55 protein-coding genes, 1 tRNA gene and 1 pseudogene (2 of these 57 cut by a window edge) are annotated in these 55,181 nt (G+C 71.3%); 26 read left to right on the top strand and 31 right to left on the bottom strand.

Annotated elements, in window-relative coordinates:
* The 4 genes from ACIA6T_RS16320 to ACIA6T_RS16305 form a co-directional block, all read right to left on the bottom strand.
* Positions 1–35: the beginning of a hypothetical protein gene (locus tag ACIA6T_RS16320; protein WP_399447148.1), read on the bottom strand. 220 nt of this gene lie to the left of the window's left edge; 35 of the gene's 255 nt are visible here — the first part of the coding sequence; the start codon lies at positions 33–35; the stop codon falls past the left edge of the window.
* Positions 36–391: 356 nt separating this feature from the next.
* Positions 392–679, bottom strand: coding sequence for a transposase (locus tag ACIA6T_RS16315; RefSeq protein ID WP_060902739.1), 288 nt, complete (start codon positions 677–679; stop codon positions 392–394).
* 395 nt (positions 680–1,074) lie between these two features.
* Positions 1,075–1,596, bottom strand: coding sequence for a hypothetical protein (locus tag ACIA6T_RS16310; protein ID WP_399447147.1), 522 nt, complete (start codon positions 1,594–1,596; stop codon positions 1,075–1,077).
* A 97-nt stretch (positions 1,597–1,693) separates the two neighbouring features.
* Positions 1,694–2,668 (bottom strand): alpha/beta hydrolase family protein, encoded by a 975-nt coding sequence (locus ACIA6T_RS16305; protein ID WP_399447237.1) that lies wholly within the window; start codon positions 2,666–2,668, stop codon positions 1,694–1,696.
* Positions 2,669–2,970: 302 nt separating this feature from the next.
* Here ACIA6T_RS16305 and ACIA6T_RS16300 point away from each other — a divergent pair, with 302 nt between their 5' ends.
* Together ACIA6T_RS16300 and ACIA6T_RS16295 are read left to right on the top strand one after the other, a co-directional pair.
* Positions 2,971–3,783: a helix-turn-helix domain-containing protein gene (locus ACIA6T_RS16300; RefSeq protein ID WP_399447146.1), complete on the top strand. Its 813-nt coding sequence runs from the start codon at positions 2,971–2,973 to the stop codon at positions 3,781–3,783.
* A 35-nt stretch (positions 3,784–3,818) separates the two neighbouring features.
* Positions 3,819–3,915: transfer RNA gene (locus ACIA6T_RS16295), tRNA-OTHER, on the top strand.
* A gap of 424 nt (positions 3,916–4,339) precedes the next feature.
* On the opposite strand, the gene ACIA6T_RS16290 is transcribed toward ACIA6T_RS16295, so the two are convergent.
* Positions 4,340–4,585: a hypothetical protein gene (locus tag ACIA6T_RS16290; protein ID WP_399447145.1), complete on the bottom strand. Its 246-nt coding sequence runs from the start codon at positions 4,583–4,585 to the stop codon at positions 4,340–4,342.
* 323 nt (positions 4,586–4,908) lie between these two features.
* Positions 4,909–5,322 carry an ATP-binding protein gene (locus tag ACIA6T_RS16285; protein WP_399447144.1) on the bottom strand — a complete coding sequence of 138 codons (414 nt, stop codon included), beginning with the start codon at positions 5,320–5,322 and terminating at the stop codon, positions 4,909–4,911.
* Between the two features lie 254 nt (positions 5,323–5,576).
* Here ACIA6T_RS16285 and ACIA6T_RS16280 point away from each other — a divergent pair, with 254 nt between their 5' ends.
* Positions 5,577–6,425 (top strand): helix-turn-helix domain-containing protein, encoded by an 849-nt coding sequence (locus ACIA6T_RS16280; protein ID WP_399447143.1) that lies wholly within the window; start codon positions 5,577–5,579, stop codon positions 6,423–6,425.
* A gap of 9 nt (positions 6,426–6,434) precedes the next feature.
* Positions 6,435–6,626 (top strand): hypothetical protein, encoded by a 192-nt coding sequence (locus ACIA6T_RS16275; RefSeq protein WP_030860372.1) that lies wholly within the window; start codon positions 6,435–6,437, stop codon positions 6,624–6,626.
* Between the two features lie 29 nt (positions 6,627–6,655).
* Here the strand turns inward: ACIA6T_RS16275 and ACIA6T_RS16270 are convergent, their stop codons facing one another.
* From ACIA6T_RS16270 to ACIA6T_RS16260, 3 genes are all read right to left on the bottom strand, one after another.
* Positions 6,656–7,888: an HNH endonuclease gene (locus ACIA6T_RS16270; protein WP_399447142.1), complete on the bottom strand. Its 1,233-nt coding sequence runs from the start codon at positions 7,886–7,888 to the stop codon at positions 6,656–6,658.
* 125 nt (positions 7,889–8,013) lie between these two features.
* A complete protein-coding gene (locus ACIA6T_RS16265) occupies positions 8,014–8,331 on the bottom strand; it encodes a hypothetical protein (protein ID WP_399447141.1) in 318 nt (105 codons plus the stop codon).
* 21 nt (positions 8,332–8,352) lie between these two features.
* Positions 8,353–8,646: an AbrB/MazE/SpoVT family DNA-binding domain-containing protein gene (locus tag ACIA6T_RS16260; protein ID WP_399447140.1), complete on the bottom strand. Its 294-nt coding sequence runs from the start codon at positions 8,644–8,646 to the stop codon at positions 8,353–8,355.
* 714 nt (positions 8,647–9,360) lie between these two features.
* Between ACIA6T_RS16260 and ACIA6T_RS16255 the strand changes: the two genes are divergently transcribed.
* A complete protein-coding gene (locus ACIA6T_RS16255; RefSeq protein ID WP_073932461.1) occupies positions 9,361–9,582 on the top strand; it encodes a CarD family transcriptional regulator in 222 nt (73 codons plus the stop codon).
* Positions 9,583–9,902: 320 nt separating this feature from the next.
* On the opposite strand, the pseudogene ACIA6T_RS16250 reads toward ACIA6T_RS16255, so the two are convergent.
* Together ACIA6T_RS16250 and ACIA6T_RS16245 are read right to left on the bottom strand one after the other, a co-directional pair.
* Positions 9,903–10,172 (bottom strand): annotated as a pseudogene (locus ACIA6T_RS16250) (hypothetical protein); the annotation flags it as partial.
* Positions 10,173–10,275: 103 nt separating this feature from the next.
* Positions 10,276–11,136: a class I SAM-dependent methyltransferase gene (locus ACIA6T_RS16245; protein WP_399447139.1), complete on the bottom strand. Its 861-nt coding sequence runs from the start codon at positions 11,134–11,136 to the stop codon at positions 10,276–10,278.
* Positions 11,137–11,345: 209 nt separating this feature from the next.
* Here ACIA6T_RS16245 and ACIA6T_RS16240 point away from each other — a divergent pair, with 209 nt between their 5' ends.
* The 3 genes from ACIA6T_RS16240 to ACIA6T_RS16230 are packed head-to-tail and all read left to right on the top strand — an operon-like array spanning position 11,346 to position 12,892.
* On the top strand, positions 11,346–12,176 hold the full coding sequence (locus ACIA6T_RS16240; RefSeq protein WP_399447138.1) for a hypothetical protein: 831 nt from the start codon (positions 11,346–11,348) through the stop codon (positions 12,174–12,176).
* A gap of 42 nt (positions 12,177–12,218) precedes the next feature.
* Positions 12,219–12,482, top strand: coding sequence for a CopG family transcriptional regulator (locus ACIA6T_RS16235; RefSeq protein ID WP_390814450.1), 264 nt, complete (start codon positions 12,219–12,221; stop codon positions 12,480–12,482).
* Complete coding sequence (locus ACIA6T_RS16230; protein WP_399447137.1) at positions 12,479–12,892, top strand: PIN domain-containing protein; 414 nt, start codon at positions 12,479–12,481, stop codon at positions 12,890–12,892. Before ACIA6T_RS16235 ends, ACIA6T_RS16230 begins: the two co-directional genes overlap by 4 nt.
* Positions 12,893–12,973: 81 nt before the next feature.
* On the opposite strand, the gene ACIA6T_RS16225 is transcribed toward ACIA6T_RS16230, so the two are convergent.
* The 8 genes from ACIA6T_RS16225 to ACIA6T_RS16190 form a co-directional block, all read right to left on the bottom strand.
* On the bottom strand, positions 12,974–13,654 hold the full coding sequence (locus ACIA6T_RS16225; protein ID WP_399447136.1) for a fasciclin domain-containing protein: 681 nt from the start codon (positions 13,652–13,654) through the stop codon (positions 12,974–12,976).
* A gap of 94 nt (positions 13,655–13,748) precedes the next feature.
* Complete coding sequence (locus ACIA6T_RS16220; RefSeq protein WP_399447135.1) at positions 13,749–15,317, bottom strand: sulfite oxidase; 1,569 nt, start codon at positions 15,315–15,317, stop codon at positions 13,749–13,751.
* A gap of 108 nt (positions 15,318–15,425) precedes the next feature.
* Entirely contained in the window at positions 15,426–16,178 is a 753-nt protein-coding gene (locus tag ACIA6T_RS16215; protein WP_399447134.1) for an anti-sigma factor domain-containing protein, read from the bottom strand.
* Complete coding sequence (locus ACIA6T_RS16210; RefSeq protein WP_399447133.1) at positions 16,175–16,759, bottom strand: sigma-70 family RNA polymerase sigma factor; 585 nt, start codon at positions 16,757–16,759, stop codon at positions 16,175–16,177. The genes ACIA6T_RS16215 and ACIA6T_RS16210 overlap by 4 nt, the downstream gene beginning before the upstream one ends.
* Before the next feature lie 118 nt (positions 16,760–16,877).
* Positions 16,878–17,696, bottom strand: a complete 819-nt coding sequence (locus ACIA6T_RS16205) for a hypothetical protein (RefSeq protein ID WP_399447132.1) — start codon at positions 17,694–17,696, stop codon at positions 16,878–16,880.
* On the bottom strand, positions 17,686–18,201 hold the full coding sequence (locus tag ACIA6T_RS16200) for a SigE family RNA polymerase sigma factor (RefSeq protein WP_399447131.1): 516 nt from the start codon (positions 18,199–18,201) through the stop codon (positions 17,686–17,688). Before ACIA6T_RS16200 ends, ACIA6T_RS16205 begins: the two co-directional genes overlap by 11 nt.
* Positions 18,202–19,186: 985 nt before the next feature.
* Positions 19,187–20,194, bottom strand: a complete 1,008-nt coding sequence (locus tag ACIA6T_RS16195; protein WP_399447130.1) for a Ku protein — start codon at positions 20,192–20,194, stop codon at positions 19,187–19,189.
* A 105-nt stretch (positions 20,195–20,299) separates the two neighbouring features.
* Positions 20,300–21,103, bottom strand: a complete 804-nt coding sequence (locus ACIA6T_RS16190; RefSeq protein ID WP_399447129.1) for a nuclease-related domain-containing protein — start codon at positions 21,101–21,103, stop codon at positions 20,300–20,302.
* 99 nt (positions 21,104–21,202) lie between these two features.
* Between ACIA6T_RS16190 and ACIA6T_RS16185 the strand changes: the two genes are divergently transcribed.
* The 5 genes from ACIA6T_RS16185 to ACIA6T_RS16165 all read left to right on the top strand — a co-directional run bounded on the left by ACIA6T_RS16185 (position 21,203) and on the right by ACIA6T_RS16165 (position 26,142).
* On the top strand, positions 21,203–21,709 hold the full coding sequence (locus tag ACIA6T_RS16185; protein ID WP_399447128.1) for a protein phosphatase: 507 nt from the start codon (positions 21,203–21,205) through the stop codon (positions 21,707–21,709).
* Positions 21,710–21,825: 116 nt separating this feature from the next.
* Positions 21,826–22,713: an SH3 domain-containing protein gene (locus tag ACIA6T_RS16180; protein WP_399447126.1), complete on the top strand. Its 888-nt coding sequence runs from the start codon at positions 21,826–21,828 to the stop codon at positions 22,711–22,713.
* A 43-nt stretch (positions 22,714–22,756) separates the two neighbouring features.
* The gene (locus ACIA6T_RS16175; RefSeq protein ID WP_399447125.1) at positions 22,757–24,118 is read left to right on the top strand and encodes an FtsW/RodA/SpoVE family cell cycle protein; all 1,362 of its coding nucleotides are present in this window, start codon (positions 22,757–22,759) and stop codon (positions 24,116–24,118) included.
* Positions 24,115–25,572, top strand: a complete 1,458-nt coding sequence (locus tag ACIA6T_RS16170; protein ID WP_399447124.1) for a penicillin-binding transpeptidase domain-containing protein — start codon at positions 24,115–24,117, stop codon at positions 25,570–25,572. The genes ACIA6T_RS16175 and ACIA6T_RS16170 overlap by 4 nt, the downstream gene beginning before the upstream one ends.
* A gap of 66 nt (positions 25,573–25,638) precedes the next feature.
* Positions 25,639–26,142, top strand: a complete 504-nt coding sequence (locus ACIA6T_RS16165) for a DUF3291 domain-containing protein (RefSeq protein WP_399447123.1) — start codon at positions 25,639–25,641, stop codon at positions 26,140–26,142.
* On the opposite strand, the gene ACIA6T_RS16160 is transcribed toward ACIA6T_RS16165, so the two are convergent.
* Positions 26,139–26,741, bottom strand: coding sequence for a Uma2 family endonuclease (locus ACIA6T_RS16160; RefSeq protein ID WP_399447236.1), 603 nt, complete (start codon positions 26,739–26,741; stop codon positions 26,139–26,141). The two genes, ACIA6T_RS16165 and ACIA6T_RS16160, sit on opposite strands and share 4 nt — an antisense overlap.
* A gap of 223 nt (positions 26,742–26,964) precedes the next feature.
* Between ACIA6T_RS16160 and ACIA6T_RS16155 the strand changes: the two genes are divergently transcribed.
* From ACIA6T_RS16155 to ACIA6T_RS16140, 4 genes are all read left to right on the top strand, one after another.
* The gene (locus tag ACIA6T_RS16155) at positions 26,965–27,903 is read left to right on the top strand and encodes a diiron oxygenase (RefSeq protein WP_399447122.1); all 939 of its coding nucleotides are present in this window, start codon (positions 26,965–26,967) and stop codon (positions 27,901–27,903) included.
* Between the two features lie 25 nt (positions 27,904–27,928).
* Positions 27,929–28,582, top strand: coding sequence for a TetR/AcrR family transcriptional regulator (locus ACIA6T_RS16150; protein ID WP_399447121.1), 654 nt, complete (start codon positions 27,929–27,931; stop codon positions 28,580–28,582).
* A gap of 28 nt (positions 28,583–28,610) precedes the next feature.
* Entirely contained in the window at positions 28,611–28,925 is a 315-nt protein-coding gene (locus ACIA6T_RS16145; protein WP_399447120.1) for a hypothetical protein, read from the top strand.
* A gap of 103 nt (positions 28,926–29,028) precedes the next feature.
* Positions 29,029–30,189 carry an NlpC/P60 family protein gene (locus tag ACIA6T_RS16140; RefSeq protein WP_399447119.1) on the top strand — a complete coding sequence of 387 codons (1,161 nt, stop codon included), beginning with the start codon at positions 29,029–29,031 and terminating at the stop codon, positions 30,187–30,189.
* On the opposite strand, the gene ACIA6T_RS16135 is transcribed toward ACIA6T_RS16140, so the two are convergent.
* The 5 genes from ACIA6T_RS16135 to ACIA6T_RS16115 are packed head-to-tail and all read right to left on the bottom strand — an operon-like array spanning position 30,153 to position 36,546.
* A complete protein-coding gene (locus ACIA6T_RS16135) occupies positions 30,153–31,415 on the bottom strand; it encodes a styrene monooxygenase/indole monooxygenase family protein (RefSeq protein WP_399447118.1) in 1,263 nt (420 codons plus the stop codon). The genes ACIA6T_RS16140 and ACIA6T_RS16135 overlap by 37 nt on opposite strands.
* A 44-nt stretch (positions 31,416–31,459) precedes the next feature.
* The gene (locus tag ACIA6T_RS16130) at positions 31,460–32,101 is read right to left on the bottom strand and encodes a GTP-binding protein (RefSeq protein ID WP_399447117.1); all 642 of its coding nucleotides are present in this window, start codon (positions 32,099–32,101) and stop codon (positions 31,460–31,462) included.
* The gene (locus tag ACIA6T_RS16125; protein WP_399447116.1) at positions 32,082–32,501 is read right to left on the bottom strand and encodes a DUF742 domain-containing protein; all 420 of its coding nucleotides are present in this window, start codon (positions 32,499–32,501) and stop codon (positions 32,082–32,084) included. The genes ACIA6T_RS16130 and ACIA6T_RS16125 overlap by 20 nt, the downstream gene beginning before the upstream one ends.
* Entirely contained in the window at positions 32,498–33,004 is a 507-nt protein-coding gene (locus ACIA6T_RS16120; protein WP_399447115.1) for a roadblock/LC7 domain-containing protein, read from the bottom strand. Before ACIA6T_RS16120 ends, ACIA6T_RS16125 begins: the two co-directional genes overlap by 4 nt.
* On the bottom strand, positions 33,001–36,546 hold the full coding sequence (locus ACIA6T_RS16115; protein WP_399447114.1) for a nitrate- and nitrite sensing domain-containing protein: 3,546 nt from the start codon (positions 36,544–36,546) through the stop codon (positions 33,001–33,003). The genes ACIA6T_RS16120 and ACIA6T_RS16115 overlap by 4 nt, the downstream gene beginning before the upstream one ends.
* Positions 36,547–36,941: 395 nt before the next feature.
* On the opposite strand from ACIA6T_RS16115, the gene ACIA6T_RS16110 reads away from it, so the two are divergent.
* The gene (locus ACIA6T_RS16110) at positions 36,942–37,736 is read left to right on the top strand and encodes a protein phosphatase 2C domain-containing protein (protein ID WP_399447235.1); all 795 of its coding nucleotides are present in this window, start codon (positions 36,942–36,944) and stop codon (positions 37,734–37,736) included.
* A 17-nt stretch (positions 37,737–37,753) separates the two neighbouring features.
* Here ACIA6T_RS16110 and ACIA6T_RS16105 read toward each other — a convergent pair whose 3' ends face one another.
* The gene (locus tag ACIA6T_RS16105; RefSeq protein ID WP_399447113.1) at positions 37,754–38,248 is read right to left on the bottom strand and encodes a MarR family winged helix-turn-helix transcriptional regulator; all 495 of its coding nucleotides are present in this window, start codon (positions 38,246–38,248) and stop codon (positions 37,754–37,756) included.
* Positions 38,249–38,511: 263 nt separating this feature from the next.
* Here ACIA6T_RS16105 and ACIA6T_RS16100 point away from each other — a divergent pair, with 263 nt between their 5' ends.
* Positions 38,512–39,336 (top strand): lysozyme, encoded by an 825-nt coding sequence (locus tag ACIA6T_RS16100; protein ID WP_399447112.1) that lies wholly within the window; start codon positions 38,512–38,514, stop codon positions 39,334–39,336.
* A gap of 216 nt (positions 39,337–39,552) precedes the next feature.
* On the opposite strand, the gene lon is transcribed toward ACIA6T_RS16100, so the two are convergent.
* Positions 39,553–42,015, bottom strand: a complete 2,463-nt coding sequence (gene lon / locus ACIA6T_RS16095; RefSeq protein ID WP_399447111.1) for an endopeptidase La — start codon at positions 42,013–42,015, stop codon at positions 39,553–39,555.
* A gap of 151 nt (positions 42,016–42,166) precedes the next feature.
* On the opposite strand from lon, the gene ACIA6T_RS16090 reads away from it, so the two are divergent.
* The 7 genes from ACIA6T_RS16090 to ACIA6T_RS16060 all read left to right on the top strand — a co-directional run bounded on the left by ACIA6T_RS16090 (position 42,167) and on the right by ACIA6T_RS16060 (position 51,736).
* Complete coding sequence (locus tag ACIA6T_RS16090) at positions 42,167–42,856, top strand: spermidine synthase (RefSeq protein WP_399447110.1); 690 nt, start codon at positions 42,167–42,169, stop codon at positions 42,854–42,856.
* A 124-nt stretch (positions 42,857–42,980) separates the two neighbouring features.
* Complete coding sequence (locus ACIA6T_RS16085; RefSeq protein WP_399447109.1) at positions 42,981–43,721, top strand: response regulator transcription factor; 741 nt, start codon at positions 42,981–42,983, stop codon at positions 43,719–43,721.
* Positions 43,718–44,830, top strand: coding sequence for an ATP-binding protein (locus ACIA6T_RS16080; RefSeq protein ID WP_399447108.1), 1,113 nt, complete (start codon positions 43,718–43,720; stop codon positions 44,828–44,830). Before ACIA6T_RS16085 ends, ACIA6T_RS16080 begins: the two co-directional genes overlap by 4 nt.
* A gap of 291 nt (positions 44,831–45,121) precedes the next feature.
* Positions 45,122–48,973 carry a multifunctional oxoglutarate decarboxylase/oxoglutarate dehydrogenase thiamine pyrophosphate-binding subunit/dihydrolipoyllysine-residue succinyltransferase subunit gene (locus ACIA6T_RS16075; protein ID WP_399447107.1) on the top strand — a complete coding sequence of 1,284 codons (3,852 nt, stop codon included), beginning with the start codon at positions 45,122–45,124 and terminating at the stop codon, positions 48,971–48,973.
* A gap of 81 nt (positions 48,974–49,054) precedes the next feature.
* Positions 49,055–49,234 (top strand): DUF6104 family protein, encoded by a 180-nt coding sequence (locus ACIA6T_RS16070; RefSeq protein ID WP_023586593.1) that lies wholly within the window; start codon positions 49,055–49,057, stop codon positions 49,232–49,234.
* Positions 49,235–49,824: 590 nt separating this feature from the next.
* The gene (locus ACIA6T_RS16065) at positions 49,825–50,697 is read left to right on the top strand and encodes a DUF4097 family beta strand repeat-containing protein (RefSeq protein WP_399447106.1); all 873 of its coding nucleotides are present in this window, start codon (positions 49,825–49,827) and stop codon (positions 50,695–50,697) included.
* 1 nt (position 50,698) lies between these two features.
* A complete protein-coding gene (locus ACIA6T_RS16060; protein WP_399447104.1) occupies positions 50,699–51,736 on the top strand; it encodes a helix-turn-helix transcriptional regulator in 1,038 nt (345 codons plus the stop codon).
* 423 nt (positions 51,737–52,159) lie between these two features.
* Here ACIA6T_RS16060 and ACIA6T_RS16055 read toward each other — a convergent pair whose 3' ends face one another.
* The 4 genes from ACIA6T_RS16055 to ACIA6T_RS16040 form a co-directional block, all read right to left on the bottom strand.
* Entirely contained in the window at positions 52,160–52,723 is a 564-nt protein-coding gene (locus ACIA6T_RS16055; protein WP_399447103.1) for a Clp protease N-terminal domain-containing protein, read from the bottom strand.
* Positions 52,723–52,932 carry a helix-turn-helix domain-containing protein gene (locus ACIA6T_RS16050; protein ID WP_361745123.1) on the bottom strand — a complete coding sequence of 70 codons (210 nt, stop codon included), beginning with the start codon at positions 52,930–52,932 and terminating at the stop codon, positions 52,723–52,725. The genes ACIA6T_RS16055 and ACIA6T_RS16050 overlap by 1 nt, the downstream gene beginning before the upstream one ends.
* Positions 52,933–53,032: 100 nt before the next feature.
* On the bottom strand, positions 53,033–53,998 hold the full coding sequence (locus tag ACIA6T_RS16045) for a zinc-binding dehydrogenase (protein WP_399447102.1): 966 nt from the start codon (positions 53,996–53,998) through the stop codon (positions 53,033–53,035).
* 176 nt (positions 53,999–54,174) lie between these two features.
* On the bottom strand, positions 54,175–55,181 hold the 3' portion of the coding sequence (locus ACIA6T_RS16040; RefSeq protein ID WP_399447101.1) for an NADP-dependent malic enzyme. The gene runs 232 nt beyond the window's last position; the window shows 1,007 of its 1,239 coding nt (coding positions 233–1,239); the start codon falls outside the window, past its right edge — the gene reads right to left on this strand; the stop codon is at positions 54,175–54,177.

Raw genomic sequence — 55,181 nt, 5'->3', positions numbered from 1 at the left:
GCCTTATTGAGCAGATCCTTTGCGGTCGCTGCCAAGGTCCCCCCTCGTTTGGCGTGACGGTTCCCAACCAAGGTAGATCGCTGGTCACCCGCAGGGTAGAGCGCCACGTCACACCATCAGCGGCTCGGTGACTGCTGGGCAACGCCGCACTCGGTCTGTGGGCAGGTGGCGTCACTCATACTCGCGCAGCAGGTCCTCGATACGCCGGTTGGCTACGTCCTGTCGTCCGTGGCCCGCTCCCGCACCGTCCGGGCCGGCCGTGACGCCCTGTGCGCGTAGTAGGTGGAACGGGGCACTTCCAGCACACGGCACAGAAACGCAGCGCTGTGACCTGCGGGATTACCTTCCGATGCCTTCTCCGCATCGATGAAACGACACCGTGCCGCAGTGTCTACCTCATCTTGTCCTGAGCGAAGAAGGCGGTCGCTTTCCCCAGAACCTCGATCGTGGCCTCCTGCTCGCGAACCTTCCGCCGCAGCCGGACCAACTCCTCACGCTCCGCAGTGGTCAAAGCCCCGGCGGGCCCCTCACCGCGGTCGACCTTCGCCTGCTTCACCCACCCGCGCAGCCCTTCCGGACTCACGCCCAGGTCCCTCGCGACCTCGGTGACCGTCTTCTCCGAGGACAACGCCAAGGCGACCGCGTCCCGCTTGAACTCGGCCGTGTACCGCTTGCTCATGTTGCTCTTGTCACTCACTGCCTGTGACTGCTTCCTCCGGGACCATCCGTCCCAGTATCAAGCTGTCCGGCCGGCGGGGGGAACCTCACACCTCCGACGCCGACGACAACGCGCCCGGCGTCAATGATCGCGACCGAACCAGGGCCCGGTCCTCACGATGCTCGCCGACCCGCGTCTGAGCGGCATGACCGCATCAGAACTGGAAACGCTGTGCGACCGTCTGGCCCCGTCGCAAGCCGCCCAGGCGGAGCAACGCAAATTCCAGCAGCGTGACGGCCGACGCCGACGACCCCGAAAGCACCGTTCCCACAAGCGTGTTCGCATCATGCACGCTCAATGATCACAGGCGAGCACTCACCGTCACAGTCCCGCACCGCCTCACTGTGTGGGGTCGGTCAGGCGGCCGGCACGGTGCCGGGCTGGTCATGCGCGTTTGCTACCGCGTTGATCTGATCCGTGCCCGCCTGGGTGAGGAAGACCCACGTCCCGTAGACGCCCCACATGAGGCCGATCAGCGAACTCGCGGCGTAGAAGCCCATTCCGTTGGTGGAGCCGACGGTGGCGAACAGTCCGGCGGCGGCGATACCTGCCGCGAACACGACGAGCGCGACGACGAGGACGGGCCGCGCATGCTGGGACGTGCCACGGCGGGCCGCGTGGTCGAGCACCGAGAGCAGACTTGCGCTTGCTGCCGCGGCGACCAACAGTTCGACCCCGAGCGCCCAGGTCGGCTGCGGCAGGGTGACCAGCGACGCGGTGACTGTGGTTGTCAGGAACAGGGAGACGGTTTGCGCGGCGCGGTTGCGGTATTCCTGGGAGGTGGCGACTACGTCGAAGCGGAAGGCGACAACGATGAAGGTGAGGCCGGTGAGGCCGGCGGCGCTTCCGCCGACGGTCGCGGCGAACGTGGTCCACATGGCGGTTGCTCCTGTGCGATCCGTGCTGGGGTGGAAGGTCTCGGTGCGATGAAGTGCGGTGGGCGGCGGCCGTCGCGCCGCCGCCCACCTCGCGGAACTACCTCGTTTCGACCGTGGCCATCGGGTCTTCATCGTTCTCCAGGGCGTTCACCGCGTTCTTCCAGGACGGGTCGGCCGAGTAGAGCTGGCTGCGCAAGTAGGCCCACACGAGAGCCCGCAGAGTCGCCACGCGCTCGGGATTCTCGTCGTCCGTCTCTGCCGCGTCGTATCCGGATATGCCACCGAAGATGTGACCAGCGCCGTACATGGTCACCATGGTCTTGTTGCCGCCGGGGCTGGCCGAGTAAGCGTCGGCACGGTAGCTGAGCCGATTGGAGAAGTTGGGGTTGAGGTCCTGATCGCCCACGATGATCAGGCCGGTGCCCGTCATCTGCTCGAAGTCGGTGTAATACAGCACCGGGTAGTTCGTCTTGGCCCACTCGGCGAAGTGCTCGTCGTTGCCGATGCCCGGAGCTCCGATGAGCACTCCCGCCTTGACACGAGAGTCGGAGAGGTCCTTCGGCCGGTCGTCGTCCGGGTCCAGCATCTGGGCTCCGAGGAGGAGGGAGACGGTGTTGCCGCCCAGGGAGTGTCCTACGGCACCGACACGGTCCCTGTCGATCCGCCGTTCGGCAAGACCAGGGACGGCGGCCTCGATGTCGTCGAGGCGGTCGAGGATGGTGTGCATGTCGGTGGCGCGGTCACGCCAGAACAGGGGCGCGTCCTCGAGGTCGGTGTCGCGCAGACCGAGGGCCGTCGAGTCCAGGTGGGTCGGCTGGATGACCGCGAACCCGTGGGCGGCGAAGAAGTTCGCCAGCGGCCCGTAGCCGTTGTGGGAGGACAGGAAGTTCGCCAGCCCGTGCCCGTGGGACAGGAGGATGAGCGGCAGGTCGGTGCCGGTCGCGGGGATCGACACCTTGACCTCCAGCGGCACGGGCCGGCCGGGAACGTCGAGGGTGACCGGGTGGTAGGTGAGGACGGGTTGCGACGCGTTGACCGGGATGTTGGCGGCGTCGCTGTACGGCTTGCTCATCGGAGCCCTTTCGAGATCGGTGGTGACATAGCGCCTGTCGTAACTGGCGGTAGACATGGAACTGGCGGTCGTGGCCGCGAGCCTGATGGGCCAGGAACGGCCGCCCGGCACCCGGGTCGGTGTGGACGGTGATCTCCGCAGTAGTGCACAGATGTCGGCAGGTGTTCGTCCCGCGGTCTGATGGCGGGGGGAGGGCGACTGACTCAACCTTCGACTGTCGTGCCTTCCTGGCCCGACGGATGCGCTTGTCTTGCTGGGAACTGTAAGATCAACCGCACAAACTGAACTAGGGCGAAAGTGACATGACTGAGTCCGCAACCGATGCGCGCCGCAGAAGAGCACGGTTCGGAGTCGAGAGCCTGGTTGTGCGCGCTGCCGATGGTGACTTCCCGACCGCTGTGAACAGCGGGTACACCGTCAAGATCACGCATGGCGGCTCCGCACCCCCTTTTCAGTACCTCGGGCGAACCCAGGGTCCCCCTGTTCCTGGCGCGGTGACGGTGATCGAGCCCCATGAGGTCGTGAGCTGCCTCGAACAGGACAAAGCCGCCGCTGACGGCCAGGCCATCGTGCAACTGATGTTCCTCGACGCCGATCTCATGCCGGTCGGCACAGGCCGGCCGCGCTTCCACGAGGTGACCTATTCGGACCAAGGCCTCTTCGACGGCATCGCTGCGCTGCACAGGGATTTGGCGCACGGCGAGGACGAGTTGGATCTTGAGTCGTCGCTGATCCGCTTGGTGGACGTCCTGCTCACCAGGCATGCGGATGCTCCCGGCGCAGCGAGTCCGGCACTTCGTCCTCGAGCGCTTCGTCACGTACGGGAGATGCTCCACAGCCAACTGAACTCCAACATCACGCTCGACGACCTCGCGGCAGTCGCCGGTTGCAGCAAACGCCATCTGATCAGGAGTTTCCGGCAGGCCTACGGGGTTCCGCCGCACCAGTACCGGACCCTGTTGCGCCTGGCCGGCGCCAAGTCCATGCTGATCGCGGGACAATCCGTGGCAGAGACCGCCGCCGAGCTCGGTTACTGCGATCAGAGCCAGCTCAACCGGCACTTCCGGCGGCGGTTCGGCATGAGCGCAGGCGGCTATGCCAGGAGCGTGCGGTAGACCTGCGATGTCTTGGCTCAACTGCCACCTTGCCGGCCCCCATGGGAAAGCGCTGACCGGTGGGCCGGGTCATGTCCGGGCCTGAAGCCCCCTCCGGAGCCGTGCGCGCAGGTTCGAATCCTGCTGGGGGCACTTCGCATGAGGTGCCCAAAGACCCCGTCCTCAGCGCTTTCGCTGAGGACGGGGTCTTCGCGTAGGTGCGGGCGGACGCAACCCGGGGCCGTCGTGGCGCCGGGACAAGACTTGGATCTATGCTCGGTACTTGCTCATTGAACTTTGGGGGGTGCATGAGCCAGGAACCCATGATCGCTTCGTGCGCCTACGGCTGTGTCGGTTGCTCGGTCCTGCTGGTGATCGCAGTCGTGATCGGCTCACTGGTGATCCAGTCAGTAGGCCTTGGGTCAGTGGTGTTCTTCATCGTCTGCTGCGCAGCCCTCTTGGGCGCGCAGTGGTATCAAAGGTCAGCCAAGAAGAAGGGGAAGTAGGGGGGAAGGACTGGGCCTCCGAGCAGCACCCTGAAGGCGCTCCCAGTCCCGCAGCGGCCACGCCTTGGCAGCTACTTGCCGCACTGCCGGCATGGCTTGAGGTTCTCCGCCTCCGCCTTCTTCCTGGAGATCTCGATCCGACCCTTGAAGGTCTCCGATTTGCCGTTCAGGGCAGGACAATCGGGGTCGGTGTGGTACGCATACCGGTACTCACCAACACGTACGTGCACATCGCCCATAAAAGATCCGTTCTGCTCGCCGGCTTCCAGATCGCCGACATCGCGGTCAACTGCCGCCCACCCGGACGGCTCACACATTGAGCGAACTCCTCGGCTGAGAGCCCACTGCGAGAACCTGGTGGCCGAGCCGGAGCACCATCATGATCTCGTGCAAGTCGGCCAGCGTCTCGCGGTCCGGCCAGTTCATCAGGTCGAAGCCGTGCCTGTGAACGAGCTCGGCGTACTCCGCCTGTACCTCCTTCCACCCGTACCGGTCGCAATGGAGCACACTCGCGGTGGCCGGCCTGGTCGACGGTCGCGCTCGACGACTTCGGCTCCGTCGACTTGGGCCGGGTCTGTCGGACAGCACGGGCAGGGCTGTGCTGTCCGACAGACCCGGCCCGGCCGATCGTTCCGCCGGGTCAACCGCCTTGGTGGAAAGAGAGGCCCGCGACCACGGATGTTCCGCGTGTGGGGCGGGGGCGGACGGTCCAGGCGGTGGCGAGGTGGTCGACGAGGAGTAGGCCCCGGCCGTTCTCGGAGTCCGTGTCCGGGTGGGCCAGTGCGGGCTTGCCGGTGCCGGGGTCGGAGACGGCGAGCCAGTAGTGGCCGTCGGCGGGCCACAGCACGAGTTCGATGAGGTCCTCGTCCTCCCGGCAGGTCCCGTGGCGGATGGCGTTGGTGACCAGTTCGGAGGTCAGCAGGCCCAGGTCGTCGCCCAGGTGCGGGCGAAGGACGTGCGGCAGTGATTCGGCGACGGCGTGGCGGGCCCTCCGTACGGAGGCGGGGTGGGCGGGGAAGTGCCAGTGGACGGGCACCAGGGGGATCTCGGGCATGACGAACTCCATTGCTGGATGAGGGGTTTGGGGCTCGCCGGTGGCCTACCGCCCTGGTCGCGGGCACACCCGTCCCAGGGCAGGCGGGCATGCTCGCGCGGTGCGCTTCCGGCATTGCGGTGTGTAGCTTGCGCGATACCGACAGTAGAGCAGTCGGTGGTAAATTTCCCACGCGCTCAAGAGAATTCACCACGGAGAGGTACGGCGGCCTCCGGGTGCCGCTGAGCCACCTCTACCGGATGGAAGGAACCCCGATGCCCCCGAGGACGACCCCCACAGAACGGCAGAAGCGGCTGGGAAGTGAGCTACGTCGGATCCGGACTGCGGCAGGGATGTCCGCAGAGTTCGCCGCGGGCCTGCTGGGTGTGGACCGAGGCAAGATCTCCAACATCGAGTCCGGAGTCCGGGGTATCAGCGCCGACCGCCTGCGCACACTGGCCTGCAACTGTGACGTGACCGATGAGACGTACATCGAGGCGCTCGTCGAGATGGCTCAGGCGAGTACGGGTTGGTGGGAGCGCTACCGGGGCATCCTGCCCCAAGGTTTGCTGGACATCGCGGAGACGGAAAGCCACGCCGTGCGCATGCGCGGCGCCAACACCGTGCACGTGCCCGGCGTACTCCAGACCTCGGAACAGGCGATGGCCATCTTCCGGGCTGCGGTTCCCGCCTTGCCCGAGCACGAGGTCGCCCTGCGACTTGCGCTGCGTTCCGAACGCCGACAGGTGATCACCGGCGACAGGGCGGTCCCGTACGTCGCGGTCATCCACGAGGCCGCGCTCCGGATGCAGTTCGGCGGTGCCGACGTGGCCCGTGCCCAATTGGATTACTTGCTGGAGGTGTCCGAGCGGGACAACGTCACCGTGCTCGTTCTGCCCTTCGCCCACGGTGCCTTCCCTGGTGCCGGGCAGACGGTCGTCCACATCGAAGGGCCCGTTCCGCAGCTCGACACGGTGCAGATGGACAGCTCCCACGGGCCCACCTTCCTCCACGCCGAAGGTCAGTTGGCGAAATACCGGGCGCAGCTCGATCTGTTGGAAAGTCTGGCTCTGTCGCCAGAGCAGTCCAGAGACTTCGTCCGCGACGTCTCACGCCAACTATGAGGAGTGTCAATGCCCGACATCACCTGGGAAGCCCCCTTCTGCGCCGAGGGCAGCTCCTGCTTCCGTCTCGGTACCGACGCCGACGGCAACGGGTACATAGCCGTCGCCGGTCAGGAGGAGAGCCCTCTCACCGACTCCCTCGAAGCCCTGCGCACCCTCATCACCGACATCAAGGCCGGTAAGGCCGACCACCTGCTGTAGGACCCGCGGCGCCCCGGCCCTGGCCCGCGTCAGCCGGCGGCGGGCTTGGGAGCGTTGAGGGTGCAGAGATCGCGGTGGTAGCCGATGTGCGCCTCGTCCATCGGGTGTCCGGGGTCGCGGCGCAGGGGGCGGGGTTCTCTGTCGCCTCTTGTTCCTCTGACCAGGCCGTCGGGGTCGATGTAGATCTCCAGGCCGTCGAAGAGGACGTGGCAGTTGGCGCACAGGCACAGGATGTTCCGCAGTTCGTCGGGGCCGTGGTGGGGTCTGCCCAGGCCTCTTATGTGCGCCGCCTGGCTGTAGGGGCGGTTCAGGTGGCGGAGCGCCGTGTCGCAGATCTGGCACCGGTCGCCCTCCAGCTCCTTGACCTTCCTGGCCAGGGCTTCGTCGCGGACGATGACGGAGTGGGTCGCGTCACGGCGTGGTGCGGGGCCGGTCGCCCGTCCGTGCTCGTCGTCCGTGTCGGCGCCGTTGCCCTCATCCTCCGGCGGGTTCGGCAGGCTGCCGGCTGTGGTGTATCCGGCCAGGCCTGTTCGCTCGAAGAGGGCCTGGCGGTCGACGTCCTGGAGGTACGTCTCGCAGATCGTGGTGATGGCGTCGAGGCGGGTCGCCGGGTCCCGGAGGAGAGCAGCGGCCTCTTCCTTGAAGCCGGCCTGCGGGTGGTGCGCGTCGAGGATGCTCCCCTTCGGCATCCGCTCGGCCGACTCGGCGGGTATGCCCTGGATCTCCCACAGCCCGCTGCCCCGGAGATGCCAGAACGGGTATTCCGGTGTGGCCTTCGCGTTGGGAAGGCCGAACTCGACCAGGAGCGGGCCGACCTCGTCCCGGAACCGTGGCCACGGGGTCATGCGGGGTCGCTCGTCGGCTTCGCGGGATATCGCCCACAGGAGGCTCAGCGGCTGGTGACGGCTGGGTGCCGGGTTCCCGGGGCCGCGGGAGACCTTGAGTTTCCGGAGGCGCTCCAGCAGGGCGGCACGGTCGAAGGGGGTCTCCCCGGTCTCCACCACGAAGCCGAGATCACGCAGGCACCGCGCCACCGTGGCCGCACCGCCGCTGAAGTCCCCCGCGCGGAGGAATTCGCCTGTGGCGTACCCGTGGGCGACACCGACGACGGCCTTCGAGTCGTAGCGAAGACCGTCCAGGACCAGCTCGTACGACCTGGCTCGCCTGAAGCCGTACTTCTGGAGGAAGTCGTCCCGGCCCAGACGGCGGAACTCCTCGGTCGCCGCGATGACGTCCTCGTACCTGATGTCGCCAAGCCCCATACGCCAAAGGCTAGTCGGACAGTATGACAATCCATGCGGCAAGTGAACCGCCCTGCCGGGAATCACGTCGGTCACACCGTACGAGGGCCGCCGGCCGACATCCGTCGGCGGCGGCCCTCCGTCCCTCAGGCGGGGCCGGGATCGAAGATCTCGTGTCCGCCGACTCGACGCCAGATGATGTGTGGCTCACCCGCGCGGACCTCGTCCGCGTACTGCCAGGTGGCACGCCCATCGGGCGCCCAGGTCATCTCCATGACGGGACGCGCGCCGGCAGGAAGTGGAACACCCTGGACCGGCTTGACCCGGAGGCCGGGCCGAAACCGCCCGCTGATCACATCCGGCACGAACTTGTCCCGAACGGTCTCCTTGAACCGCGCCCGTTCCTCCGGAAGGAGCTTCTTGAAGTCGCGGTCGAAGCGAGCAGTCGTCTCGAAAGTCGGCAATAGGGCCTCCCAGGGGTCGGGTCAGTTCTCCTTGCCGAGGTGCGCGAACATCTCGTCCACGTCCTCGTGGTGGGTCGTGCGGCCGACCGCGATGTCCTCGCTGGCCTCACGCTCGCCCGCCTGCCACCGCTCCGTCCAGAACCACGCCTGGTCGGTGCGGATCTTCCTCAGTCCGTGAACCTCGACGACACCCGCGTCATTGATCGCGAACTCAAGCTCGTCACCTGGGGAGACTCCCAGCGCCTCGCGCACCCCTGCGGGCAGCGTCAGCTGCCCCTTGTCGCGCACGCTGGCATGGAACGTGGCCGCAGCCATGGGTGACCTCCCTCTCTCCATCCCATGTCTTCTTTGCCGACCAGGTTACCCAGACCCCAGGGAAAATGCGACTCTCCAACTTTCCAACTTTCTCTCATTCTACCGTCTGTGGTCATGCCTCAGGGACATCCGGCAGTCGAGGCGCGGCCACGCCACGCGGATACGCGGGGACGGCAGAGGTCAGCGGTGTTCCCAGAGGCTGTGGAGCCGGAGAACATCCATCTGCCGCCGCGTGTGGAGTTCGTCCTGCCGCGAGGACGTCACCTGGGCGCCGCACGCCGACGGAAAGCTCGCGGACGAAGAGGGTGTCGCGCTCGGGTCCGGACCGTACGTCCTCACCGGGGGACGGAACACGACGCGGCAGGTGCGACCGGCAACCAACGGCCGACGGCACACGGCACACGGCCGAGATACGGCGAAGCCCTCGGCCACTGCGAGCCGGAGGCCTGAACGAAGCTGCTCGCCGAGGCCGTCGACACCGGCGCTCGTGCGCAGTGTCCCTCCGGTCCGCTCTCGTCCCGGGGCGGGGCGATGACGCCGGAAGGGAGCCCGTTCCTCGTGTCCCTGCGCGCCTTCCCGCAGGTCAGTGCCCCCGGCACCGCTCGCACTCACCGGACAGTGAAGATCGGCCAGTCGACGACGTTGTGGGAGTGTGACGGTTCAGGCGTCGCAGGACCGCAGCAAGCCGGGGGTGGCAGGCGCATACTGGGGGCAATGACAAAGTCTGCTGCACCCAAGCGCCATTTGCCCACGAGCCCCTTCAAGGCCCCGGTCACGCTGCCTCCCAAGGAGTTCGCCGTGGGCGACCAGGTCACACACGACATGTACGGCCTCGGCCGGGTCGTCGGTATCGAGGAGGGGATCGCCGCGGTCGTGAACTTCGGCTCGGAGGAACGGCGGATTCTGAGCCCGTACTCCAAGATGACCAAGCTGTAGGACCGCTGTGCCCGGTCACAGCATGCCGGGTCCCACCGGGACCCGTAACGAATGGGAGCCCCCTCATCAATCTGACCTCGCAGTTCTCCGCCCTGGAAGGGGCACCTCGCCCTGCTTCCGCGGCAGCGCCGCGTCCGGCGACACAGCCCTTCCACGCCCCGGACTTCGGGGACGACTGGTCCTTCGGCCCGGACGACGGTCCGGGGACGTTCCCGGACGAGGGTGTGGCACGGCCCAAGGCGGCCGGCCGCCGTCCGTGACGGTGGTCCGGCGGTGCCGGAGGTGACCGGGCTCACCCGCTGGAAGGCGGGTGAGCCCGGTCACGTGCAGGTGAGGCCCGAGGCGCGAGCGAACCACGGGGTGGTCGTCGCCGGGGGATGGCTCGGGTGCAGTGAGGGGGACAGCGGAGCCGGGGACGCGCGGAGCGAGGTCGGGAAGACCGGCTCCCAGCCGGATTCCTCCGCGCGGAAGAACCAGCGGTCGCCCAGCCGGGACGAGCAGGCGGGGTCCGTCGAACCGCCGCAGGCCGGTCCCATGCGCCGGGAGAAGTCCGGCACCAGCCACTTGCCGTCGCACTTCTCCGATGACCGCACAGCGCTCAGCCCCCACACGAGACCGTCGTCGCCCCGGGCCACTGCAGGACCGTGCGGGAAGGACGACCGGCCGGAGTCGCAGGAGCGCGGCCCGGCGGGGTCACGCGGGCCCCGGGGTACCCGGCCAGGTCGCCGTCACCAGCCAGTGGCGGGCCGTGAGGCGTACGCCGTCCTCCGTCTCGTACGGGCGGAAGGCGTCGGCGGCGGCCCGGCGGGCGCGGTCGACGTCCTCGGGGGCGGCGTCGCGCAGCCAGTGGCGCATCGGGCCCCAGCCGAAGAGGAAGGCGGCGGCGTCGGTCGCGTCCGTGCCCCATCCTTGCGGTACTTCGAGTGGGGTGACGGTGATCGCGTCGTAGCCGGCGTCGCCCAGGACGTGCCGGGTGCGTGCCGGGTCGGCGAAGGCCGCGGGGCCCGTCTCCGTCTTCTCGGAGAAGTCGGGCAGGGCGACGTGCTCGGCCACCGCCGCGAAGATCACCGACTGGTCCATGCGGTCGACGGACCGCGGGCAGACGAAGGCCAGGCGTCCGCCCGGACGCAGGGCGCGTCCGATGTTCGCGAACGCGGCGACCGGGTCGGCGAAGAACATGACGCCGAAGCGGCTCAGGGCGACGTCGAAGGACGCGGGCTCGAACGGGTGCACCTGGGCGTCGGCCTGGAGGTAGGAGACGTTGGTGAGGTGGTCCGCGGCGGTGCTCGCGCGGGCCCGTTCCAGCATGGGGGCCGACAGGTCGACGCCCACGGCGTGGTCCGCGGTGCGGGCGGCCAGCCGGGTCAGGTGTCCGTTGCCGCAGCCGATGTCCAGGACGCCGTCCGTGTCCCGGATGCGGGCGGCGGACAGGAGCGGGGCGTTGACGGGGTCGTTGAGGGCGTCGTAGCGCGACTGGTGGTCGGCCCAGTGCCGGCCCTCGTAGCCGTTCCACGCCTCGGACTGGTGGGTGTTCACGATCCGGTTGTCGGCCATACGGCACATGGTGCCCTGCGGGGACGTCCTGTGGGGCCCGTCGGCACGCTCGCACGGTTGCGTTCGTTCGTCCGGGCTCGCGTCGGAGGCGGTCGAGGGGTGAGGAGGCGGTACGGCCGCCGTGGGCCGGATGTGGAAGGGTGTTCCTCCGGTGGGGAGTACGTCGGCTTACGGCGGGGCCCGGGCTCCGCGGTGGAACGGGGGTGGGCATGGCCCTGGTCATGTGTCCGCTGTGCAGTGACGACGAGGACATCGAGGTGGTCCGGAGCCTGGAGGGCGGGGGCCGGGTCGTCAGGCACCGGTGCGGCTACGAGTGGGAGCACGTGGCACCCGCCGCCCCGAAGAGGGAACGGGCGCCCCGCTCCTTCTCCTTCGACGAGCTCGCGGCGCGCTTCCCGAAGGCCGAGGACGTCGAACCCGGCAGGCTGGAGCACGTGGCCCGGCTCAAGGAGCGGTACCTCGCCGTGCGGCCGGACTTCGATCCCCGGGTCGCGGCCTACTGGGCCGAGTACCAGGAGATCTTCTCCCCCGGCGGGTTGCGCGCGTGCGATCCGAGGCGTCTGAAGGACTTCGCCAACTCCGAGATCGGCGCCCGCCCCGGCAACCAGGCCACCTTCAACTCCGCCTGGAACGCCATGGGTGACGCCGCCGCCGGGGAGGCGACCCGCGAGACGATCGCGTACCTCCTGTACGGGCCCGAGGACACACCGCTCGGGGACCGGCTGCACCATCTGCTGGCCGGGACCAAGCCGTTCGCCATGACCGGGTTCAAGGAGGCGCTGCTCACGCGGGTGTTGTGCGTGGTGGAGCCCGAGCGGTTCCTGACGATCCTCAAGTACACGACGGAGGCGGGGGGCAAGCGCGAGATCGCGCGGAAGGTCTACGGGCTGGAGCTGCCGGCGCCGGAGTCGGTGAACTGGACCCTCGGGCGGCTCATCCTCTGGAGCAACGACCTGCTGCGTTCCCTGGTCGGCGAGGGGTTCGCCAACCAGCAGCACGCCGCCGCGTTCCTGTGGTGGGCGAAGGACCAGCCCGCCTGACATCCCGACCCAGCCGGGAGGATCAGCGGTAGGATGAGTGGCATGAGTGAGCCTACCGGCAAGTATTCGATCACCATGCCGCGTGACATCGCCGAAGCGGCCAAGGCCCGCAGTGGCCCGTCGGGGCTGTCCGCCTATGTCGCCGCCGCTGTCACCCGCCAGATCGAACGCGACAATCTCAACGAGCTCATCGCCGTTGCCGAGGCCGAGCACGGGCCCGTCACCGAGGACGAGATCCTGGCCCTGCGCGATCAGCTCCACCAGGCCCGGCAGCAGCAGACGCCGGGCGGAGCGAACGCCGCGTGAGCCGCTCCCCCGCCGTCCCGGGCGGCACGCTGGTGCTGGACAGCGAAGGACTCGCCAAGGCCGTCCTCCGCGACCGCGCGGTAACCGCCTGGTTCGCCCTCGCCCGTGCCGACGACCTGCGGGTGATCACCTCCACGGCCACGCTCGTGGAGGTCGTCCACCCTCGCATCAACCGCCCCGCCCTGGAGTGGACCCTTTCCCGCCTCGTCGTCGAACCCGTCACCGAGCCGATCGCCCGCCACGCCGCCGCCCTGCTCGCCGACGCCGGACTGCACGGCCACAAGTACGCCATCGACGCGATGCTCAGCGCGACCGCCCTGGCCGCTCCCGGGCCCGTCACCGTGCTCACCTCGGACCCGGAGGACATCGCCGCGTTCTGCGGAACACGCGCCACCGTCATCAAGGTCTGACGCCGGGGACCGCCCTGTCCGGCGCGGAAACCCGTCCCGAGCACCTTGCCGCGCGGCGCCCGGGACGTGACCGGTGTGGTGTCAGGAGGCCGGCATCAGGACCGTGTCGATGATGTGGACGTTGGCGTTGGCGGTCCTGACGTTGCCGCAGACCACCTTCGCGGAGTCGTTGACCGTGTAGTCCCCGTCCGCGCCGGACGTCGTCAGCTTCGACTTCTGCAGGGTTTCGAAGGAGCCGTTCTCCAGGTCCTCGGGGGCGAGCCGCTGGCCCACCACGTGGTAGGTGAGGATGTTCGTGAGCTGCTCCTTGTCGGCCAGCACCTTGTCCAGGGTGTCCTTCGGGATCTTCGCGAAGGCGTCGTCGGTGGGCGCGAACACCGTGATGTTCTCGGCGTTGTTGAGGGTGTCGACCAGGCCGGCCTTCTTCACCGCCGTCACCAGGGTGGACAGGGCCGGGTTGTTGGACGCGGCGGTGGCCACCGGGTCCTGGGCCATGCCGTCGAAGGAACCGGCGCCGTCCTCCGGCACCGAGGAGCAGGCCGGGCCGAACGGCTCGTCCGCCGGGGTGGCGCCGCCCATGCCCTCGCCGTACCCGGACCCGGACCCGGACGCGGAGTCCGAGGCCGGCGCCGACGCCGTCGCCTTGGCGGAGGAGTCCGACTTCGCCGAGTCGCCGCCGTCGTCGGAGCAGGCGCTCAGGGTGAGGGGGAGAGTGACGGCCGCGGTCAGGGTGAGGGCGATACGGCGGATACGGGGGTTCATCGCTGTTTCTCCTGGGGTTGGGACTGCCGGTTTCAAAGGGGTCGGAAAGTTCAGGGGGTTCAGGTGGTTCAGGTGGTTCAGGTGGTTCAGGGGGTCACTCGACGGTCACCACGACCGAGTGCCATCCGCTCGCCCCGTCGGGGACCGTGCGGGTGCGGCGCTCCGTCTGGGTCTCGCCGGTGCGGTCGGTGGCGCGGACCGTGAGGGTGTGGGTGCCCTTGGGGGCCTGCCAGGCGTAGGACCACTGGCGCCAGGTGTCGCGCGAGTCCTCGGCCGCCAGCCGGGCCTCCCGCCAGGGGCCGTCGTCGACGCGGACCTCGACCTTGTCGATGCCGCGGTGCTGCGCCCAGGCCACCCCGGCGACCATGACCGGGCCGGTCTCCGGGCGGGCGAAGGGCTTCGGGGTGTCGATCCGGGACTGTGTCCTGACCGGCGCCTCGCGGGCCCAGTCGCGCTTCACCCAGTAGGCGTCGTAGGCGTCGAACGTGGTGAGTTCGATGTCCTCGATCCACTTGCAGGCGGAGACGTAGCCGTACAGGCCGGGCACCACCATGCGGACCGGGAAGCCGTGGTCGAAGGGGAGGGGGCGGCCGTTCATGCCGAGGGCGAGCAGGGCGTCACGGCCGTCCATCAGGTCCTCGACCGGGCTGCCGATCGTCATGCCGTCCACCGAGCGGGCCACCAGCTGGTCGGCCGGGCCGCCCCGGGAGGGCGGGCGCACTCCGCACTCGGCGAGCAGGTCGGACAGGCGTACGCCGGTCCAGCGGGCGTTGCCCGCGTAGGGGCCGCCGACCTCGTTGGAGACGCAGGTGAGCGTGATGTCGCGCTCGACCAGGTCGCGGCGGAGCAGGTCGTCGTAGGAGAGGGTGGCCGGGCGGGTGACGCCCTTGCCGTGGATGCGCAGGCTCCAGGTGGTGGCGTCCACCTCGGGGACGGTCAGCGCGGTGTCCACGCGGTAGAAGTCGTCGTTCGGGGTGGTGAACGGGCTGATGCCGGGGATGCGGAGTCGGGCTCCCTTCGGGATCGCGGGGGCGGGTGAGGCGGGGGCCGGGAGCACGATGGCGTCGCGTGCGGCGACCGCGTCCCGGCTGCCGGTGCGCCGGAGCACGCGGCCCAGGGCGCCGGCCCCGGCGGAGGCGGCGGCAGCGGCGGTCGCGGCGAGCAGGAAGCCTCGGCGGTCCCAGTCCCCCGCGTGGGGCCCGCCCTGCGCATCGTGGCTTCGGAGGCGGCCGGCGAGGAGGAACAGTACGGCCGCTCCCACCACCGCTCCGACGACCGACGGCAGCGCGTCGACGGGGCCGGTGGAGTCCGGGCGGCTCACGGCGGCGGCGCCGCCGACCACGCCGAAAAGCAGGACTCCCGCCGCACCGGACCGCCGGAACCACAGCGCCAGAATTCCCAGCGCGAGGGCGAACAGGGTGAGTACGGCGAGGATTCCGACGCGCAGCACCAATTTGTCGTCGGTGCCGAATTCCCGGATCGCCCAGTCCTTCACGGCGGCGGGCGTGCGGTCGATCGCCGCACCCCCGACCGCCAGGACCGGGCCGGATCCCGGGTGTACCCAGGCCGCCACCGGTTCGGCGACGGCGAGCGCGGAGAACCCGGCCAGTACTCCGCTCAGCGCACCCAGGGGGTATCGCGTTTTCTTCTCGTCGTCGATCACGTGGGGAATCCGGCCCCGAAAGGCCCGCGGATTGGTCGTTCACCCGATTCGGTGAATCTTTTTTCAGCGGCCGATCCACACCAATCCGCACGCGTTCCCGCAACGGATTCAGGTGGGGAGTTCCATCAGGGCGAGCGGGTCGGAGGTGGGCCGGCGGGAGCCCCCCTCGGGTTCGACGGTGACGCCCATGGCGGACGCGCCGTCGACGGGGCCCTTCATCAGGACGGCCTGGTCGGTGCGGCCGGGGTCCATCAGACCGGCGGAGCGCATGGTGCCGCCGTCGTCGAACCAGAGCTGGTAGACCTTGCCGCCGGGCGGGCGCGCCATCCCGGCGGCGACGAACACCGCCCTGTCCCGGTCGCGGGAGACGACGACGGTGCCGGTGGCGCCGTCGCCCAGGGCCGCCGCCCGGGTCGTGGCGTCCGGGGCGGCCAGTACGGCGGCGATCTCCTCCGTGGCCTGTTCGGCGCGGCGGGCCTGCCGCTGGGCGTCCTCGGCGCGTTCGTGCTGCCAGACGGCCGTGCCGCCGAGCGCGGCGGCCGCCGCCAGGCAGGCGGCCAGCGCCCAACGGGACAGCCGGTGCGCCCGTACGGCCGTACGGCCCGGGCGGGGAGCGGCCGGCGGGCCGGGCGGCTGCTGCCGGACGGTGGTGACGCGGCGCAGCACCTGTTCCCGCATCGCGGGACGGGGCGGGGCGGAGAGGGCGAGGCCCAGGCGGGCGGCGGTGGCGGCGAGTTCGGCGGTCTCCTGCGCGCACGGCTCGCAGTCGGCGAGGTGGCGTTCGAAGGTCTCGCGTTCGTCGTCGGGCAGGGCGTGCAGGGCGTAGGCGCCGGTCATCCGGTGCAGGTCGGCGGTGGTCACGCGGTCACCCCCAGGCAGTCGCGGAGCCGGATGAGGCCGTCGCGCAGCCGGGTCTTGACCGTGCCCAGCGGGAGCGTCAGCGCTTCCGCCACCTGGCGGTAGGTCAGGCCGCGGTAGTAGGCAAGGGTGACGGCCTGCTGCTGGATCTCGGTGAGGGTGCGCAGGCAGCGGCGTACCTGCTCGCGCTCGATGCGGGCCTCGACCTGTTCGACGACCTCGTCGTACTCGGGCATCCGGGCCAGGGCTGCGGCCTTGTGGTCGCGGGCCGCCGCGGCCTCCACGGACCGCACCCGGTCCACGGCGCGGCGGTGGGCCAGGGTGAGGATCCAGTTGATGGCGGTGCCGCGGTCCGGGCGGTACGCGGGGGACGTGCGCCACACCTCGACCAGGACCTCCTGGGCCACCTCCTCCGACTGGGCCTGGTCCCGCAGTACGGAGCGGACGACTCCGAGGACCGGGCTCACCACCCGGTCGTAGACCGAGGCGAACGCCTCCTCGTCCCCCAGGGCGACACGGCCCACCAGCTCCTGGAGATCCGGCTCCCACGAGGGGTTTCTGCCGATATGGACTGCTTCTTTCACGTGGGCCCTCCGCGGTCGGGACATCTCCGGGCGTAATCCGATCCTGCGGGCGCCGCGGATTGGTCGCCGGAGGGAGAAATCGCAGGTGGGCACCGAGGGAGGGGGTCGGTGGGCGGGGTCAGCCTCCGATGTCTCCCGTGCCTCCCGCGCCTCTCGCGGCCCTCGGGGTCCCGACGCGGTCCGCGGTCTCCGGGGTCGCCGCCGTCTCCGCTCCCGAAGTCGTCGCGGTGCCCGGCCCCGTCGGTGCGGCCTCCGCTCCCGTCGGCGCGGTGGCCGTCGCCTCCGCGCCCGGGGTGACCGTCGACGTGATCTCGATGCGGTCGCCCGTCCGTGCCCGGGTGTAGAACCACTCCGCGTCCGTGAGGCTCATGCCCAGCCAGCCCGTCTCGGCGGAGAGGGCGGCGAGCGCCTTGGTGCCGGAGGCGAGGGCACCCGCGTAGACCGGTTGCCGGTCGGGGGTGCGCAGTTCCACCAGGTAGGGGACCTTGACCGCCCTGCCGGACTTGGTGGTGCCTTCGAGCGGCAGCATCTTGAGGTCGGCCTTGGCCGTCACCGTCATCCGGCTGCCGGGCGGGAACCGGCGGAAGGAGTGCGAGTCGACGCGCATGACGCGCTCGCCGACCGTGAGGGTGTGACGGCCCAGGTCCAGGACGCCGGCGGAGACGGGGACCGGGGTCGCCGTGGTGGGGGCGGGGGCGGGGGCGTCCGATGCCGCGGCCGGGGTCCGGCCGTTCCGGGCGGGTTCCTCCGTGTGCGGGGTGAACGCGACGGCCGTCAGCACGCAGACCGCCGTGGCCGCCGTGCCGAGCGCGGCGGTCGCCCTGCGGCTGCGGGAGCGGCGCCGGGCGCGGTCGCGGACCTCCGCGGCGCCGACGCGCGGCGGGGTCTCGTGCTGTGCGGCCAACTCGCGCAAGACACGGGCGAGTTCATCCGACACGGCCGCTCTCCCTCCAGGCCGGCTCCTCGGCCTCGTCCACCGCCAGGTGTCTGGCCAGTGCCGCCCGTCCGCGGGACAGCCTGGCCTTGACCGTGCCCACGGGTGCGCCTGTCTCGGAGGCTACCCGTTCGACACTGAGGTCGCACAGGTGGTGCAGGACGATGGCCATGCGCTGTTGCTCCGGCAGTTGGCGCAGCGCGGTGACCAGGGCGGTGCGGTCGGGGCCCGGTCCGGGGGTGGTCTCCTGCGGCGGGGTGCGCCGCACCAGCTCCAGCCAGCGTCTCGCACGGCGCCAGCGGCTCACCGCGAGGCGCATGGCGACGGTGCGTATCCATGCCTCGGGCGCCTCGTCGGCGAGCAGTCTCCGACGCCGGTCCCAGGCCCGTACGAACGCCTCCTGGACCACGTCCTGGGCCTCGCCGAGGTCCCCGGTGAAGGCGTACAACTGCCCGGTCAGACGGGGGAACGCGGCCGCGTAGAAAGCGTCGAACTCTTCCTCGGTCATGCCCTCCACCGGTGTCTCGGTTTTCCCGCGCGAACCGGCTGTCCCCCGCCATGCGTACGGGTTCCGCAGGTCGCGCACATCGAAGCACAACCCTTGAGGAAGACGTCGAACACGAGTGCCGAGATCCATTGACCCGTCGTCACGGACGCGTCGCACTCCCCTCGCCGCCCGGCGCGTCCGCCGCGAGCGGGCCCCGGGGAAGGCGACTTCACCGGGTACGCGCGCGTCCGCCGGCCGCGGCCGGTCGCCATCGCCCGGCCGGTCGCCGAAGTCTCCTGTAAATTACGAGAGTTGACGCGGCGCACGCCGGTGCGGGGGTGCGCGCGGTGGCGGCGGATCCCGCGGGACGCCGTCGACTTCCATGGACGACGGTGTCCGGTCCGGCTGCGTCGGCACGGCCGGGCGGGCAGTCGGCCGGGTGACGTTTCACACATACCGGCTACGCTCGGGTAACTCGTCGCTCCCGTGGACGCGTCGCCGGCCGTGTCCCCCGTCACCCACCTGATGGAGCACGGCACAACGGACACGCCCGCATTCGACAGTGACCCCTCCGCGCATCGCACAGAACACTCGTCATCGCCCCGAGTGCGACAGTTCCGATCGAGGAGAGCACTCGCGGCCATGCCCCGCCCCTCCGGAACTCCTGAAGTGCGGTTCGCCGTGCCGGCGGCGCGGGAGACGTGGGCCGACGCGGGGTACGCGCGGGACGGTACGCGCGGGAGCGGGCTCGGTCCGGAACAGGTCGGGGTGGGACTCGGCACCGTCCTCGGGAACGCGTCGGTGCCGGTCGGCGGGGACCGGAAGCCACGGGGAAGGGACCGCGCGGCGTCTCACCGCCGACCACGCCCATGACGGTGCCCTTGCGGGCGGTGCCGAGGCCGTCGTGACGCCGGCGTGCGGGCGGTGCCGAGGCCGTCGTGACGCCGGCGTGCGGGCGGTGCCGAGGCCGTCGTGACGCCGGCGTGCGGGCGGCCTTCCCTGCGGGTCAGGCCGAGCGTTCGCGGGACGGGGTCTTCGTTGTCGGGGTCTTCTTCGAAGGTGTCTTTCCGGCCGCGCTCTTCGCCGTCTTCTTCTCGGTCCGGCCCGTCTTCGACGTCGGCTCGCGCGCCGGGGACGCCGTCTTCTTCTCCGCCTTCGACGTGGACTTCCCGCCGCCGGTCCCCTTCGGGGACGAACGGGTCGTCCCGCGCTGCGGCAACCGCTCGGCCCCCGGCTCGCCGCGGACCGCGCGGACGCTCCGCTCCAGGGCCGTCGTCAGGTCCAGGACCTCGACGCCGCGCTCCGGTTCGGGCACCTCGGGCAGTGCCTCGCCGGAGATCTTGGCGGCGACGACCTCCTCCACCGCCTCGCGGTACTCGTCGCGCAGGTCCTCCAGGCCGACCTCGCTGAGGGCGTCCACCAGGTCGTCCGCGAGGTTCAGCTCCTTGTCGTGGAGGGTGACGTCCGCGTCGGGGGCGATCCCCTCGGGGCCGCGGACCTCGTCCGGCCAGAGCAGACCGTGCAGGGCGATCGCCTCGCCGACCACGCGGAGCATGCCCAGGCGCTCCCTGCCCCGCAGCGCGAACTTCGCGATGGCCACCCTGTTGCCGCGTTTCAGGGCCTCCCGCAGGAGCGTGTACGGCCTGGCGGCCGGTGCCCTGCCCGCCGCCAGGTAGTACGCGGCGCTCATCTGGAGCGGGTCGATGCTGTCCTCGGGGACGAAGGTGACGATCTCGATCGTCCTGGCGGTGGGGATCGGCAGGTGGGCCAGGTCCTCGTCGGTGATCGGGATGATCGTGCCGTCCGCCTCCTCGTAGCCCCTGCTGATCTCCTGGGCGGTGACCTCGCGGTCCTCCAGCTCGCAGAACTTGCGGTGGCGGATCCGGCCACCGTCCTCCGCGTGGATCTCGCGGAAGGGGACCGCGTGGCTCTCGGTGGCGTTCACGAGCTTGATCGGGATTCTGACCAGGCCGAACGAGATCACGCCGTTCCAGATGGATCTCATGTGCAGCACCTTTCCGGTCCGGCCGTCCACCGGTCACGGTAGGATGTTCGTCATACTTTGCCCGAGATTCTCATCTTATGGCGTTCCTCGCCGAGAGGGCGGCGGGGCGGCCGGTCACAGCCGGGCCCAGGTGTTCCGGTCCCGGGCCATCGCGTGCAGGGCCTCCGTGTCGGCCGGTTTCAGGACTCCGCCCGTACGGGTCAGGGTCTCCACGTCGGCGTCCGTCAGGACACGCACCTCGCGGGGCGGGGCCGGGACCGTCACGGCCGACGCGCCGACCAGGACGAGTACCGGGCGGACCTCGGCCGTCAGGGCGTGGGAGGCACGGTCGGCGTCGACCCGGACCCGGTGCAGCAGAGGGCGCGGTTCGTGGCGGCCCAGGGCGACCCGGGGGTCGGCGACCGTCACCCGCTGCCGGTGGGCGTACAGGGCGTGGACGGCGTACAGGCCGCCGGGGCCGATCAGCAGGTGGTGGATGCGGTCGCCGCCGGGGAGCGGGATCGAGTGCAGGGTGTGCCAGCCGGCGCCGTCCATGCGGTCCAGGGCCTCGCCCACCGTCCGCTCCGCGGTGAGCGCCCTGCGGCGCGGGTCGGGGCGGAGGCGGCGGGGCGGGCCGGGATCGCGGTCGAGGTCGATCAGCAGGGCCTCGCCGGGGCGGTTCGGCGCGAGGTCGTCGTCGGGGTGCAGGGACAGACGTGCCAGCTCGGCGGGGGTGGGGACCGGGGGCGGGCCGACCGAGACCGGGCCGGTGAGGAAGGGGCCCAGCGCGGTGAGCACGTCCTCCTCGTGGTCCTCGCCGAGCAGGTTGACCCTGGCCGTCTCACGGTCGTACCAGGCGAGGTCCCGGCCGTCCGGGAGGCGGACGTACAGCCTTTCCCGGCCGTGCCGCCAGGTCGGTATGACGCGCAGCCCGTCCATGCAACATCACCTCACGTCCATGGGAACAGGCGGGTGCTCCGGGGGCAAGAAGGTGGTTACCTTTGAGAGGAGTTGGGCGGTGAGGGTGGGGAGGCGCCGTTGCGTACCCGCGGGAGGCAACCCGACGTACCGGCTCCGGACAGTCCGTGGAACGAGGTCGTGCCCGGCCTGTGGATGGGCGGGCACGAGTTCCGGGGTCTTTCCGGCCGGCTGGAGTTCGCCGTGGTGAACCGGCAGTTCGATCTCGTGCAGACGCTGCTGCGGCTCCCCGGGCACGGGCCTGATCCCGGGGTCGAGCACCAGGTGTGGCCGATCCCCGACGGGCCGCTGGACGGGACGCAGCTCGCGGGCGTGATCCGGCTGGCGGAGGCGGCGTGCGAGGCACTGGACGGCGGCCGTACGGTCCTCGTGCGCTGTTACCACGGGTACAACCGCTCGGGTCTGGTGGTCGCGCACGCGCTGGTACGGCAGGGCAGGACCGCCGAGGCGGCGATCCGGCTGATCCGCTCCCGCCGCTCGCCCTGGGCCCTGCACAACGACCTGTTCGTCGACTACCTCCGTACCGGGCTGCCCACGGCGCGACTGCTGGAGGAGCTGGCGGAGTAGGCGGGGCGGGTGGTGCCGTCCCCGATGGCGCAGCAGGGCGGGCGGGCGCGGAGAGCCGCTCCTAGTGTGGCGATAAGTCACCTTCGACCCGTTTTCCCCGCATGTGGAGGTACCCCATGTCCCTGCGCCCCCCGCTCACCCGCCGCCTGCCCATAGCTCTCGCCGCCGGGGCCCTCGCGGTCGCGGCCGCCGTCGCCCCCGCCGTCGCCGCCGACGACCCGAACCAGGGCGGCGGCCAGGGGAACTGGAACCAGCAGGGCGGTGGCGGCAACAACAACCAGCAAGGTGGCAACACCAACCAGCAGGGCGGTAACGGCAACGCCAACCAGCAGGGCGGCCACCAGCAAGGCGGAGGCGGCAACCAGCAGGGCGGAGGCGGCAACCAGCAGGGCGGAGGCGGCAACCAGCAAGGCGGAGGCGGCTACCAGCAGGGCGGAGGCGGCAACCAGCAAGGCGGAGGCGGCTACCAGCAAGGCGGTGGCGGTGGCGGTGGCGGCAACAACCAGCAAGGCGGTAACGGCAACAACAACCAGCAGGACGGCGGCCACCAGCAAGGCGGTGGCGGTGGCGGCAACGGCAACAACCAGCAAGGTGGCAACGGCAACAACAACCAGCAGGGCGGCGGCCACCAGCAAGGCGGTGGCGGTGGCGGTGGCGGCAACAACCAGCAAGGCGGCAACGGCAACCAGCAGGGCGGCAACAACGATCTGGGCAACCAGGCCGGCGGCCACCAGGGCGACCAAGGAAACCTCGGCAACCAAGGCAACCAGGGCCAGTACAAAGGTGTCGTCACGGTGAACTCCCTGGCCCTGCGCAGCGCCCCGAACCGGGGTTCGCAGATCATCCGGTACGCCCACAAGGGCGACGTCGTCTCGATCTTCTGCAAGGTCCCGGGCGACAAGGTGAAGGGCAACCCCCTCTGGTACCTCCTCACGGACGGCACCTGGGCGTGGGGCCCGGCCGCCCACATCGACAACCTCGGCCCCGCGCCACGCTGGTGCTGATGAACGAAGCACGCAAAGCGCCCTATTCGGTTAAGTTCCGGACATGAGCAAGGCCGGTATCACCCTGGCGACGGCGGATCCCCCCGCGCCCACCGTCCGCCTCACCGGGCGCCGCGGCGTCGAACTCGCCCTGATCGTCCTGGCCGTCCTGCTGTCGGTGTACGGATACTGCGCCGTCGGCCTCGCCAGGAACGGCACCGTCCCGCCCGGCGCCGCCGGTTACGGCGCCGGGCTCGGCGTGCTCGCGCTGGTCGCCCATCTGGCGGTGCGCTGGCGCGCCCCGTGCGCCGACCCGGTGCTGCTCCCCATCGGGGTGCTGCTCAACGGTCTCGGCCTGGTGCTGATCTACCGGCTCGACCTGGAGACGCCGGGCGATCCGGCGGCCCCGGCCCAGCTCATCTGGTCGACGCTGGGCGTGGCGCTGTTCATCATGGTCGTCCTGGTGCTGCGCGACCACCGGGTGCTCCAGAACTACACCTACGTCTGCGTCACCGTCGCGCTGGTCCTGCTGACGGTCCCGATCCTCTTCCCCGCGGTGAACGGGGCGCGGATCTGGATCCGGGTCGCCGGATTCTCCATCCAGCCCGGTGAGTTCGCGAAGGTGCTGCTGGCGGTCTTCTTCGCCGCGTACCTCGCCGCGAACCGGGGCGCCCTCACCTATGCCGGCCGCCGCGTCCGGTGGCTGCGGCTGCCCACCGGGCGGGTGCTCGGCCCGATCCTCGCCGTCTGGCTGGTCAGTGTGGGCGTGCTGGTGCTGGAGCGGGACCTCGGTACCTCGCTGCTGTTCTTCGGTCTGTTCGTGGTCCTGCTGTACGTCGCCACCGGCCGCACGGGCTGGATCGCGGTGGGGCTGCTGCTGGCCTCGCTGGGTGCGGTGGCGGTGGGGCGGCTGGAGCCGCACGTGCACCACAGGATCGAGACCTGGCTGCACCCGTTCGGCTCCATCGAGGCGGGCGAGGGCCCGAACCAGATCGCCCAGTCCCTGTTCGCCTTCGCGGAGGGCGGGACGCTCGGCACCGGGCTCGGGCTCGGACACTCGGTGCTCATCGGCTTCGCGGTCAAGTCCGACTTCATCCTGGCGACGGCCGGGGAGGAGCTGGGCCTGGCGGGGCTGTCCGCGATCTTCCTGCTCTACGGGCTGCTGGTGGAGCGCGGCTACCGGGCGGGGCTGGCCCTGCGCGACCCGTTCGGGCGGCTGCTCGCGGTGGGCCTCGCCTCACTCGTGGCGCTCCAGGTGTTCGTGATCGCGGGCGGGGTGACCGGGCTGATCCCGCTGACCGGGATGGCGATGCCGTTCCTGGCGCAGGGCGGCTCGTCGGTGGTGACCAACTGGACGATCGTGGCGCTGCTGGTCCGGCTGGGCGACTCCGCGCGGCGGCAGGGCGGCGGGGGTGCGCCCCGGTGACCCGGCACATCCGGCACGCCGCGCTGTTCTGCGCCCTGCTGCTGGTGGCGCTGCTGGTGAACGCGACCCGTGTGCAGGTCCTGCACGCCGAGGACTACGAGGCCAACCCGGCCAACCGCCGGGACACCATCGCCCGCTACCGGCAGCCGCGCGGCGACATCCTGGTCGGCGGGCGGCCGGTCACCGGATCACGGGACACCGGTGAGCACCTGCGCTACGAACGGACGTACCGCGACGGGCCGTTGTACGCCCCGGTGACCGGCTTCGCCTCGCAGGAGTACGGCACGACACTGCTGGAGCACACGGAGGACGGGCTGCTGTCCGGTGCCGCCCCGGTGCTCGCGCCGCTGCCGCTGTGGAACGAGTTCACACGCGGTCACAACGCGGGCGGTCACGTCGTGACGACGATCGACCCGGCGGCGCAGCGGGCGGCGTACGAGGGGCTGCGCTCGCGGAAGGGCGCGGTGGCGGCGGTGGAGCCGTCGACCGGCCGGATTCTGGCGCTGGTGTCGGTCCCGTCGTACGACCCCGCGCTGCTGTCCGGGAACGGCGCGGTGGCGCGGGACGCCTGGGCGCGGCTGAACGCCGATCCGGACCGGCCGATGCTGAACCGGGCGGTGCAGCGGACGTATCCGCCGGGTTCGACGTTCAAGGTGGTCACCGCGGCGGCGGCGCTGGACGCCGGGGTGGTGAGGAACCTGGACAGGCCGACCGACTCCCCCGACCCGTACACCCTGCCGGGGACGAGGACCCGGCTGACCAACGGGTCCGAGGGGTGCGCGGACGCCTCGGTGCGGGAGGCGTTCGTCTGGTCCTGCAACACGGTGTTCGCCAAGCTGGGGGTCACCACGGGGGTGGAGGGGATGAGGGCGACGGCCGAGGCCTTCGGTTTCAACGACCCGGACGTACGGATCCCGTTCCGGGTGGCGCGCAGCACCTTCGACACCACGATGGACCGGGCACAGCTCGCGCTGTCGTCGATCGGGCAGTACAACACCCGGGCGACGCCCCTGCAGATGGCGATGGTCGCGGCGGCCGTGGCGGGCGGCGGGCAGGTGCGGGAGCCGTATCTGGTGGAGCGGACCACGCGGGCGGGCGGCAGCACGGTGTCGACGGCGGGTTCCCGTCCGGTACGGCGGGCCATGGACCCGGCGACGGCGACGCGGCTGCGGGAGCTGATGCGGGGCGTGGTGGAGGACGGCACCGGCACGAAGGCCGCGATCCCCGGTGCGATCGTGGGCGGCAAGACCGGTACCGCCCAGCACGGGCTGGGCAACTCCGGTACGCCGTACGCCTGGTTCGTCTCCTGGGCGCGGGGCGGTGCGGACATGGAGGCGAAGGTGGCGGTCGCGGTGGTGGTCGAGGACGCGGCGGCGAACCGGCGGGAGATCAGCGGCGGCGGGACGGCGGCGCCGATCGCGCGGGCGGTGATGGAGGCGGTGCTGAACTCGTAGGCCGGGAAGCTCGCTTGGTGAGACGGGGGTGCCGGAGCGATACGTTCCCGACCTACCGTCCGGTACATGACCGACACCGCGTACGAACTCGCCCAGGTGAACATCGCCCGCCTCAAAGCCCCGCTGGACTCCCCGCGGTTGAAGGACTTCGTCGACGGTCTCGACCCGGTGAACGCGGACGCCGACGCCGCCGACGGCTTCGTCTGGCGCCTGCAGAGCGAGGGCGGTGACGCGACGGACATCGCCGTCTTCGGCGACTCCTGGCTGATCGTCAACATGTCGGTGTGGCGGGACACCGACGCCCTGACGGCGTTCATGTACCAGGGCCGCCACCGGGAGCTGCTGGCGCGGCGCAGGGAGTGGTTCGAGCGCGTCGAGGAGGCGATGGTCACCATGTGGTGGGTCCCGAAGGGCCACCGCCCCACGGTCGCGGAGGCCGAGTCCCGCCTCCTCCACCTGCGCGCCAACGGCCCGACGCCGTACGCGTTCACCCTGCGGACGTCGTTTCCGTCGGGCGGTGCGCAGCCGCTGACCGGGGAGGTGCCGGAAGGGCTGGGCTGCTCGGTCTAGCGGCGGCGGCCGTCGACGGCGGTGAGGTCGATGTCGACGGGGAACGGGACGGTGAGTTTGAGGCGGTTGTGGAAGATGCCCATGGGAACGTACGACTTGGTCATCGTGTCGAGTTCGTAGACGTAGACCACGGGGAGTCCGTCGTTCTGCTCGACGCGCCAGTAATGTGGAATGCCCACAGCCGCGTACTTCCGCGGCTTCACCTCACGGTCCCGTTCCTCCGAGTCGTCGGAGACGACTTCGACAGCGACCAGGACGTCTTCCGGCCGGAACCAGGTCTGGCTCGGGCCGGTGTCGGCGTCCTCGCGAACCACCAGGACGTCGGGCTCCGGCCGATTGCGCTTGTTGAGCTTGATGGTCATCTCCCGGATGGCATCCCACCCATCCGGCGCTTGCTCCCGCAGGTTGGTTTCGAACAGCCACATGGTACGTGAGTGGAAACGGGTCCGCGGACTCACGAAGACGAGGCTCCCGTCGATCAGCTCCGTATGCCGAGGCAGGTTGGGAAGCTTGTCCAGGTCGTCCGCCGTCCAGCCACCAGCCGGCGGACGAGGCCACTCGTAGTCGTCGTCCAGCCCGTAGTCGTGTGCGGCGCTCATGATCGCTCCCATGTGCTGCAGTGTGACCGGCAGTGCCAGCGTACCCAGGGTGAACAGCAAGACCGCACTCCATCAGGCGAACGGGAAGGTGTGCCGTTGACGTCGCCGTCAGGTGGATCACCCGTCGACAAGTCCCGCCCAAGGGATTGACGGGCTTGCTGACAGGCAGTCTCATAAGTGGGTGACCCGCCGGTAACCCGAGACGCCCCGAGGTGGAACCACCATGACGACCCTGTCGGAAGCCGACGCGCTCGATGGCCTGCGGGACGCGCTCGGGCTGCTCAAGGACCGGGAACAGGTCGCCCAGCGGCTGCTCGAGTCGTCCGCCAGGCACTCCTTCGACCCGGACGAGGAGCTGGACTGGGAGGCGCCCTTCGAGGAGGGCAAGTGGTTCTGGCCGCCGGAGCTGGTCTCGCTGTACGGCACCCCGATGTGGAAGCGGATGAGCGAGGAGCAGCGCATCCTGCTCTCGCGGCACGAGGCCGCCGCGCTCGCCTCGCTCGGCATCTGGTTCGAGCTGATCCTGATGCAGCTCCTGGTCCGGCACATCTACGACAAGTCCGCCACGAGCGCGCACGTGCGGTACGCCCTCACCGAGATCGAGGACGAGTGCCGGCACTCCAAGATGTTCGCCCGGATGATCTCGCGCGGCGGCACGCCCTGGTACCCGGTGAGCCGCGTCCACCAGAACCTCGGCCGCCTCTTCAAGACGATCTCCACCACCCCCGGCTCCTTCACCGCGACCCTGCTCGGCGAGGAGGTCCTGGACTGGATGCAGCGGCTGACCTTCCCGGACGAGCGGGTCCAGCCGCTGATCCGGGGTGTCACGCGCATCCACGTCGTCGAGGAGGCCCGGCACGTGCGCTACGCCCGTGAGGAGCTGCGGCGCCAGATGGTGACCGCGCCGAAGTGGTCGCAGGAGTTCACCCGGGTCACCTCGGGAGAGTTCGCCCGGGTGTTCTCGGTGGCCTTCGTGAACCCCGAGGTCTACACGAACGTCGGCCTGGACAGACAGAAGGCCGTCGCCCAGGTCAAGGCGAGCGCCCACCGCCGGGACGTGATGCGGCAGGGCTCGAAGCGTCTGACGGACTTCCTGGACGACATCGGCGTACTGCGCGGCGTCGGACGGAAGCTGTGGCAGTCGTCGGGGCTGCTCGCGTAGACGGGCGGGCGGATACCCTGCGGGCATGACCCCGCAGGCCCCTACCCCCGCCTACCGGCGGCTCGGTGTCGAGGAACGCCGCAGCCAGCTGCTGGAGGCCGCGCTCTCCCTCTTCGCCCACCGCGCCCCGGAGGACGTCTCCCTGGACGACGTGGCGGAGGCGGCCGGCGTGTCACGCCCCCTGGTGTACCGGTACTTCCCGGGCGGCAAGCAGCAGCTCTACGAGGCGGCCCTCCGCTCCGCCGCCGACGAGCTGCGGCACTGCTTCGACGAACCGCACGAGGGCCCGCTGCTGCCCCGGCTGTCCCGCGCCCTCGACCGCTACCTCGCCTTCGTCGGCCGGCACGACACCGGGTTCAGCGCGCTGCTCCAGGGCGGGAGCGTCGTGGAGACCTCCCGTACGACCGCCATAGTGGACGGCGTACGGCGGGCCGCCGCCGAGCACATCCTCAGCCATCTCGGGGTCGGCGAACCCGGACCCCGGCTCCGGATGACGGTCCGGGTGTGGATCACCGCCGTGGAGGCGGCCTCGCTGATCTGGCTCGACGAGGACAAGCAGCCGTCCCTGGACGAACTGCGGGACTGGCTCGTGGAGCAGTTCGTGGCGGTGCTGACGGTGACCGCGCGGCGCGACGCGCAGGCCGACGCCCTGGTGCGGGAGCTGGCCGCGGAGCTCTGACGGCCCGCGCATCGCCGACACTGGGGGCGTGAAGAGCGAAGACACCCCGTTCGAGGGCGGTCCCATGGACGGGCGTGTGCTGCCCGTGCTGCTGGGCATCACCGGGCACCCGCCGAAGACGTACCGCATCCCCGTCCCGGCCCCGGACGGCGGCCCGCCCACCGTGCTGGTCTACCGGCGGGTGCCCCGGGCGCGGAGCGCGCGGACCGGGCTGACGCGGGGCTGGAAGTACCTGTACGACCCCACGGGGCGGGTCGGCGACGGTCGGAAGTGGCCGTGGTCGAGGCCCGCGCCCGATCCAGACGCCACGCCGGGGGGCAAGCCGGACGACGCCGACGGGTGACCGGGTTGCGCCGAACCGCGCACACTCGGCGAGCGGACCGCGGACACCCGCCCGATGCTCGCGATGCGGAGCGGACGAGCCGCCCCGCGTCGGAGGTGATGGAGTGTCAGGGAAGCTGCTGCGTCTGGTGTGTACGACGGTACTGGCGGCCGGGGCCGTCCTCGCGCCCGTGCCCGCGGTGGCCGCCCCGGAACCGGGCGGCGGCGGCACCGGCTCCGGCGAGCGTTCCGTCGCCGAGCTGCTGACGGAGCTTCAGACCCTGTACCGGGAGGCCGAGAAGGCCACCGAGACCTACAACGCCACCGAGGAACGGCTGAAGAAGCAGCGTGCCGAGACCGCGCGGCTGGAGCACGCCCTCGCCCGCACCCGGCTCTCCCTGCACGACAGCCGGGGCGCGGCCGGACGGCTGGCCCGGCAGCAGTACCAGAGCGTCACCGGCCTCTCCCCCTACGTACGGCTGCTGCTGGCGCGCGATCCGCGGCGCGCGCTCGACCAGGGGCATGTGATCGGGCGGCTGGCGCGGGAGCGGGCGGTGACGGTGGGCCGGCTGACCGGTGACGAGCGGGAGGCCGACGCGCTGGCCCGCCGGGCGCGCAGGGCCCTCGACGCCCGGCTCGCCCTCACCGAGCGGCGCGGTAAGGAGCGGGACGAGGTCCGCGAACGGCTCCGCGCGGTCGAGGAACTCCTCGCCTCGCTCAGCGCCGAGCAGCTCGCCGCGCTGGCCGAGCTGGAGCGGGGCAACACGGCCGAGGCGCAGGAGGAGTTGGTGACCTCCGGCGCGCTGGGCAGCGGCGGCGCGCCTCCCTCGGCGGCGGGCGAACGGGCCGTGCGGTACGCCGTGGAGCAGCTCGGGAAGCCGTACGAGTGGGGAGCGGAGGGGCCCGACACGTACGACTGCTCGGGGCTGACCTCCGAGGCGTGGGGCGCCGCCGGGACGCCGGTCCCCCGGACCAGCCAGGAGCAGTGGGCGCGGCTGGAGCGGGTGCCGCTGGACGAGCTGCGGCCGGGTGACCTCGTCGTGTACTTCCCCGAGGCCACCCATGTCGCCCTCTACCTCGGCGACGGCATGGTGGTGCAGGCGCCCCGTCCCGGCGCGCGGATCAAGGTCTCCCCGATCGCGGCCAACCCGGTCCTTGGCGCCGTACGTCCCGACCCGGACGGGGAGCCCGTACGGCGGTACGTGCCGCCGGAGCTCCCCGACGGGGCGATGGAGGGGCCCGACGAGGGTTACGCGCCGGCCGCGCCCGAGACCTCCATCAGGTAGCCCTCGGCCTTCTTCGGGTCGTAGAAGAAGTTCTCGAAGTCGGCCGGGTCGTCGAAGCCGTTGGCGAAGCGGTCGGCGACGGGCTGGAGCCCACCGGCGGCGCCGAGGAGGTTCAGGACGTGCTCCGGCGGCGGGGCGAGCATGGCGTTCGTCCACTTGGTGACGTGCTGGGCCGTCCCCCAGTAGCGGTCGAAGGTCTGCCGCATCCAGGCCTCGTCGAACTCCTTGTCGCCGTGTTCGATGATCGAGGCGAGGTAGGAGGCGGCGCACTTGGAGGCGGAGTTGGAGCCCTGGCCGGTGATCGGGTCGTTGGCGACGACCACGTCGGCCACGCCGAGGACGAGTCCGCCGCCGGGCAGCCGGCCGATCGGGTTGCGGACGGTGGGGGCGTAGCGGCCGGCGAGGGTGCCGCCGGCGTCGGTCAGTTCGACCTTGGTGGCCCGCGCGTACTCCCAGGGGAGGAACCTCTCCATGAGTTCCAGGGTCAGGGAGAGGTGCTCCGAGGGGTCCTTGACGTCCTTGAAGGCGTCCAGCGGGCCGCCGGGTACGCCCTCCCAGAACAGGATGTCGGCGCGGCCCGAGGTGGTGAGGGTCGGCATGACGAACATCTCGCCGACACCGGGGACCAGGTTGCAGCGGACCGCCTCCGTGTCCGGGTGCTCCGGACGCGGGCCGAGGCCGTGGACGTAGGCGACGGCCAGGGCGCGCTGCGGCTCGCTGTACGGGGAGCGCTCCGGGTCGCGGGCGAACATCCGCACGAGCTCGCCCTTGCCCGCCGAGACGAGGACGAGGTCGTACGTGCGGGAGAAGTAGTCGAGGTCGCCGACCGCCGCGCCGTGGATGACGAGCTGGCCGCCGCGCTGGGCGAAGGTCTCCATCCAGCCGGCCATCTTCACCCGCTGGTCCACCGACTGCGCGAACCCGTCGAGCCTGCCCAGCCAGTCGATCGCGCGCTGCGAGGGGCCCGGGTCGAAGGAGCCGGGGGCCGCCACCGAGACGCCGAGTCCTTCGATCTTCGGGGCCTGGGACTCCCAGAAGTTCAGCTGGAGGTCGCGCTCGTGCTGGAGTGCCGTGTGGAACATGCACTGCGTCGACATGACCCGTCCGGTGCGGATCTCGTCGGCGGTCCGGTTGGACATCAGGGTGACCTCGTACCCGTGCGACTGGAGGCCGAGGGCGAGCTGGAGACCGGACTGGCCGGCTCCGACGACGAGTATCTTCCGCATACGGGGGACGCTCCTAAGAGGGCTGCTCGGGGATGGCTCGGGGGTCACTCGGGGGTTTCGTCGAGCGCGTGACCCACGAGGGACAGGAGGGTCTCGATGACCGAGATCCGGCGGCGCGCATCCATGATCATGACAGGTACGTGCGCGGGGATCGTCAACGCCTCCCGCACGTCCTCGGCGTCGAACCGCTCACTGCCGTCGAAGTGGTTGACCGCGACGACGTACGGCAGTCCGCAGCTCTCGAAGTAGTCCAGCGCCGGCCAGCAGTCCTTCAGGCGGCGGGTGTCGGCCATCACGACGGCGCCGATCGCGCCGCGCACCAGGTCGTCCCACATGAACCAGAACCGCTGCTGGCCCGGCGTGCCGAACAGGTAGAGCACCAGGTCGTCGTCGAGCGTGATGCGGCCGAAGTCCATGGCCACGGTGGTGGTCAGTTTGCCGGGCGTGGCGGTGAGGTCGTCGGTGCCCTCGCTCGCCTCGGTCATCAGCGCCTCGGTCTGCAGGGGCGTGATCTCCGAGACGGAGGTGACCAGCGTGGTCTTGCCGACGGCGAACCCGCCCGCCACCACTATCTTCGTGGCGACGGGCGCACGGGTGCGGTCCGTCTGCCAGGGCAGCAGCGGCTCGTCGCCCTCTTCCGTGAGCGGGGAGACGCCGTGCGCGACGTCAGAGACGACGGAGTCCACTCAGCACCCTTTCCAGCAGCGCGCGGTCCGGGCGGCCCGTGCCGTGGCCGGTCCCCGTTCCGTAGACACGGATCTTTCCCTGGTCCGCGAGGTCGCTGAGGAGGACGCGGACCACGCCGAGCGGCATCCTCAGCAGCGCGGCGATCTCGGCCACCGTTCGCATACGGCGGCACAGTTCGACGATGGCCCGCATCTCCGGCATGCCCCGGAAACCGGACGGGTTGTTCGTCAGTTCCTTGCGCTCCCCGGCGGCTTCGAGCGCGACGGTGGCGCCGACGAACGTCTCGACGAGCAGGACGTGGCCGAAGCGGGTGCGGCCGCCGGTGAGCGAGTAGGGGCGGACCCGGGCGGGTTTGCGCTCGCCGCCGCGGACCGGGAGCTGTTTCCTGGACCTGCTCATCGGCGGCTCCCGGTGGGCTCGGTCTCCAGGGACTGGCGCAGCTCGCTGCGGAGTTCCGGGGTCAGGACGTGGCCGGCGCGGCCGACGAACAGCGCCATGTGGTACGCCACCACGCTCATGTCGCAGTCCGCGGAGCCGTGCACGCCGAGCAGGGAGCCGTCGCTGATGGACATCACGAACAGGCTGCCCTCGTCCATCGTCACCATCGTGTGCTTGACCGGACCGAAGTCCATCAGCTTCGAGGCACCGACGGTGAGACTGCCGATGCCGGAGACGACGGTGGCCAGGTCGGCGGCGGAGCCGCGGGGGCCGGTGCGTCTCGTGCTCCGCGCGTCACGGGCCGCGGTGTTCCGGGAGTCGTCGGACGAGAGCAGGAGCAGGCCGTCGGAGGAGACCACCGCGACGGAGAGGATGCCGGGCACCTCCTCGACGAGGTTGTTCAACAGCCAGTGCAGGTTGCGGGCCTCACTGCTCAGCCCGACGGTACTGGGCGACGCGGTCAACTGCTTGCCTCCTCGACTGTGCCCCCCGTGGTCTCTTCGGATGTGACGGCCGGGTCGGACGGCACCTGGTGGCCACCGGTCCGCTCCGCGAGTTCCGCCTCGACGTCCCGGCGCCCGGCGTCCGCCCCCCGGCGGAAGCCGCCGAGCCGACGGCGCAGGGCCTCGGCGTCCACGGACCCGGTGCGCGGGCGCGGGGCCGCGACGGGCGCGGTGATCCTGGGCGTGCGCTTGGGCAGCCCCTTGTCCGTGACCGGCTCCTCGACCTCGTCCCCGTCCCCGTCCCCGTCGGCGACACGCCCGTGCTCCGTGTCACCGCCGACCTCGACGGCCGACCGCCGCGGAAGCGGTGCGGTGTTCCCGGCGTCGGCTGCGGGGCGGGCCTCGGGGGCGCCGCCCGCTGCGGGGCGGGCCTCGGGGCCGGCGTCAGCTCCGGGGCGGGCCCCGGGCTCAGCACTGGCTCCGGATCGGTCCTCGGACCCAGCACTGGCTCCGGCTCCGGCTCCGGCTCCGGCTCCGGCTCCGGCTCCGGCTCCGGCTCCGGCTCCGGCTCCGGCTCCGGCTCCGGGGCGAGTCTCAGGCCCGGCGCCTGTTCCGGCGTAACTCTCGGACCCGGTGTCCGCGCCGGGTACGTCCCTGTGGGACGCGGCCGGGTGAGCGGCGTCCTCCGGAGCCTCGCCGGCCGGACGGCTCGCGGCACCGGACGGGGACTCCTCGTCTCCGGCCGCGTGACCGGCGCCCGGGCGGACGGCGTCGTCCGCACCCACACCGAACGGCCGCGCGGCAGCGCCCGAGACGTCGTTCCCGCCCGCGTGACCCGCCCCCGGGCGAACGCTCTCGTCCTCCGGCCGGCCGACGGCGTCGGTACCGGGCTCGGCAGAGGCGGCGGGCCCGGCTTCGGCGTCGACACCGGCGGTGTTGCCGGTCTCGGCTCCCCGGGCGCCGGGAACGGCCGTGCGTTCGGCGTCGGCGCCGTGGTCCCGGGCGGCTTCCGGTGAAGGCGCCGGCTCCTCGGCCGCCTCCGGCTGTGCCGGGATCAGCAGCTCCATCGTGACCTCGGCGGGCCGCTCGGCCGGCGCGTCGGCGCCCTCCGCGTCCCCATGTGCCGCGAGACCGTCCGCGGACTCGTCCCCGCGGCCGGGCGCGGACTCCTCCGCCTCACCGGCAGGGGCCTCCGCCTCCGCCGGATCGTCGCCACCGTCCGACTGGGCGTCCTGTGCAGGGACCGGCGAGGACCCGTCCGCGTCGCCCGCCGCCGGTGCCTCCGTCGGCTCGCCCGGTGTCTCTCCACCGGGTGAGTCCTGGTGGAGTACCGCCTTCTCCGCCAGGGCGACCAGCGGGTCGTCCGGCTCCGTGCGGCCGTGGAGGACGTTGGAGTTGGCCTCGGCGTCGGCGCCCGGGAGGGTGTACGTGGTGCCGGTGACGGAGGCGGGGACCGCGCCGGGGGTGGCGGGCGCCAGCAGGGGGGCGGGGAGGACGACGACCGCGGCGATGCCGCCCTGCTTCTGCTCGCGCAGCTTGACCCGGACCCCGTGCCGGTGGGCGAGCCGGGCCACGACGTACAGGCCGAGGCCGAGACCGTCCTCGGCCTCCGCGTCGTACGTGACCTCCGGGTCGAAGTCGGACAGCCGGGCGTTGAGCCGCTCCAGCCGCTCCCCGGTCATGCCGATGCCCTCGTCCTGGACGGAGAGCATGACCTCGCCGTTCTCCAGCAGCCAGCCGGAGATCTCGACGGGCAGGTCGGGCGGGGAGAACGAGGTGGCGTTCTCCATGAGTTCGGCCAGCAGGTGGGACAGGTCGTCCGCGGCGAACCCGGCGATGTGCGCGTGCGGCGGCAGCGCGGCGATCCGGACCCGCTCGTACCGCTCGATCTCGCTGACCGCGGCCCGTACGACGTCCACCAGCGGAACCGGACCCGCCGTGTGCCGGCCCTGCTCGGTGCCGGCGAGGACGAGGAGGTTCTCGCTGTGCCGGCGCATCACCGTGGCGAAGTGGTCGAGCTTGAACAGGGTGGCCAGCCGGTCCGGGTCGTCCTCCCGCTCCTCCAGCCCCTCGATGACGCCGAGCTGACGCTCGACCAGCCCCAATGTGCGCAGGGCGAGGTTGACGAACGTACCGCCGATGCCGGCGCGCAGCCGCTCCAGATGGGCGGTGGACTCGGCGAGTTCGGTGCGCAGTTCCTCGCGGGCGTCGGCCATCTTCTGCCGCTGGCCCACGAGGTGCTTGCGGTCGGCCTCCAGGGTGGCGATCCGCTCGGCGAGGGCGGCGGCGCGCGCGTGCAGGGCGTTGACGGAACGGACGACCTGGGCGAACTCGTCGTTGCGGCCGGTGAAGGCGACCGGCTCCTGGCCGGCGGGGTCCTCCGCCTCGGCGAGGCGGGCGGAGCCCCGGCGCAGCACCGACAGCGGACGCGTCAGGGTGCGGGCCATCGCCGTGGCGATGCCGATCGCGAGCAGCATCAGGGCGCCGAGGGCGGCGATCCGGATCTCCAGCGCGGTGACGTCGTCGTCGCGGAGCTGGGCGAGGTCCTTGGTGCGCTGCTCGAAGAGCGCGGACTCGACGCCGCGCATCGTGTCGATCCGCGCGGTGAGCGCGGCCCGCAGCTTCTTGACACTGGTGTCGAGATCGTCGTCGGAGAGGGTGGGCTCGTCGGTGAGGCGTGCCAGGTACTTCTCCGCGGTCTCGACCTCGGGGCCGGTGACCGTGGAGTCGTAGGAGCCGCGGGCGGTCCTGGGCGCGGTCTCGCGGAAGTCGGCGAGGGCCGCGTCGGAGCGCAGCCGGGCCTGGAGCGCGGCGGCGGTCAGCGCGTCGCGCCGCTTCGTGTCGGCGTCCGAGGAACTGGTGGCGGTGGACGGCAGGCCGGTGATCGGGTCGATCACGGTCTGGGTGGCGGCCGGCACGTTCAGCGCGGCGAGCAGCAGTCCGCGGGTGGCGGCGGCCTGCTGGACGGCGGAGTCCAGCTCGGTGAGCGCGTAGGAGCCCGAACCGGCGCGGGGCGGGGTCCGCTCCGCGAGCTGTTCGGCGAGCCGGTGCAGCAGGGTGACGGCGGTGGAGTACGCCTGATGTGCCTCGAGAGCACTGCTCTTGCCCGTGAGCGCCGCTCTGCGCACGGTGGCGACGGCGTCGAGGCCGTCGCGCAGCTCCTGCGGCATGTCGGTGTCGGTGCGCAGCTCCTCGACCTGCCGGTCGACGCGGGCGCTGTGCTCCTCGGAGGGCGCCTTGGACTCGGGGCGGCCGGCCGCGATGTAGGGGACGACCTCGTCGCGCTCGTCGGCGAGGGAGTGCGCCAGGGTGAGGGCGTCCTGGGTCTGCTCGGCGAGCGTCACCAGGTCCTGCGAGTCCTTGAGCTGCCCGGAGGCCGTGAGTACGGAGGGTGCCCCGGCCGCGGCGATCGCGGCGGCCACCACGGCCACGGCGACGATGAGCCGGTTGCGTACATGGGTGGGGCGACCCCTGCCGACGGTGGGCTTCTGCTCCGCGTCCCCCGTGGGGGCCGTCTGCTTGCCTGTGCGACGAGGCCGCGACTTCTGCACCGGTGCTCGCATTCCTGACTCGTGTACCCGTGGGTCCGGGTGACGCTCCGTCAACGGGTGCGGGCGTTCACCCCGAGCTCCTGACCGTGCTCGGACAGCGAGGCGCCCCCATCGCTCCCCGACCCTCCCAGTGAGCGTGGACAGTGGATGCGCATCACCTGACCCGCCACTCGAAGGAGTGAACCCCGGAGGTGAGTTGAGGGGCAAGTTCCGCCATCTTCCGCAGCGGCCCCGCGCGGCAGGCCGGTTGGACGTCTGCGGCGGGCGGTGGCAATATTCGCCGCCACGTCTTCCCGGAGCACTGCATTCCCTCCCAAACCAGGCGCCTGACCTGCGCGGCTACCCGGATCCGGCGACCGGCGAGGGCCTTTCGCGACCCTTGTGGAGGGGTCGTGCAGACTGGCGGGATGCGTACGGAGCTTGTTTCGGAGCCCGGCGATCCCGGCCGCCCCAACGAGGACTTCGCGAGCGTCGGGCTTCCGGCCTCCGGACAGGGCGGTTCGCTCGTGGTGCTGGACGGGGTCACACCACCGGGGGACGGCGGCGGATGTCTGCATTCCGTGCCCTGGTTCACCGCGCGACTGGGCGGGGCGCTGACCGAACTGACCGTTTCCCTCCCGGATGTTCCCCTGGCCGAGCTGCTCTCCCGCGCCCTCGCGCGTACCGCCGCCGGTCACGCGGCAACCTGTGACCTTTCTCACCCCCGTACGCCGCAGGCGACCGTGGTGCTGGCCCGCTGGTCACCGGCCTCGGTGGACTACCTGGTGCTGTCCGACTCGGCCCTGCTCGTCGAGTCCCCCGACGGGGCGGTCACCCCGTTCCTGGACGACCGTCTGGACCGGCTGCCCCGCTCGGCCCTGGCCTCCCACACCCTGGTGGACACCACGCTGCGCAACAAGGAGGGCGGCTTCTTCACGGCGGCGGCGGATCCCTCGGTGGCCTCCCGCGCGGTCACCGGTTCGCTGCCGCGCGACGGGGTGCGTGCCCTGGCCGCCCTGACGGACGGTGCGGCGCGCTGGGTGGAGAGGTTCCACGAGGGCGGCTGGACGGACTGCCTCACCCTGGTCCGCAAGGAGGGGGCCCGGTCCCTGGTGGACCGCGTACGGGCCCTGGAGCGGGCGGACGCGGACCGGGTGGCGCCGCGCCGCGGCAAGACGCACGACGACGCGACGGTGGTGTACGCCGAGCTGTCACCCCGTTAGCGGTATCCCGTACGGGGTCACTTCTCCATGCCCCGGTTGAGCTGGTTCAGCAGCCGGGCGAGCTCCGTGACCTCGTCGGGGTCCCAGTCGGCGAGCCGGCCGGCGTAACGCGCGCGGCGGGCCTCGCGGACCCTGCGGACCCGTTCGTGGCCCTCCCGCGTGAGGGCGATCAGCCAGGCGCGGCCGTCGGCGGGGTCCGGCTCGCGGGCGACGAGGCCGAGCTGCTCCAGCGCGCGCAGCTGGCGCGACATCGTCGCCTTGCCGACGCCGATGTAGGCGGCGAGCTCGGTGGCCCGCTGCCGGCCGCACTCATCCAGACGGACCAGCAGCCCGTACGCGGACGGCTCCAGGTCGGGATGGACCGCGCGGGCCATCTCCCCCTGGCTGGCCCGGGCGCGCCGCAGCAGCACGGTCAACTCGCGTTCCAGCGCGAGGAATCCCGGCCGGTCCACACCCGGCGCGGGCTCCGGGGAGGCGGCGCCCTCTTCACCTCGGTGTCCTTGTTCGTGCACGTCTGCCCCTGCTTCGGTTTTCCGGCTCTGAAAGTTTCCCGCCAAGTGGCGACGTCGCCGCAGCTCCACCAGTATTTCGCAGGCGTAGACCAACGGCGGCCGGGGACACCTCCCACGTCTTTCAGGCGGTGGGCGAGGACGCCCCGCCCCCGTCGTGGTCCACGTGCGCAGTCTCCTCACCAGGCGATTGCGCGGCATGCCCACCACATGGGACGTGGGTCACATTCCGGGTTCGCCCCACACCGACCTTTCGGAGATGCGTCATGCCTGTGCACAGATCCGGCCCCCTCCGCATACGCGCGCTCGCGACCGCCGGCGCGGTCCTGCTCGCGGTGCTCTCCCTCCCCCACCCGGCCGCCGCGGCCGGATCCGCCCCCACCGCGCCTCCGCGCGGCTCCGCCCACATGGGCATGGGCGTCGCCGCCCACGACGGCAGCGGCGGCCTGCCCACCGTCCGCTCCACCCGGACGGAGGGCGTGGACGTCTCCAGCCATCAGGGTGACGTCGCCTGGGCGACCCTGTGGGACAGCGGGGTCCGCTGGGCCTACGCCAAGGCCACGGAGGGCACGTACTACACCAACCCGTACCACTCACAGCAGTACGACGGCTCCTACGAGGTCGGCATGGTCCGCGGCGCCTACCACTTCGGTACGCCCGACACGGCGAGCGGCACCGCCCAGGCCGACTACTTCGTCGACCGCGGCGGCGACTGGTCCGCGGACGGGCGGACCCTGCCGGGCGTGCTCGACATCGAGTGGAACCCGTACGGCGACGCCTGCTACGGCAAGTCGCAGAGCGCGATGGTGAGCTGGATCCGCGACTTCCTGGAGCAGTACCGGTACCGCACCGGCCGGGACGCCGTCATCTACACGGCCACCAGCTGGTGGAAGCAGTGCACCGGCAACTACGCCGGATTCGCCGCCACCACCCCGCTGTGGATCGCCCGGTACGCCTCCACCGTGGGCGAACTGCCCGCGGGCTGGAGCACGTACACGATGTGGCAGTACACCTCGACCGGCCCGACCGTCGGGGACCACGACCTCTTCAACGGCCCCCTGGACGGGGTGCGGACCTTCGCGCTGGGCTGACCCGGCCGGTCCTTCCCGGGCGGCACGGAAGCTGCCGGCCGCAGGACGCCGAGGGGAGCGGATCTCCCGCCGGAACGGCCCGCCGACGGCGTGTCGCCGGGAGATCCGCTCCCGTCGTGGCCCCGGGGTCCGCGTCGGGGAGCGGTCCACGGATTCGCCGGCGGCGGCCGGGCGCGGTGAAGGCCCGGGCCTCCCTCACGGGACCCGGGCCTTCCCTCATCCGGCCGCGTCCTCCCCCAGAGCCGAAAGCCTGGGAGGTGCCCCCACCGCCGCGACCGGAACCTCGGGCACCGCGCCGTTCGTCGCCGGCGACAGCGCCAGTTCCAGGACCTGGCGGACGTCGGTGACGGCGTGGACGTCGAGCTTGTCCAGCACCTCCGCCGGGACGTCGTCCAGGTCGGGCTCGTTGCGCTTGGGAATGATCACGGTGGTGATCCCCGCGCGGTGCGCGGCGAGCAGCTTCTGCTTCACCCCGCCGATCGGCAGCACCCGCCCGGTCAGCGAGACCTCACCGGTCATCGCCACGTCCGTGCGGACCAGCCGGCCGGAGAGCAGCGAGGCCAGGGCGGTGGTCATCGTGACACCCGCGCTCGGGCCGTCCTTGGGCACCGCGCCCGCCGGGAAGTGGATGTGCGCGCCCCGGTCCTTCAGGTCGCCCACCGGCAGCTCCAGTTCGGCGCCGTGACTGCGCAGGAAGCTCAGCGCGATCTGCGCGGACTCCTTCATCACGTCACCCAGCTGGCCGGTCAGGGTCAGCCCCGCCGCACCCGTCTCCGGGTCGGCCAGGGACGCCTCCACGTAGAGGACGTCCCCGCCGGCACCGGTCACCGCGAGCCCGGTGGCGACACCGGGGACGGCGGTACGGCGCTCGGCCGGGTCCTGGGCGGACTCGGGCACGTGGTGCGGCCGGCCGATCAGGTCCCGCAGGTCGCCGTCGGTCACGGTGAAGGGCAGCTTCCGCTCACCCAGTTCGTGCTGGGCGGCGATCTTGCGCAGCAGCCGCGCGATGGACCGCTCCAGGGTGCGCACACCCGCCTCGCGCGTGTACTCGCCGGCCAGCTTGCGCAGCGCGCCCTCGTCGAGCGTCACCTCGTCCTCGGCCAGTCCGGCGCGCTCCAGCTGGCGCGGGAGCAGGTGGTCGCGGGCGATGACGACCTTCTCGTCCTCGGTGTAGCCGTCGAGGCGGACCAGCTCCATGCGGTCGAGCAGGGCCTCCGGGATGGCTTCCAGGACGTTGGCCGTCGCGAGGAACACGACGTCGGACAGGTCGAGCTCGACCTCCAGGTAGTGGTCCCGGAAGGTGTGGTTCTGCGCCGGGTCGAGGACCTCCAGCAGGGCTGCGGCCGGGTCTCCGCGGAAGTCGGAGCCGACCTTGTCGATCTCGTCCAGCAGGACGACCGGGTTCATCGACCCGGCTTCCTTGATCGCCCGCACGATCCGGCCGGGCAGCGCGCCGACGTACGTACGGCGGTGGCCGCGGATCTCGGCCTCGTCGCGGACGCCGCCGAGGGCGACGCGGACGAACTTGCGGCCCATCGCGTGGGCGACGGACTCGCCGAGCGAGGTCTTGCCCACGCCCGGCGGACCCACCAGGGCCAGCACGGCACCGCCACGCCTGCCGCCGACCACGCCCAGGCCCCGGTCGCTGCGCCGCTTGCGCACCGCCAGGTACTCGGTGATCCGCTCCTTCACGTCCGCCAGGCCCGCGTGCTCGGCGTCGAGGACCGCCTGGGCGCCCTGGATGTCGTAGGCGTCCTCGGTGCGCTCGCTCCACGGCATCTCCAGGACCGTGTCGAGCCAGGTGCGGATCCAGGAGCCCTCGGGCGACTGGTCGGAGGAGCGCTCCAGCTTGTCGACCTCCTTGAGCGCGGCCGCGCGGACCTTCTCCGGCAGGTCGGCGGCCTCGACGCGGGCGCGGTAGTCGTCGGACTCCTCGCCCTCCTGCTCGCCGTTGAGCTCGCGCAGCTCCTTGCGTACGGCTTCGAGCTGGCGGCGCAGCAGGAACTCGCGCTGCTGCTTGTCGACGCCCTCCTGGACGTCCTTGGCGATGGTCTCGGCGACGTCCTGCTCGGCGAGGTGGTCGCGCAGCTGCTGGGTGGCGAGCTTCAGCCGGGCCACCGGGTCGGTGGTCTCCAGCAGGGCGGTCTTCTGTTCGGTGGTCAGGAACGGCGAGTAGCCGGAGTTGTCGGCGAGCGCGGAGACGTCCTCGATGGCCTGGACCCGGTCGACGACCTGCCAGGCACCGCGCTTGCGCAGCCAGGCGGTGGCGAGCGCCTTGTACTCCTTGACGAGTTCGGTCACGTGCCCCGGCAGCGGCTCGGGCACGGTCTCGTCGATACGGGTGCCCTCCACCCACAGCGCGGCTCCCGGCCCGGTGGTCCCGGCGCCGATGCGCACGCGGTCCCGGCCGCGGATCAGGGCGCCCGGGTCACCGTCGGCGAGCCTGCCGACCTGCTCGACCGTGCCGAGCACGCCCGTACCGGCGTAGGTCCCGTCGACGCGTGGCACCAGGAGCACCTTGGGCTTTCCCGGCGCGGTGCGGGCGGCGGCCTGGGCGGCCTCCACCGCGGCGCGCACCTCGGAATCGCTCAGGTCCAGCGGAACCACCATCCCGGGCAGCACGACCTCGTCGTCGAGCGGCAGCACAGGCAGGGCGAGCGGTGTGGACTCAGCAGCCATGATCTCCCCTTCGGCAGTCAAGTTGAGCTATGCCGACTCAATGCTTGTGAGCCGCCGAATGTTCCCGGAGCCGTGTTCGCTCTGAGCGATCATCGTCCCGGGGTGCCGAAGCCCCTGACCGCCGCGGAAAGGGAGCTGTCAGGATGAACGCATGTCCACCCCGTACGACATTCCCGAACCCCCCGAAGTCCTGGACCGTCGCGAGGGCCCGTACGGCGAGGTCGTGCTGCGCAGGCACGGGGGCCTGCTGCAGATCATCGCCAACGGCTGCTTCCTGATGGACACCTCCGACGGCCGTTCGGAGCGGCGGCTCGTGGACGCCGCGCTGGCCGCCCTCGACGCCCGCGCGGTGGACCCCCACGTCCTGATCGGCGGTCTCGGGGTCGGCTTCTCGCTCTCGCACGCCGCCGGGCAGCCCCGCTGGGGACGGATCGCCGTGGTGGAACGCGAACCGGCGATCATCGAGTGGCACCGCGCGGGGCCGCTGTCCGGGCTCTCCGCGCGGGCCCTCGCCGACCCGCGTACGGAGATCGTCGAGGCGGACCTCGTCCGTTACCTCGATGAGACGTCGGACACGTTCGACGCGCTCTGCCTCGACATCGACAACGGGCCCGACTGGACCGTCACCGAGGACAACGACGGGCTCTACTCGACGGCCGGACTCGCCGCCTGCGCAAGGGTGTTGAGGCCGGGCGGGGTACTCGCCGTGTGGTCGGCGAAGCCGTCCCCGGAATTCGAGGGAACCTTGCGGAATGCCGGGTTCCAACAGGTGCGTACCGAAGAGATCCACGTTGCCCGGGGCGTTCCGGACGTCGTGCACCTCGGCGTCCGCCCTGGATAGCAAAGGCGCGGTGACTCCCCGTACGCTGCTGCCCTGACGCGGTCATTCAAGCGTCAATCGCAGTGATGCGCAGACGACGGATCACCCCACGGATTCCGGAAAAAGCACACCTCAGGGGCGGGCGATGGAGCAGACACAGACCTCCCACAACGGCACGGTCACGGCCACCCCCGGCGCCCAGCGCCGGGTCCTGGTGGTCGAGGACGACGCGACGATCGTGGACGCCATCGCGACTCGCCTGCGCGCCGAGGGATTCCTGGTGCAAACGGCGGGCGACGGCCCGTCCGCGGTGGACACGGCGGAGGCATGGCAGCCCGATCTGCTGATCCTCGACATCATGCTGCCCGGCTTCGACGGCCTGGAGGTCTGCCGGCGCGTGCAGGCCCAGCGGCCGGTGCCGGTGATGATGCTCACCGCGCGTGACGACGAGACCGACATGCTGGTCGGGCTGGGCGTCGGCGCCGACGACTACATGACGAAGCCCTTCTCCATGCGGGAGCTGGCGGCCCGCGTGCACGTACTGCTGCGCCGCATGGAGCGGGCGGCCCTCGCGGCGACGACCCCGCGCAGCGGCATCCTGCGCCTGGGCGAGCTGGAGATCGACCACGCGCAGCGCAGGGTGCGGGTGCGCAGCGAGGACGTCCATCTGACGCCCACCGAGTTCGACCTCCTGGTGTGCCTGGCGAACACCCCCCGCGCGGTGCTCTCCCGTGAGCAGCTGCTGGCCGAGGTGTGGGACTGGGCGGACGCCTCCGGCACCCGCACGGTCGACAGCCACATCAAGGCGCTGCGCCGGAAGATCGGCGCCGAGCGCATCCGCACCGTGCACGGCGTGGGCTACGCCCTGGAGACGCCGACGCCATGAGCGACGGTCCGGCCGGACGCAGAGGCCCCGGGGCGCGGCAGCCCTGGGGCGGTGTACGCCCGTTCTCGATCAAGACCAAGCTGGGTGCGCTGGTCGTCGTCTCGGTCCTGATCACCACGGGACTGTCGGTGATCGCCGTGCACACCAAGACGGAGCTGCGCTTCATCACGATCTTCTCGATGATCGCGACGCTGCTCATCACGCAGTTCGTGGCGCACTCGCTCACCGCGCCGCTGGACGACATGAACGCCGTGGCCCGTTCCATCTCGCACGGCGACTACACCCGCCGGGTGCGCGAGAACCGCTGGGACGAGCTCGGTGACCTGGCCCGGACGATCAACGTCATGGCCGACGAGCTGGAGGCCCAGGACCGCCAGCGCAAGGAGCTGGTCGCCAACGTCTCGCACGAGCTGCGCACACCCATCGCGGGCCTGCGCGCGGTGCTGGAGAACATCGTCGACGGCATCACCCAGGCCGACCCCGAGACGATGCGCACGGCCCTGAAGCAGACCGAGCGGCTGGGCCGCCTCGTGGAGACGCTCCTCGACCTGTCCCGCCTGGACAACGGCGTGGTGCCGCTGAAGAAGCGGCGGTTCGAGGTGTGGCCGTACCTGTCCGGGGTGCTGAAGGAGGCCAACATGGTCTCCACGGCCCGCGCGGGCATGGCCTCCGGATCGGGCAGCCACACCCGTACGGACGTCCATCTGCACCTCGACGTGTCGCCGCTGGAACTCGTCGCGCACGCCGACCCCGAGCGCATCCACCAGGTCGTCGCCAACCTCATCGACAACGCGGTCAAGCACAGCCCGCCGCACGGCCGGGTGACGGTCCGGGCGCGGCCCGGGAACCAGCCGGAGTCGCTGGAGCTCGAGGTGCTGGACGAGGGGCCCGGCATTCCGCGGGCCGAGTGGCACCGCGTCTTCGAGCGGTTCAACCGGGGCAACGTCAACCGGCCGCACGGTCCGGGCAGCGACGGCGGCACCGGTCTCGGCCTGGCGATCGCCCGCTGGGCCGTCGATCTGCACGGCGGCCGGATCGGAGTGGCCGAATCCGAGCGGGGCTGCCGGATTCTCATCACTCTTCCGGGAGCGTCATCCGTACCAAGTTGACGTAAAGTTCGAAGCGGAGCCGCAAGATCCATCCGTGTTCGCACTGACGGACACGTGTGATCGGGCAGAGGCCCGCGCGAACCGCGCGCCGGGGCCCGTCCGAGCGATCCCTGAACCGGCCCGGAGACGCGGAACCACGGTTGTTTCCCGCCATTTCCCGCGCCGAAACACCCGCCGTGATGTGACTTACACGACGATGGACGGGCCCGGCCTGACCTTCTCGCTCTTGGGGGCGTAGCCTTTATTTCCGCTGTCCATCATCTTGCGAAGCGGAAGAGGGCGGTTGACGCCGTGTCGCCACAGTCCCCCAGTAACTCGAGCATCTCGACCGACACCGACCAAGCGGGTAAGAACCCCGCTGCGGCCTTCGGTGCCAACGAATGGCTCGTCGACGAGATCTACCAGCAGTACCTCCAGGACCCGAACTCGGTGGACCGAGCCTGGTGGGACTTCTTCGCCGACTACAAGCCGGGCGCGCCTGCGACCTCGGCTCCGGCGGGTACCGCGGCCGCGGGGGCCGCGGGAACCACCACCCCGGCCCAGCCGGCCGCTCCGGCCCAGCCCGCCGCGCCCGCTCCGGCGGCCGCGCGGCCCGCCGCGCCTGCCGCTCAGCCGGCCGCCAAGGCGCCCGCCGCCCCGGCCCAGGCTCCGGCTCCCGCCCCGGCGAAGGCCGCCGCGCCGGCCGCGCCCGCCGCCGCGAAGCCGAAGCCCGGTGCAAGCACCGGCTCCACTGGAGCGGCTGACGCCGCGCGAACGTCTGCGACCGAGGCGAAGACCGGCCCCGAGCAGGTCACCCTGCGCGGCCCGTCCGCCGCCGTGGCGAAGAACATGGACGCCTCCCTCGAGCTGCCCACGGCCACGTCCGTGCGCGCGGTCCCGGTGAAGCTCCTGTTCGACAACCGCATCGTCATCAACAACCACCTCAAGCGTGCCCGGGGCGGGAAGATCTCCTTCACGCACCTCATCGGCTACGCGATGGTGCAGGCCATCAAGGCCATGCCGGCGATGAACCACTCGTTCGCGCGGGTGGACGGCAAGCCGACCCTGGTGAAGCCGGAGCACGTCAACCTCGGTCTGGCCATCGACCTGGTGAAGCCCAACGGCGACCGCCAGCTGGTCGTCGCGGCCATCAAGAAGGCCGAGACGCTGAACTTCTTCGAGTTCTGGCAGGCCTACGAGGACATCGTCCGTCGCGCCCGCGACAACAAGCTGACGATGGACGACTTCACCGGCGTCACGGTCTCCCTGACCAACCCCGGCGGCCTCGGCACCGTCCACTCCGTGCCGCGCCTGATGCCCGGCCAGTCGGTGATCATGGGCGTCGGCTCCATGGACTACCCGGCGGAGTTCCAGGGCACCTCCCAGGACACCCTGAACAAGCTCGGCATCTCCAAGGTCATGACGCTCACGTCGACCTACGACCACCGGGTGATCCAGGGCGCCGCCTCCGGCGAGTTCCTGCGCGCGGTCGCCAACCTCCTGCTCGGCGAGAAGAACTTCTACGACGAGATCTTCGAGGCGCTGCGCATCCCCTACGAGCCGGTCCGCTGGCTCAAGGACATCGACGCCTCCCACGACGACGACGTCACCAAGGCCGCCCGCGTCTTCGAGCTGATCCACTCCTACCGGGTCCGCGGCCACGTCATGGCCGACACCGACCCGCTGGAGTACCGCCAGCGCAAGCACCCCGACCTGGACATCGTCGAGCACGGCCTCACCCTGTGGGACCTGGAGCGCGAGTTCGCCGTCGGCGGCTTCGCCGGCAAGTCCCTGATGAAGCTGCGCGACATCCTCGGCGTGCTGCGCGACTCGTACTGCCGCACCACCGGCGTCGAGTTCATGCACATCCAGGACCCCAAGCAGCGCAAGTGGATCCAGGACCGCATCGAGCGCTCGCACACCAAGCCGGAGCGCGAGGAGCAGCTGCGCATCCTGCGCCGGCTGAACGCGGCGGAGGCCTTCGAGACCTTCCTGCAGACGAAGTACGTCGGCCAGAAGCGCTTCTCCCTGGAGGGCGGCGAGTCCGTCATCCCGCTGCTGGACGCGGTGCTGGACTCGGCCGCCGAGTCCCGCCTGGACGAGGTCGTCATCGGCATGGCCCACCGCGGCCGGCTGAACGTGCTGGCGAACATCGTCGGCAAGTCGTACGCGCAGATCTTCCGCGAGTTCGAGGGCAACCTCGACCCGAAGTCGATGCACGGCTCCGGCGACGTGAAGTACCACCTGGGCGCCGAGGGCACCTTCACCGGCCTGGACGGCGAGCAGATCAAGGTCTCCCTGGTCGCCAACCCCTCGCACCTGGAGGCGGTCGACCCGGTCCTGGAGGGCGTCTCCCGCGCCAAGCAGGACATCATCGGCAAGGGCGGCACGGACTTCACCGTCCTGCCGGTGGCGATCCACGGCGACGCGGCCTTCGCGGGCCAGGGCGTGGTGGCCGAGACCCTGAACATGTCGCAGCTGCGCGGCTACCGCACCGGCGGCACGGTCCACGTCGTCATCAACAACCAGGTCGGCTTCACCGCCGCCCCGGAGTCGTCGCGCTCGTCGATGTACGCGACGGACGTGGCCCGCATGATCGAGGCCCCGATCTTCCACGTGAACGGCGACGACCCTGAGGCCGTGGTCCGCGTCGCGCGGCTCGCCTTCGAGTTCCGCCAGGCGTTCAACAAGGACGTGGTGATCGACCTCATCTGCTACCGCCGCCGTGGTCACAACGAGTCGGACAACCCGGCCTTCACCCAGCCGCTGATGTACGACCTGATCGACAAGAAGCGCTCGGTGCGCAAGCTGTACACCGAGTCCCTCATCGGTCGCGGCGACATCACCCTGGAAGAGGCCGAGCAGGCGCTGCAGGACTACCAGGGCCAGCTGGAGAAGGTCTTCACCGAGGTCCGCGAGGCCACCTCGCAGCCGTCCGCCGCGCTGCCGTCCGAGCCGCAGGCCGAGTTCCCGGTCGCCGTGAACACCGCGGTGACCACGGAGACCGTCAAGCGGATCGCCGAGTCCCAGGTCAACATCCCCGACCACATCACCGTCCACCCGCGTCTGCTGCCGCAGCTCCAGCGCCGGGCGTCGATGGTCGAGGACGGCACCATCGACTGGGGCATGGGCGAGACCCTCGCCTTTGGCTCGCTGCTCCTCGAGGGTGTCCCGGTCCGGCTCGCCGGCCAGGACTCCCAGCGCGGCACCTTCGGCCAGCGCCACGCGGTCATCATCGACCGCAGCACGGGCGAGGAGTACACGCCGCTGCAGTACCTCTCCGAGGACCAGTCGCGGCTCAACGTCTACAACTCCCTGCTGTCCGAGTACGCGGCGATGGGCTTCGAGTACGGCTACTCGCTGGCCCGCCCCGACGCGCTCGTGCTGTGGGAGGCGCAGTTCGGCGACTTCGTCAACGGCGCGCAGACGGTCGTGGACGAGTTCATCTCCTCGGCCGAGCAGAAGTGGAACCAGACCTCCGGTGTGGTCCTGCTCCTCCCGCACGGCTACGAGGGCCAGGGCCCGGACCACTCCTCGGCCCGCCCGGAGCGGTTCCTGCAGCTCTGCGCCCAGAACAACATGACGGTCGCGATGCCGACCTCGCCGTCGAACTACTTCCACCTCCTGCGGTGGCAGGTGCACAACCCGCACCACAAGCCGCTGGTCGTCTTCACCCCGAAGTCGATGCTGCGCCTGAAGGCCGCGGCCTCGAAGGCGGAGGAGTTCACCACGGGCCAGTTCCGCCCGGTCATCGGCGACGCCTCGGTCGACCCGGCCGCGGTCAGGAAGGTCGTCTTCACCGCCGGCAAGGTCTACTACGACCTGGAGGCCGAGCGGCAGAAGCGCGGCGCGACGGACACCGCGATCATCCGCATCGAGCGCCTGTACCCGCTGCCGGGTGCGGAGCTCCAGGCGGAGATCAAGAAGTACCCGAACGCCGAGAAGTACCTGTGGGCCCAGGAGGAGCCGGCGAACCAGGGTGCCTGGCCGTTCATCGCGCTCAACCTGATCGACCACCTCGACCTGGCGGTCGGCGCCGACGTCCCGCACGACGAGCGTCTGCGCCGCATCTCGCGGCCGCACGGCTCGTCCCCGGCGGTCGGCTCCGCGAAGCGCCACCAGGCCGAGCAGGAGCAGCTGGTGCGCGAGGTCTTCGAGGCGTAACCGGCAGCGGTACGCGCGCGGGCCGCACCCCTCCCACGGGGGGTGCGGCCCGCCCGTTTTCCCGCACATATCCTTGACCTCATGTACTTCACGGACCGTGGCATCGAGGAACTGGAGAAGCGGCGCGGGGAGGAGGAGGTCACCTTCGAGTGGCTGGCCGAACAGCTCCGCACCTTCGTCGACCTCAACCCCGACTTCGAGGTCCCGGTAGAACGCCTGGCCACCTGGCTGGCCCGCCTGGACGACGAGGACGAGGAGTAGCACCCCACCTGGCTGGCCCGCCCGGACGACGAGGAGTAGCACCCCACGGTGCGGCGGCGCCCCCGCCGCACCCATCCGCCCACCGCGTCGGCCTCACCCATCCGCCCACCGCGTGCGGCCGCTGACAGCCGCACGCGCCGCTCCTGCGGGCAGCCGCACCCAGCGTTCCCGCGTTCCCGCGTTCCCGCATCCCGCGTTCCCGCGTTCCCGCATCCCGCGTTCCCGCATCCCGCGTTCCCGCATCCCGCGTTCCCGCGTTCCCGCATCCCGCGTTCCCGCGTTCCCGCATCCCGCGTTCCCGCGTTCCCGCATCCCGCGTTCCCGCATCCCGCGTTCCCGCGGGCAGTCGTGCCGCTGGGGCGGCACGGGTGGGCGCGACGGCACCCCGCAAGCGCCGGGCAGCGCGAACACCCCCCGCCCGGCACCGGCACCGGCACCGGCACCGGCACACATCACCATCGGCACACTCACAAGCCGACGGATCACCAGAACGAGTGCCTTGACTTTCCCCTGCCGCGATATATCGTGAATCACGTAAGACGCGATATGCCGCGTCGTGGTCGACCGCTACGTTCCCAGGAGGTCCCCCCATGCCCGAATGGTCCGTCGCGGAACCCACAAAGCTCACCTTCGACACCCCCGTGAGCACCCTGCACGTCCGCATCGTCAACGGCACAGTGAACATCGTCGGCACCGACGCCCCCTCCGCCCACCTCCAGGTCTCCGAGATCGAGGGCCCACCCCTGGTCGTCACCCAGAAGGACGGCACCCTCACGGTGGCCTACGACGACCTGCCCTGGAAGGGCTTCCTCAAGTGGCTCGACCGCAAGGGCTGGCACCGCAGCGCGGTGGTCTCCCTCGCCGTCCCGGCCCGGACCCGGGTCGAGGTGGGCGTGGTCGGCGCCGGCGCCGTGGTCTCCGGCGTCCAGGGCGCCGCCTCGGTGAAGGGCGTCACCGGCGACACCACCCTGGTCGCCCTCTCCGGCCCCGTCCGCGCGGACACCGTCTCCGGGAGCGTGGAGGCCCAGTCCGTCACCGGCGACCTCCGCTTCGCCTCCGTCTCCGGCGACCTCACCGTCGTCGAGGGCTCCGGCTCCTCCGTACGGGCGGACACGGTCAGCGGCTCCATGATCGTGGACCTCGACCCCGACGGCCCCACCGACGTCAAGCTGACCAGCGTCTCGGGCGAGATCGCCATCCGGCTGCCGGACCCGGCGGACGCCGAGGTGGAGGCCAACACCGCGAGCGGCGCGATCTCCAACGCCTTCGACGACCTCCGGGTACAGGGCATGTGGGGCGCCCACAAGCTCACCGGCCGTCTGGGCGCGGGCAGCGGCAAGCTGCGGGCCACCACCGTCTCCGGCTCCATCGCCCTGCTGCGCCGCCCGGCCGGACAGGGCGAGCCCGAACCGCGGGACGACGCGGGAGACAATGCCGGTACGACCGACAAGAAGGTGCTCTGACATGCCCCCCGTCTTCGCCCACGGACGCCTCCGCCTCTACCTGCTGAAGCTGCTGGACGAGGCCCCGCGCCACGGCTACGAGGTGATCCGCCTCCTCGAAGAGCGCTTCCAGGGGCTGTACGCACCCTCCGCGGGCACGGTCTACCCGCGCCTGGCCAAGCTGGAGGCGGAGGGCCTGGTCACCCACACCACCGAGGGCGGCCGCAAGGTCTACTCCATCACGGACGCCGGCCGCGCCGAACTGGCCGACCGCAGCGGCGAGCTGGCCGATCTGGAGCTGGAGATCCGGGAGTCGGTCGCCGAGCTGGCCGCCGAGATCCGGGCCGACGTCAGCGGCGCGGCGGGCGATCTGCGCCGCGAGATGCGGGCCGCGGCCGGCAGGGCCCGCCAGAGCCGTACGGGCGGGGCGTCCACCGAGGAGGAAGGCGCTTTCGGCGACTTCGGCGTCTTCGGCAACAAGGACGCCTGGCAGGCGGCCAAGGAGGAGATGCGCCGCGCCAAGCAGGAGTGGAAGGAACAGGCCCGCCGCGCCAAGGACGAGAGCCGCCGCTCCCGCGAGGAGGCCCAGCGCGCCCGCCGCCAGGCCAAGGAGGCCCAGGACAGGGCGCAGGAGGAGGTGCAGCGCATCGCGCGCCAGGTCCAGGAGCAGGTGCAGGACCACTTCGCCCGGGGCGACTGGCCGACGGGCCTGCGGGAGGGCCTCGGTGAACTGGCCAAGGAGATGAGCGGATTCGGCAAGGACTTCGCCTTCGGCCGCACCGGCACAGGAGCCTCCGACAAGACCTCGGAGCCGTCGTACTCGGAGACGCCCGAGGACTTCCCCGCCGACTACACCCCGGCCTGGGCGCACGAGGACGCCTCGGACTCCACCGGCGACCCGGCCCGCGACCTGGACCGCCTGCTGGACCGCTTCCGGGACGACATCCGCGACGCGGCCCGCGACCACGGAGTCACCCCGGACCAACTCCGCGACGCCCGCCGCCACCTGTCCACGGCAGCGGCCCACATCGGGGTGCTCCTGCGCACGCCGAAGCGGTGAGCGTCTCCGGTCGGCTCAGTGATCCCCTGTGTCGCTCCGAGGTGCAAGCCGATCGCCTTCGTGCCCCGATGCCGTACAGCGGGAGCTGTCAGCCCTCGCGGCACGTCCCTCCGGACGCCGGCCGGTGAGCTCTCGCGACCTCACCGAGGAGGGTGCCCGATGCCGCCTGGGCGCCGGGCGTGCGCGTGACCGATCTGCCGCAGAATCACCACGGATCACTGATCCGACTGGTGCCCCTCTGACGATCCCGGCAGGAACGCACCGGACCTGACCGTGGCGTGGCCCCGCAACCGCCCTGCCCGCCCAAACCAAGCCGAAGCCCCTGGGCCCACCCACCCCCGACGAGCCCCGGCCCGGCGGGACACCCCGGGCCCGACCGGACCGGCTCGGACCGTCCCGCCTCGGGCCGGGCCCACGCCGATGTCAGCCCGCCTTGGCTTCGCCGCCCCCGTGGAGGACCCGGGTCACGGACTCGTACGTCACTCCGTGGTCGGCGAGGACCTCGGCGGGGACGCCGGGGCGGGTGGTCAGGGCGAGCAGAAGGTGCTCGTCGCCGATACGGCGGTCGCGCAGGGCGGTGGCGGCGCGCAGGGCGCCCGTGAGGACGTCCTTGGCCGCGCGGTCGAAGGGCCGGTGACCCGTCCGCCGGCCCCCGGCCTTCCGGTCGCCGGACATCGCCCCGGCCCCGTGCACCTCCTCCACCCGGGCCACGATCTCCGACACGTCGATGCCGAGCCCGGCGAGCGCGTCGGTCTCGGCCTGCGTCAGCCCGGCCCGCCGCCGGGCCTCCCCCAGCGCCGCCCGCACCGACTCCCGCCGCCCACCGGCACCGAGGACGGCCAGCGCGAACGAGGCCCGGCTCCCTTCCCGGTCGAGCAGGGCCAGCAGCAGATGCTCGGCACCGACCCGCTCGGCCCCCGTCTCCTCCGCGTGCCCGACCGCCCCCTTCACCACGTCACGGGCGTCCTTGGTGAACCGCTCGAACATCAATGCCTCCCGTACTTCTTGTGCACGGCCTGCCTGCTGACCCCGAGCTCGGTGGCGATCTCCTGCCACGACCAGCCCTGCTGGCGCGCGTTGCGCACCTGCACGGTCTCCAGTTGCTCCAGCAGCCGGCGCAGGGCGGCGACGGCCCGCAGGCCGACCCGTGGGTCACGATCGCCCGCCCGCTCGGCGAGGTCGGTTGCCTCAGTCATGATGTCAACGTACGTTGACACTCCCCCGCCGTCAACCCCGATTGACATGCCGACGGCCGGCCCGGAGACCCGGACCGGCCGTCGAAGCGAACCCCGCCCCTCAGGGATTCGTGAGCACGATCTTGCCGAACTGCCCGCCGGAATCCATCCGTTCGAAGCCCTCCCGTGCCCGGTCCATGGGCAGCACCTCGTCGATGACGGGACGCACCCCCGTGGCGGCGCAGAAGGAGAGCAGATCCTCCAGCTCGTCCTTGGTGCCCATGGTCGACCCGACGACCTTGAGCTCCAGGAAGAAGATCCGGGTCAGCTCGGCGTGCGAGGGCCGGTCACCACTGGTGGCACCGGAGATGACCAACGTGCCGCCGGGACGCAGCGACTTCACCGAGTGGGACCAGGTGGCGGCCCCCACGGTCTCGATCACCGCGTCGACCCGCTGCGGCAGCCGCGCCCCGGTCCCCACGGCCTCCACGGCCCCGAGTTCCAGCGCCCGCTTCCGCTTGGCCTCGTCCCGGCTGGTGGCGAAGACCCGCAGCCCCGCCGCCTTGCCGAGCACGATCGCGGCGGTGGCGACACCACCCCCGGCCCCCTGCACCAGCACGGAATCCCCGGGCCGCACCCCGGCGTTGGTGAACAGCATCCGGTACGCGGTCAGCCAGGCGGTCGGCAGACAGGCGGCCTCCTCGAAGGAGAGCTCCTTCGGCTTGGGCAGGACGTTCCAGGTGGGCACGGCGACCTGCTCGGCGAACGTGCCCTGGTAGCGCTCGGTCAGGATGGACCGGGGCTCGCGGGGACCCACCCCGTGGCCGCTCTGTCCGATCACCGAGTGCAGGACGACCTCGTTGCCGTCCTCGTCGACGCCGGCGGCGTCGCAGCCGAGGATCATCGGCAGCTTGTCCTCCGCGAGGCCCACGCCCCGCAGGGACCAGAGGTCATGATGGTTGAGGGAGGCGGCCCTGACCGTGACGGTGCTCCAGCCGGGCCGGGCCTCGGGAGCGGGACGCTCTCCCGACTCCAGACCCGAGAGCGGCTGGTCGCGGTCGATTCGGGCGGCGTAGACAGCGAACATGACCTTGACGATAGGTTCCCCGCCCCGCCGAAGGAACCAGGCCCCGCTGTGAGACACGCCCTCTTGCCACACGACGGGATCCGCCACCCGGGTGGTCCAAGCCCCTGGCACAGAAAACCGGCACGGAAAATTGGCCCCGTCCACCCGGGACGGGGCCAACCAGTGATCCGCGCGCCTCAGCGGCGGGCGACACCCTCCGCCCGGGCGGCAGCGGCCACCGCCGCCGTCACCGCGGGGGCGACCCGCTCGTCGAACGGGGACGGGATGACGTAGTCGGCGGCGAGATCGTCGCCGACCACCGCGGCCAGCGCCTCGGCCGCCGCCAGCTTCATCCCCTCGGTGATCCGGGAGGCCCGCACCTGCAGCGCGCCCGCGAAGATGCCGGGGAACGCCAGCACGTTGTTGATCTGGTTCGGGAAGTCCGACCGTCCGGTGGCCACGACCGCCGCGTACTTGTGCGCGATCTCCGGGTGCACCTCCGGGTCGGGGTTGGCCATGGCGAAGACGAACGCGCCCTCGGCCATCGACGCCACCGCCGGCTCCGGCACCGTGCCGCCGGAGACTCCGATGAAGACGTCGGCACCGGCCAGCGCCGACTCCAGCGATCCGGAGAGGCCGGCCTTGTTGGTGAACGACGCCAGCTCCGCCTTGATCGGCGTGAGGTCCTCGCGGTCCCGCGACACGACGCCCTTGCGGTCGGCCACGGCGACATCGCCGATACCGGCCTCGATCAGCATCTTGGCGATCGCGACACCCGCGGCGCCCGCGCCCGAGATCACGGCCCGCAGCTCACCGAGCGTCCGTCCGCTCAGCCGCGCCGCGTTCCGCAGCGCCGCCAGCGACACGACCGCCGTGCCGTGCTGGTCGTCGTGGAAGACCGGGATGTCCAGCCGCTCCTGCAGCCGCTTCTCGATCTCGAAGCAGCGGGGCGCCGAGATGTCCTCCAGGTTCACCCCGCCGAAGGACGGGGCGAGCCGGACCACGGTCTCGACGATCTCGTCCACGTCGGTGCAGTCCAGGGCGATCGGGACCGCGTCCACGCCGCCGAACTGCTTGAAGAGGATGGCCTTGCCCTCCATCACGGGGAGGGAGGCCTCGGGACCGATGTCACCGAGTCCCAGCACGGCCGTACCGTCCGTCACGACGGCGACGACCTGCGACTTCCACGTGTAGTCGTGGACGA

This window comes from Streptomyces sp. NPDC051740 (assembly GCF_044453165.1).
GTDB lineage: Bacteria > Actinomycetota > Actinomycetes > Streptomycetales > Streptomycetaceae > Streptomyces > Streptomyces atrovirens.
Note: the sequence above shows the minus strand (reverse complement) of the source record. Positions and strands in the feature narration are given on the sequence as shown.

Coding starts and splice junctions, on each gene's coding strand:
- ACIA6T_RS16280 (WP_399447143.1), top strand. CDS start 5,577: ATGCCCCCGAGGACGACCCCCACAGAACGGCAGAAGCGGCTGGGAAGT.
- ACIA6T_RS16255 (WP_073932461.1), top strand. CDS start 9,361: ATGACAAAGTCTGCTGCACCCAAGCGCCATTTGCCCACGAGCCCCTTC.
- ACIA6T_RS16150 (WP_399447121.1), top strand. CDS start 27,929: ATGACCCCGCAGGCCCCTACCCCCGCCTACCGGCGGCTCGGTGTCGAG.
- ACIA6T_RS16310 (WP_399447147.1), bottom strand. CDS start 1,596: ATGTGGACCACGTTCGCCGCGACCGTCGGCGGAAGCGCCGCCGGCCTC.
- ACIA6T_RS16245 (WP_399447139.1), bottom strand. CDS start 11,136: ATGGCCGACAACCGGATCGTGAACACCCACCAGTCCGAGGCGTGGAAC.
- ACIA6T_RS16225 (WP_399447136.1), bottom strand. CDS start 13,654: ATGAACCCCCGTATCCGCCGTATCGCCCTCACCCTGACCGCGGCCGTC.
- ACIA6T_RS16200 (WP_399447131.1), bottom strand. CDS start 18,201: ATGACCGAGGAAGAGTTCGACGCTTTCTACGCGGCCGCGTTCCCCCGT.
- ACIA6T_RS16080 (WP_399447108.1), top strand. CDS start 43,718: ATGAGCGACGGTCCGGCCGGACGCAGAGGCCCCGGGGCGCGGCAGCCC.
- ACIA6T_RS16115 (WP_399447114.1), bottom strand. CDS start 36,546: ATGCGAGCACCGGTGCAGAAGTCGCGGCCTCGTCGCACAGGCAAGCAG.
- ACIA6T_RS16085 (WP_399447109.1), top strand. CDS start 42,981: ATGGAGCAGACACAGACCTCCCACAACGGCACGGTCACGGCCACCCCC.
- ACIA6T_RS16275 (WP_030860372.1), top strand. CDS start 6,435: ATGCCCGACATCACCTGGGAAGCCCCCTTCTGCGCCGAGGGCAGCTCC.
- ACIA6T_RS16135 (WP_399447118.1), bottom strand. CDS start 31,415: ATGCGGAAGATACTCGTCGTCGGAGCCGGCCAGTCCGGTCTCCAGCTC.
- ACIA6T_RS16240 (WP_399447138.1), top strand. CDS start 11,346: ATGGCCCTGGTCATGTGTCCGCTGTGCAGTGACGACGAGGACATCGAG.
- ACIA6T_RS16050 (WP_361745123.1), bottom strand. CDS start 52,932: ATGACTGAGGCAACCGACCTCGCCGAGCGGGCGGGCGATCGTGACCCA.
- ACIA6T_RS16315 (WP_060902739.1), bottom strand. CDS start 679: ATGAGCAAGCGGTACACGGCCGAGTTCAAGCGGGACGCGGTCGCCTTG.
- lon (WP_399447111.1), bottom strand. CDS start 42,015: ATGGCTGCTGAGTCCACACCGCTCGCCCTGCCTGTGCTGCCGCTCGAC.
- ACIA6T_RS16235 (WP_390814450.1), top strand. CDS start 12,219: ATGAGTGAGCCTACCGGCAAGTATTCGATCACCATGCCGCGTGACATC.
- ACIA6T_RS16305 (WP_399447237.1), bottom strand. CDS start 2,668: ATGAGCAAGCCGTACAGCGACGCCGCCAACATCCCGGTCAACGCGTCG.
- ACIA6T_RS16300 (WP_399447146.1), top strand. CDS start 2,971: ATGACTGAGTCCGCAACCGATGCGCGCCGCAGAAGAGCACGGTTCGGA.
- ACIA6T_RS16160 (WP_399447236.1), bottom strand. CDS start 26,741: ATGAGCGCCGCACACGACTACGGGCTGGACGACGACTACGAGTGGCCT.
- ACIA6T_RS16065 (WP_399447106.1), top strand. CDS start 49,825: ATGCCCGAATGGTCCGTCGCGGAACCCACAAAGCTCACCTTCGACACC.
- ACIA6T_RS16260 (WP_399447140.1), bottom strand. CDS start 8,646: ATGGCTGCGGCCACGTTCCATGCCAGCGTGCGCGACAAGGGGCAGCTG.
- ACIA6T_RS16090 (WP_399447110.1), top strand. CDS start 42,167: ATGTCCACCCCGTACGACATTCCCGAACCCCCCGAAGTCCTGGACCGT.
- ACIA6T_RS16125 (WP_399447116.1), bottom strand. CDS start 32,501: ATGAGCAGGTCCAGGAAACAGCTCCCGGTCCGCGGCGGCGAGCGCAAA.
- ACIA6T_RS16110 (WP_399447235.1), top strand. CDS start 36,942: ATGCGTACGGAGCTTGTTTCGGAGCCCGGCGATCCCGGCCGCCCCAAC.
- ACIA6T_RS16285 (WP_399447144.1), bottom strand. CDS start 5,322: ATGCCCGAGATCCCCCTGGTGCCCGTCCACTGGCACTTCCCCGCCCAC.
- ACIA6T_RS16290 (WP_399447145.1), bottom strand. CDS start 4,585: ATGTGTGAGCCGTCCGGGTGGGCGGCAGTTGACCGCGATGTCGGCGAT.
- ACIA6T_RS16100 (WP_399447112.1), top strand. CDS start 38,512: ATGCCTGTGCACAGATCCGGCCCCCTCCGCATACGCGCGCTCGCGACC.
- ACIA6T_RS16180 (WP_399447126.1), top strand. CDS start 21,826: ATGTCCCTGCGCCCCCCGCTCACCCGCCGCCTGCCCATAGCTCTCGCC.
- ACIA6T_RS16270 (WP_399447142.1), bottom strand. CDS start 7,888: ATGGGGCTTGGCGACATCAGGTACGAGGACGTCATCGCGGCGACCGAG.
- ACIA6T_RS16155 (WP_399447122.1), top strand. CDS start 26,965: ATGACGACCCTGTCGGAAGCCGACGCGCTCGATGGCCTGCGGGACGCG.
- ACIA6T_RS16045 (WP_399447102.1), bottom strand. CDS start 53,998: ATGTTCGCTGTCTACGCCGCCCGAATCGACCGCGACCAGCCGCTCTCG.
- ACIA6T_RS16175 (WP_399447125.1), top strand. CDS start 22,757: ATGAGCAAGGCCGGTATCACCCTGGCGACGGCGGATCCCCCCGCGCCC.
- ACIA6T_RS16055 (WP_399447103.1), bottom strand. CDS start 52,723: ATGTTCGAGCGGTTCACCAAGGACGCCCGTGACGTGGTGAAGGGGGCG.
- ACIA6T_RS16060 (WP_399447104.1), top strand. CDS start 50,699: ATGCCCCCCGTCTTCGCCCACGGACGCCTCCGCCTCTACCTGCTGAAG.
- ACIA6T_RS16190 (WP_399447129.1), bottom strand. CDS start 21,103: ATGGACGGGCTGCGCGTCATACCGACCTGGCGGCACGGCCGGGAAAGG.
- ACIA6T_RS16165 (WP_399447123.1), top strand. CDS start 25,639: ATGACCGACACCGCGTACGAACTCGCCCAGGTGAACATCGCCCGCCTC.
- ACIA6T_RS16070 (WP_023586593.1), top strand. CDS start 49,055: ATGTACTTCACGGACCGTGGCATCGAGGAACTGGAGAAGCGGCGCGGG.